At 57.8% G+C, this 57,671-nt stretch carries 43 protein-coding genes (2 of these 43 cut by a window edge); 18 read left to right on the top strand and 25 right to left on the bottom strand.

Translation table 11 applies throughout. The annotated features are described in order from the left end of the window. The 5 genes from Poly24_RS23125 to msrB all read right to left on the bottom strand — a co-directional run. Positions 1 to 452, bottom strand: partial view of a polyribonucleotide nucleotidyltransferase gene (locus Poly24_RS23125; RefSeq protein ID WP_145101310.1) — the beginning only. Its footprint begins 1,792 nt before the window's first position; only the first 452 of its 2,244 coding nucleotides appear in the window; its start codon is at positions 450 to 452; its stop codon lies beyond the left edge, outside the window. 326 nt (positions 453 to 778) lie between these two features. Further along, complete coding sequence (rpsO, locus tag Poly24_RS23120; protein WP_145101308.1) at positions 779 to 1,048, bottom strand: 30S ribosomal protein S15; 270 nt, start codon at positions 1,046 to 1,048, stop codon at positions 779 to 781. A gap of 323 nt (positions 1,049 to 1,371) precedes the next feature. Then, positions 1,372 to 1,935, bottom strand: coding sequence for a DUF6580 family putative transport protein (locus tag Poly24_RS23115; protein ID WP_145101306.1), 564 nt, complete (start codon positions 1,933 to 1,935; stop codon positions 1,372 to 1,374). A 149-nt stretch (positions 1,936 to 2,084) separates the two neighbouring features. After that, positions 2,085 to 2,828, bottom strand: a complete 744-nt coding sequence (locus Poly24_RS23110) for a hypothetical protein (RefSeq protein ID WP_145101304.1) — start codon at positions 2,826 to 2,828, stop codon at positions 2,085 to 2,087. Between the two features lie 170 nt (positions 2,829 to 2,998). After that, positions 2,999 to 3,598: a peptide-methionine (R)-S-oxide reductase MsrB gene (gene msrB / locus Poly24_RS23105; protein WP_145101302.1), complete on the bottom strand. Its 600-nt coding sequence runs from the start codon at positions 3,596 to 3,598 to the stop codon at positions 2,999 to 3,001. A 102-nt stretch (positions 3,599 to 3,700) separates the two neighbouring features. Between msrB and Poly24_RS23100 the strand changes: the two genes are divergently transcribed. Next, positions 3,701 to 4,708: an ABC transporter ATP-binding protein gene (locus Poly24_RS23100; RefSeq protein WP_145101299.1), complete on the top strand. Its 1,008-nt coding sequence runs from the start codon at positions 3,701 to 3,703 to the stop codon at positions 4,706 to 4,708. On the opposite strand, the gene Poly24_RS23095 is transcribed toward Poly24_RS23100, so the two are convergent. The 3 genes from Poly24_RS23095 to Poly24_RS23085 form a co-directional block, all read right to left on the bottom strand. Further along, the gene (locus Poly24_RS23095) at positions 4,689 to 5,591 is read right to left on the bottom strand and encodes a cysteine peptidase family C39 domain-containing protein (protein WP_145101297.1); all 903 of its coding nucleotides are present in this window, start codon (positions 5,589 to 5,591) and stop codon (positions 4,689 to 4,691) included. The two genes, Poly24_RS23100 and Poly24_RS23095, sit on opposite strands and share 20 nt — an antisense overlap. A 276-nt stretch (positions 5,592 to 5,867) precedes the next feature. Beyond that, positions 5,868 to 7,109, bottom strand: coding sequence for a hypothetical protein (locus Poly24_RS23090; RefSeq protein ID WP_145101295.1), 1,242 nt, complete (start codon positions 7,107 to 7,109; stop codon positions 5,868 to 5,870). Between the two features lie 76 nt (positions 7,110 to 7,185). Next, positions 7,186 to 10,734 carry a hypothetical protein gene (locus Poly24_RS23085; protein ID WP_197452116.1) on the bottom strand — a complete coding sequence of 1,183 codons (3,549 nt, stop codon included), beginning with the start codon at positions 10,732 to 10,734 and terminating at the stop codon, positions 7,186 to 7,188. A gap of 254 nt (positions 10,735 to 10,988) precedes the next feature. Between Poly24_RS23085 and Poly24_RS23075 the strand changes: the two genes are divergently transcribed. The 5 genes from Poly24_RS23075 to Poly24_RS23055 all read left to right on the top strand — a co-directional run bounded on the left by Poly24_RS23075 (position 10,989) and on the right by Poly24_RS23055 (position 20,513). Then, positions 10,989 to 12,545: a UxaA family hydrolase gene (locus Poly24_RS23075; RefSeq protein ID WP_145101291.1), complete on the top strand. Its 1,557-nt coding sequence runs from the start codon at positions 10,989 to 10,991 to the stop codon at positions 12,543 to 12,545. 96 nt (positions 12,546 to 12,641) lie between these two features. After that, positions 12,642 to 14,447 (top strand): hypothetical protein, encoded by a 1,806-nt coding sequence (locus Poly24_RS23070; RefSeq protein WP_145101289.1) that lies wholly within the window; start codon positions 12,642 to 12,644, stop codon positions 14,445 to 14,447. A gap of 186 nt (positions 14,448 to 14,633) precedes the next feature. Further along, on the top strand, positions 14,634 to 15,311 hold the full coding sequence (locus Poly24_RS23065) for a CerR family C-terminal domain-containing protein (RefSeq protein ID WP_145101287.1): 678 nt from the start codon (positions 14,634 to 14,636) through the stop codon (positions 15,309 to 15,311). A 31-nt stretch (positions 15,312 to 15,342) separates the two neighbouring features. After that, the gene (locus tag Poly24_RS23060; RefSeq protein ID WP_145101284.1) at positions 15,343 to 16,962 is read left to right on the top strand and encodes an efflux RND transporter periplasmic adaptor subunit; all 1,620 of its coding nucleotides are present in this window, start codon (positions 15,343 to 15,345) and stop codon (positions 16,960 to 16,962) included. A 125-nt stretch (positions 16,963 to 17,087) separates the two neighbouring features. Then, the gene (locus Poly24_RS23055; RefSeq protein WP_145101282.1) at positions 17,088 to 20,513 is read left to right on the top strand and encodes an efflux RND transporter permease subunit; all 3,426 of its coding nucleotides are present in this window, start codon (positions 17,088 to 17,090) and stop codon (positions 20,511 to 20,513) included. 64 nt (positions 20,514 to 20,577) lie between these two features. Here the strand turns inward: Poly24_RS23055 and Poly24_RS23050 are convergent, their stop codons facing one another. Then, positions 20,578 to 21,825 carry a putative sugar nucleotidyl transferase gene (locus tag Poly24_RS23050; protein WP_145101279.1) on the bottom strand — a complete coding sequence of 416 codons (1,248 nt, stop codon included), beginning with the start codon at positions 21,823 to 21,825 and terminating at the stop codon, positions 20,578 to 20,580. A gap of 232 nt (positions 21,826 to 22,057) precedes the next feature. Between Poly24_RS23050 and Poly24_RS23045 the strand changes: the two genes are divergently transcribed. Next, complete coding sequence (locus Poly24_RS23045; RefSeq protein ID WP_145101276.1) at positions 22,058 to 23,233, top strand: hypothetical protein; 1,176 nt, start codon at positions 22,058 to 22,060, stop codon at positions 23,231 to 23,233. Between the two features lie 13 nt (positions 23,234 to 23,246). On the opposite strand, the gene Poly24_RS23040 is transcribed toward Poly24_RS23045, so the two are convergent. From Poly24_RS23040 to Poly24_RS23030, 3 genes are all read right to left on the bottom strand, one after another. Continuing rightward, positions 23,247 to 25,310, bottom strand: a complete 2,064-nt coding sequence (locus tag Poly24_RS23040) for a serine/threonine-protein kinase (protein WP_145101274.1) — start codon at positions 25,308 to 25,310, stop codon at positions 23,247 to 23,249. A gap of 465 nt (positions 25,311 to 25,775) precedes the next feature. Continuing rightward, entirely contained in the window at positions 25,776 to 27,800 is a 2,025-nt protein-coding gene (mdoH, locus tag Poly24_RS23035) for a glucans biosynthesis glucosyltransferase MdoH (protein WP_145101272.1), read from the bottom strand. 137 nt (positions 27,801 to 27,937) lie between these two features. Then, positions 27,938 to 28,357, bottom strand: coding sequence for a hypothetical protein (locus tag Poly24_RS23030; protein ID WP_145101270.1), 420 nt, complete (start codon positions 28,355 to 28,357; stop codon positions 27,938 to 27,940). A 421-nt stretch (positions 28,358 to 28,778) separates the two neighbouring features. Between Poly24_RS23030 and Poly24_RS23025 the strand changes: the two genes are divergently transcribed. The 3 genes from Poly24_RS23025 to Poly24_RS23015 all read left to right on the top strand — a co-directional run bounded on the left by Poly24_RS23025 (position 28,779) and on the right by Poly24_RS23015 (position 32,631). Then, complete coding sequence (locus Poly24_RS23025; RefSeq protein ID WP_231753305.1) at positions 28,779 to 30,035, top strand: glucoamylase family protein; 1,257 nt, start codon at positions 28,779 to 28,781, stop codon at positions 30,033 to 30,035. A gap of 64 nt (positions 30,036 to 30,099) precedes the next feature. Beyond that, positions 30,100 to 31,680, top strand: coding sequence for a glucan biosynthesis protein (locus tag Poly24_RS23020; protein WP_145101266.1), 1,581 nt, complete (start codon positions 30,100 to 30,102; stop codon positions 31,678 to 31,680). Positions 31,681 to 32,007: 327 nt separating this feature from the next. Continuing rightward, positions 32,008 to 32,631 (top strand): BON domain-containing protein, encoded by a 624-nt coding sequence (locus Poly24_RS23015; RefSeq protein ID WP_145101264.1) that lies wholly within the window; start codon positions 32,008 to 32,010, stop codon positions 32,629 to 32,631. Between the two features lie 19 nt (positions 32,632 to 32,650). Here the strand turns inward: Poly24_RS23015 and Poly24_RS23010 are convergent, their stop codons facing one another. Further along, entirely contained in the window at positions 32,651 to 33,325 is a 675-nt protein-coding gene (locus Poly24_RS23010; protein ID WP_145101262.1) for a hypothetical protein, read from the bottom strand. A 144-nt stretch (positions 33,326 to 33,469) separates the two neighbouring features. After that, a complete protein-coding gene (locus Poly24_RS23005; RefSeq protein WP_145101260.1) occupies positions 33,470 to 34,918 on the bottom strand; it encodes a hypothetical protein in 1,449 nt (482 codons plus the stop codon). 428 nt (positions 34,919 to 35,346) lie between these two features. On the opposite strand from Poly24_RS23005, the gene Poly24_RS23000 reads away from it, so the two are divergent. Next, on the top strand, positions 35,347 to 36,072 hold the full coding sequence (locus tag Poly24_RS23000; protein ID WP_197452115.1) for a lipoate--protein ligase family protein: 726 nt from the start codon (positions 35,347 to 35,349) through the stop codon (positions 36,070 to 36,072). A gap of 57 nt (positions 36,073 to 36,129) precedes the next feature. Continuing rightward, positions 36,130 to 37,752 (top strand): UTP--glucose-1-phosphate uridylyltransferase, encoded by a 1,623-nt coding sequence (locus tag Poly24_RS22995; protein WP_145101257.1) that lies wholly within the window; start codon positions 36,130 to 36,132, stop codon positions 37,750 to 37,752. A 114-nt stretch (positions 37,753 to 37,866) separates the two neighbouring features. Here Poly24_RS22995 and fusA read toward each other — a convergent pair whose 3' ends face one another. Beyond that, complete coding sequence (fusA, locus tag Poly24_RS22990; protein ID WP_145101255.1) at positions 37,867 to 39,966, bottom strand: elongation factor G; 2,100 nt, start codon at positions 39,964 to 39,966, stop codon at positions 37,867 to 37,869. 704 nt (positions 39,967 to 40,670) lie between these two features. On the opposite strand from fusA, the gene Poly24_RS22985 reads away from it, so the two are divergent. Then, positions 40,671 to 41,237 (top strand): hypothetical protein, encoded by a 567-nt coding sequence (locus Poly24_RS22985; protein WP_145101253.1) that lies wholly within the window; start codon positions 40,671 to 40,673, stop codon positions 41,235 to 41,237. Between the two features lie 4 nt (positions 41,238 to 41,241). Then, the gene (locus Poly24_RS22980; protein WP_231753304.1) at positions 41,242 to 42,162 is read left to right on the top strand and encodes a WecB/TagA/CpsF family glycosyltransferase; all 921 of its coding nucleotides are present in this window, start codon (positions 41,242 to 41,244) and stop codon (positions 42,160 to 42,162) included. A 56-nt stretch (positions 42,163 to 42,218) separates the two neighbouring features. Here Poly24_RS22980 and Poly24_RS22975 read toward each other — a convergent pair whose 3' ends face one another. From Poly24_RS22975 to Poly24_RS22960, 4 genes are all read right to left on the bottom strand, one after another. Continuing rightward, positions 42,219 to 43,427, bottom strand: coding sequence for an HD-GYP domain-containing protein (locus tag Poly24_RS22975; RefSeq protein ID WP_145101251.1), 1,209 nt, complete (start codon positions 43,425 to 43,427; stop codon positions 42,219 to 42,221). Positions 43,428 to 43,637: 210 nt separating this feature from the next. Continuing rightward, positions 43,638 to 44,639, bottom strand: a complete 1,002-nt coding sequence (gene pdxA / locus Poly24_RS22970) for a 4-hydroxythreonine-4-phosphate dehydrogenase PdxA (protein WP_145101249.1) — start codon at positions 44,637 to 44,639, stop codon at positions 43,638 to 43,640. Further along, complete coding sequence (locus Poly24_RS22965) at positions 44,636 to 45,469, bottom strand: TatD family hydrolase (protein WP_145101247.1); 834 nt, start codon at positions 45,467 to 45,469, stop codon at positions 44,636 to 44,638. The genes pdxA and Poly24_RS22965 overlap by 4 nt, the downstream gene beginning before the upstream one ends. A 3-nt stretch (positions 45,470 to 45,472) precedes the next feature. Further along, the gene (locus Poly24_RS22960) at positions 45,473 to 45,727 is read right to left on the bottom strand and encodes a hypothetical protein (protein ID WP_145101245.1); all 255 of its coding nucleotides are present in this window, start codon (positions 45,725 to 45,727) and stop codon (positions 45,473 to 45,475) included. Positions 45,728 to 46,038: 311 nt separating this feature from the next. Between Poly24_RS22960 and Poly24_RS22955 the strand changes: the two genes are divergently transcribed. Continuing rightward, positions 46,039 to 46,233 (top strand): putative motility protein, encoded by a 195-nt coding sequence (locus Poly24_RS22955; RefSeq protein WP_145101243.1) that lies wholly within the window; start codon positions 46,039 to 46,041, stop codon positions 46,231 to 46,233. A 7-nt stretch (positions 46,234 to 46,240) separates the two neighbouring features. Here Poly24_RS22955 and rpiB read toward each other — a convergent pair whose 3' ends face one another. Beyond that, complete coding sequence (gene rpiB, locus Poly24_RS22950; RefSeq protein ID WP_145101241.1) at positions 46,241 to 46,696, bottom strand: ribose 5-phosphate isomerase B; 456 nt, start codon at positions 46,694 to 46,696, stop codon at positions 46,241 to 46,243. After that, on the bottom strand, positions 46,696 to 47,886 hold the full coding sequence (locus Poly24_RS22945) for a Sua5/YciO/YrdC/YwlC family protein (protein ID WP_145101239.1): 1,191 nt from the start codon (positions 47,884 to 47,886) through the stop codon (positions 46,696 to 46,698). Before Poly24_RS22945 ends, rpiB begins: the two co-directional genes overlap by 1 nt. A 185-nt stretch (positions 47,887 to 48,071) precedes the next feature. Here Poly24_RS22945 and Poly24_RS22940 point away from each other — a divergent pair, with 185 nt between their 5' ends. From Poly24_RS22940 to Poly24_RS27205, 3 genes are all read left to right on the top strand, one after another. Continuing rightward, positions 48,072 to 49,106 carry an NHL repeat-containing protein gene (locus tag Poly24_RS22940; RefSeq protein WP_231753303.1) on the top strand — a complete coding sequence of 345 codons (1,035 nt, stop codon included), beginning with the start codon at positions 48,072 to 48,074 and terminating at the stop codon, positions 49,104 to 49,106. Positions 49,107 to 49,225: 119 nt separating this feature from the next. Then, complete coding sequence (locus Poly24_RS22935; RefSeq protein ID WP_145101237.1) at positions 49,226 to 51,691, top strand: c-type cytochrome; 2,466 nt, start codon at positions 49,226 to 49,228, stop codon at positions 51,689 to 51,691. A gap of 342 nt (positions 51,692 to 52,033) precedes the next feature. Further along, positions 52,034 to 52,888: a hypothetical protein gene (locus tag Poly24_RS27205; protein WP_197452114.1), complete on the top strand. Its 855-nt coding sequence runs from the start codon at positions 52,034 to 52,036 to the stop codon at positions 52,886 to 52,888. A 1,040-nt stretch (positions 52,889 to 53,928) separates the two neighbouring features. On the opposite strand, the gene Poly24_RS22920 is transcribed toward Poly24_RS27205, so the two are convergent. The 4 genes from Poly24_RS22920 to Poly24_RS22905 all read right to left on the bottom strand — a co-directional run. Next, complete coding sequence (locus Poly24_RS22920; protein WP_145101233.1) at positions 53,929 to 54,885, bottom strand: hypothetical protein; 957 nt, start codon at positions 54,883 to 54,885, stop codon at positions 53,929 to 53,931. A gap of 43 nt (positions 54,886 to 54,928) precedes the next feature. Beyond that, positions 54,929 to 55,768 (bottom strand): CheR family methyltransferase, encoded by an 840-nt coding sequence (locus tag Poly24_RS22915; RefSeq protein ID WP_145101231.1) that lies wholly within the window; start codon positions 55,766 to 55,768, stop codon positions 54,929 to 54,931. Beyond that, entirely contained in the window at positions 55,765 to 56,895 is a 1,131-nt protein-coding gene (locus Poly24_RS22910; protein ID WP_197452113.1) for a protein-glutamate methylesterase/protein-glutamine glutaminase, read from the bottom strand. The genes Poly24_RS22915 and Poly24_RS22910 overlap by 4 nt, the downstream gene beginning before the upstream one ends. Positions 56,896 to 57,045: 150 nt before the next feature. After that, positions 57,046 to 57,671: the 3' portion of a methyl-accepting chemotaxis protein gene (locus Poly24_RS22905; RefSeq protein WP_197452112.1), read on the bottom strand. The gene runs 1,768 nt beyond the window's last position; only the last 626 of its 2,394 coding nucleotides appear in the window; its start codon lies beyond the right edge, outside the window; the stop codon is at positions 57,046 to 57,048.

Raw genomic sequence — 57,671 nt, 5'->3', positions numbered from 1 at the left:
CGAACCGAAGCGACGGGGCCTTGGAATGGCAGTGGGCTGATCAGCAGCGCACAGCCGGCACCGTTCATCGCCAACACGTCGCCATCGTTTTGGCCGTCGCTGCTGAGGACAAACGATTGGACCTGAACCTCTTCCTTGTAACCCTTTGGCCACAATGGGCGGATCGGACGATCGGTCAATCGCGCGGTCAGGGTTTCTTTCATTGTGGGGCGTCCCTCGCGCTTGAGGAATCCGCCTGGGAACTTACCGGCCGCAGCCATCCGCTCGCGATAATCGCATGTCAGCGGGAAAAAGTCCAAACCGGGACGTGGGGCGCTGGTTGCCGCGGCGGTCAAGACGACGGTCTCGCCGTATTGGATCGTTACGCATCCGGCAGATTGTTTTGCCAGTTGTCCCGTTTCTAGGATCAGCGTGTTGTTTCCGATCTTCTTTTCAACTCGAAATTTATTCACTTTCTACTCTCTTCTTTCTCGTTAAACCTACAGATAACTTCTATTGTTCTGTTCACTTGTTCTTGCTCGATGGATCGATTCTTTTTGCCGCGTTCCCGTGCGAACAGATGCAATGCTAGACGGACTGAACCATATGGGTGCAGTACGAGGGACGGGAGAGCGACGACCGATCAATTGTCGACACGCCCTGTGCCAAGAATGACAGAGTGGACAAAGAGAATCGATGAGAAGACAGCGCCAGCGGGATTGCTGGCGCATAGTCACCGACAGGACGGCCCGGTTCTTTCTGGGCCGTCGTGCGACCGCAAAAGAAGGCGAGTCGCTTATTATTTTCGGATGCCGAGTCGTGCGATGATTTCGATGTATCGCTGTGGATCGGTGTTCCGTAGATAATCCAGCAGCCGACGACGTCGGCTGACCATACCCAGCAGACCACGGCGACTCGCATAGTCTTTCTTATGCGTTCGCATGTGTTCGGTCAGGCCATTGATCCGTTCGGTGAGAATTGCAATCTGCACTTCCGACGATCCGTTGTCGCCCTCGGAGTGCTTGTGCTCTTCGATCAGTTCTGCTTTTCGTTCTATCGTAATTGTCATTGGGGCCTACATAATTTTAACGGCGGAATTTGCTTGATGGGCACCGGTCGAATCAAGTCGCTACAGCCATCACAGGCTCCGGCCGCGTCAATCAACAGCTAGCGCATTGACTCCGTCGCTAGCGATTCCAGTATTAGCAAAATATTCGATCACGTTTTGATTCTGGCCCCTAAGTGTACCGATCTTGCGCCGATTTGCAACGGCGATTCAGGATCGATTTGCCGTAACTTGCTCAAGTGTGATCCAAGCCGGCTCTCAGAGCCGTTGTCGGATCGCGATGCAACAGCGACTTAGGGGACTATTTCTGTATTGGCATTTGAGGCTCAAGACTTGCGAGCAAATACCGGTTGCAGCGCGGGCTGCTTGCTGACCAGTTCGGTCAGTCGCGATGGCCACTGGGATTGCGAGAACTCGTAGGTTCCAAACAGGACGGCCGAGTAAAGCAGATTCCCAATCAGGGTGTTTGTCAGGAACGGGATCGCCATCGTGTAGCACGCGATCAGCCCTGCCGCGGTCGGCGGGTATTGTCCGGCGAACCAGACCCCCAGGTTGCTGACCAGGAAGAAGACGATCGAGCTGGCAACGGCGGCTCCCCCGATGCGGACTGCCGTGCGGTTGTTCGAAAGTCGACGGCCGATCATCGCCGATCCGGCGATGCCTGCGTAGACCATGCAAAAGACGGCTGGATTGTAGAAGCCCATGCCGGGGAGTCGGAAAACATGTCCGATCACATCGCTCGCCAGCATCGCTCCGACCGGAAGCAACCATGCCGAACGGCCACGCAAATAACATCCTGCAAATAGCCCCAGGGCCCCAATGCAGACAAGATTTGGCGGGTGCGGCATCAGTCGGGTCGCCGTGGCGATCAGAAAGAGGACGTAAAACATGGGTTCAGATCCGATGGGGCTGCAATGAAACGGAGACGGTTACCTAAACTCACAGGCTATCGTCTCGCCGTCGATTGGACAACGCGTGAAACTGGCGATTCGGGAGGAATCCGTCCCGAATTGGCCATATTTCCGCCTGCCTCCCTCCGTTAAGGTATGACCAGGATCGCTCCGGTTGTCCAGGCTGCTTGATTGAGCACCGCGTCGCGTTGATAGGGTGGACGTTGAAGCAGGTTCGGCGCTCGCGAGCCAGGGCGGTAATAGCCCAGCGTGTGGTTGCACTCGCAAGGACGTTGGACCGTCATCAGGTAGGGCAATGCGGGGAGCGTTGTGAAGAAACGGGCCGCAGACAATGCCGGTTGGAGGCCGCATTTCAGTTCGTGGCCGTTGCGTTCCAGCATGGCGTCTTGGAAATACAGCGGATGGGAAAATGTGTTGGCTGCGACCCAATCGTATTTCGCATACGTCCAATGTCCGTCGCGATCGATTCCCTCGGGCAGAGGAATGACGCTGGTCATCACCAGGTTAGCGTTGTCTTTGGGGGTTTGCCCATTTCCAATTTCGCGCTGCTGGGTGGTGGGCGCGACCAACGACGGCAGTTTCAGTTCGTTTCCCACCAGTGTTGGCACGCGGTGTTCGCCGAAGATCGAATCCCCAGCCAATTCCCTCACGTTCCTGTTCCGCTGGGCCTGCTCCCTCGCCTCCGCCGCTTTCTCGGCAGCGGTTTTGTTCTCGTCTACCGTATTGTCGGTGCCGACCTTCGCAGGAGCATTCGTCTTCGGGGCCTCCTGGATCAGCATTCGGAACGGCCCGGCAGCACCGGCGGTCGAAGTGACAACGGCCACCAGCAGGCAGCAGTTTCTGGCAGCGTGTTTGAATGTGTGAACCGGCATCTCAGAGAATCCTTTCCGAACAAGCGTTGCGAGCACCCCTGCTCGCTATCAATTGGTGCGCATGCACCTGTGATCCCGAATGTTCTCATCGGGATACTCACCCGAGCTGAATGAATTACAACGCATCTGCCCGCACATGCCGCAAACTTTGCCTGTCTGGACGCTGGCGGCTACTCGCCGGGCTTTGCGGTCTCGTTCGAATCTTCCAGCGTGCTGCGTTCGCGAAAGTTCAGCGACGCGCCGTTCATGCAATAACGCAATCCGGTCGGTTGCGGGCCGTCGTTGAAAACGTGTCCCAGGTGGGCTTTGCACCGTTTGCAATGAACCTCGGTCCGTGGGTAAAGCATCTTCCAATCGGTCTTGGTGCCGACGTTCCCCTCGCGAATCGGTTTCCAGTAGCTCGGCCAGCCGGTCCCCGATTTGAACTTGGTCGAGGAATCAAAAAGTGGCAGGCCGCAAACGACGCAGGTGTAGATGCCGTCCTGCTTGCTGTCCCAGTAGGGGCCCGTGAAGGCCCGTTCGGTATCGGCCTGCTGCGTGACGCTGTATTGCATTCGGGTGAGCGTCTTGCGAAGTTCTCGCGGTGTCTTGGGAGTATATTCCGGGGCATTGGGGCCCCAGTCGGCGGCGTCCGCTTGGGCCGCGTTTCGCGACTTGCCTGCGCCGTCGTCGGCGCGGGTGTTCAAATTGGCCAGGCTGACCGTCCAGAGTCCGATCGCCGCGGTCGCGGTTCCGATGGCCCATCGCCAACGTTTTTTGGATACGATCATGTCAGTGATCTCCCTCAATAAATAACTTTACATGCAATACAACCTATTTGCCCATTTTACAGCGATGGGCACGTTGGTCCAACCAAAACGAAAGCGAGTCACATGGCGGACCTGAAGATTTGCCAGCTTTCAAAGTCTTTTGGCGATGTTTTGATCCTGGACGCTTTGCAGTTGGTTGTTGCCGACGGGCAGTTCCTGGTCCTTTTAGGAGCAAGTGGCAGTGGCAAGACGACGCTGCTGCGATTGATCGCGGGGCTCGAATCGGTCGACAGCGGACGGATCGAAATCGGCGGTCGCGACGTTACCGGGCTCTCTCCGCGCCACCGCAATGTGTCGATGGTCTTTCAGGATTTTGCTCTCTATCCCCACATGAGCGTTGGCGAGAACATCGCCTTTCCGCTGCGCGGTCGCAAGTTTTCGAGCGGCCAGATCGCCAGCAAGGTTGCCGATGTCGCGGAAAAGCTGGGGCTCGAAGCGTTGCTCGATCGCCGACCCGATCAGCTCTCCGGCGGCCAACAGCAGCGGCTGGCCGTCGCCCGCGCCCTCGTCCGCGATTCCCATTTGTTATTGATGGACGAACCGTTGTCGAACGTCGATGTTCGGCGACGCGACGCGATGCGGAATGAGCTTCGTCGTCTGCAACAAGAGTTTGCATTGACGGTCATCTACGTCACGCACGACCAGGCCGAAGCGATGCTGTTGGGGGACCAGGTCGCGTTGATCGATCGTGGCGTGATCCAACAGGTGGCCCCTCCCGAAGTGATCTATGATCAGCCGGCGAATCGATTTGTCGCCCAGTTTATCGGTTCGCCGCCGATGAATTTTGTTCCCGATGGGCAAGGGGGACTGTGGGGCGTGCGGCCCGAGGATCTTTCGCCGCAATCGACCGATGCCGAAGATTTGGCGATCGAGGGCGTGGTCGAATCGGTGCAGTGTCTCGGTTCGCACAATGTGGTGCACATCCGGTCGCATGCCGGCAGGGTCGCGTTCACTGCCAATCGACGGTTGCAGTTTGTGCCCGGGCAGGACTTAACCGTCTATGCGTCGCCAACGCGACTGCATCGGTTCGCTTCCAGCGATGGCGTTCGGCTCACATCGCCGGTTGACTAGGCACGTTGGCTGCATAACGCTGGGCACCTTGTAGATAGATCGCCTCGCCATCCCACAGATTTTTCAACGTCTCCACGTCCCACGACGAACGGCCGACAGCCGGATCACCGACATCGAGTTGACCTTCCGCATTCGGGCCGAAGACGACGATCACGTGCCCTTCTCCTTTGCGACGGCCGATCGTGCTCAGCAGCTTCGATTTCCAGTCGCGGCGTTGTTCCGGGTAGCGGACCATCACGATCGCGGGAAACTGGCCACTTTGAACGAATTCATCGTAAGTGCCGCAGATCGCCCGCGGTTGGAAGCCTGTTGTGTTGGCCACGTTGTAGATGCCGCGATAAACGCCTAGCGACGAAGTGCCGTCGCGGCCGGTCAGGCACAACGGGTTCATGATCGCTTCGGTCGCCCAGACGTGATGGCATCGCAACAGTGTCGCCGCCGCCGCCGGACCGCAGGTCGAATCCTGCGTTTGCAGGCAGACGCCGTCGGACCACAGTGGTTGTGTCTGCGCGGTCTCGACAGGTCGAGCGTAGGGGCGGACGACGGGAGCCACCATCGCCGCGACAGCCAGGATTGCCGTCAACCCAGCGGTAATGCGGTGGCCGGTTTGCGGCAGGTCGCAGATTCGCATCGCCACGCCAAACGCGGCAGCTAATAAGAGTGGCGTCGCGTTGGACCAGACGATCGTTGCCGAAGAATCGGGCAGCAGTTGCGCCCAAAAGAGCCGATCGGCCAACAATCGCTCAAACAGTAGCGCCGAGAGCAGCAGGCCGCCAAAGAGCCAGTGAGCGGCCGGGCTGTTCCGGGTTGTATGGTAGCTGAGCAAGGAGATTGCAAGGGAAACCAGCGTCATTGTCGCCAATGCTGCGGCTAAGTCCTGCATTTTAAAACCCCCTATTGCGTCTGCTCCGTTACCGTCGGAGTCGCTGTGCGTGTTAAGGTTCAGTTAACATTGCAATCGGCAAGCCGTAAAGGGTGAATCGCGGGGAAGTTCACGAAGTATTAACATTTCGTAAGGGATCGACGGGGGGCATCGATGCAAAGGATGGCATTCGCACCTGTTAAATACGGCTGCCAATGCGCAATGAAGAAGCTCCAGCGCGATCGGGTATCACGCTGTGCAAAGCTGGGCGAGGCTGGCGAAGAGATCCGGTTGCCGTTACAGCTTCACTCGCTTCGGCGATTGCGTAGCGGGCTTCGATTCGGTTGTCGTCTCCGCAGCCGGTGGGACCGGTGGTTTCTCGGTGGCTGGGAGCGAGTCGTGCCACAGTTGTTCGGCGAGGATCTGGCGACAGTAGTGCTCGGAGAACGAATGGTCGGTGCCGCGGTACTCCCGCGACCCACCTCGCATCCCGACGATCTTGGCGATCGGATCATCGCCGACATCCAGGATCGTCGTTTGCAGCGGCAGTGGCGACAGCTCTTTGTCGTTCAGCGGGATCCCTGCGGCGATCCATGCGATCTGTTGCTCCGCTTGCTCGCGTCGCCCCAGCATCGCCATCGTGAACATCGCGTTGCGGGCGATGATGCAGCCCTGCGAATGCGTGATCAAGCTGATCGGTTCGCGCGCTGTCAGCAGAACGTAGGCCAATTTGCGTGTCGTTGGATTGCCTTGTAATGTCTGGCCGTCGTCGAGCATCGCCTGCAATTGCTCGGCGTCCATTCGGTTCAGCTTGTTGAAAACCGTCGCCGGCCACAATCGGTCGTGCAGGCATTCGCTGAGGTCGTCGGTTCCGTAGCCTTCCACATCCAGGCCCGAGTTGTTTGGCGGTTCCATGAACGTCGGGTTGTGCAGCAAGTGGACCCGTCGCCCCAGTTGTTCGGCGATTTCGTCGGCCATCGCGATCGCTTCGGCTTTCTTTGTCGTGATCCCGTTAACGAACCAGATCGGCGGCCCCGGAAGGTCCTCGCGACGGACGATCGTTTCGGGAGGCTGCGTCAACAGTTGGGCTAGCGTTCGATTCTGTTTGCCGTACCACCATTGTTCGGGCAGCAGGTCGGTTCGCGATTGAGCGTTCACGCTCGGAGCGTCGCCGCCGCGCGACAGCGATCGCAGGATCACGTTGTCGGAATTGTCCAGCCAGCGTTCGATGTCGTCCCCGGTCAGGTCCTCGACCCCTGAGGCCATCGCGTCCATCCATGCTTTGCGGCGCTGGTCGATCGCTTTTTGAGAGTCGTCGGGAAGGGTGCGGTAGATTTCCCGAGCCCCTTCGGTGACGATCGAAAACAGGCTCTCCAGCTTCTTCCGCGTCTGCTCTTTTTCCTCTTCGGTTTGGTTATCCGCAGCCGATTGAATCCGCTGGCGGATCGCGTCGAGAAAGCTTCCTTCCTGAGCGACGACCGGTTGGTGGGTGCAGAGGATCGCAAGCAAAATGCACGTTGTTAGGCAGCGCGTGGACATCGGTCGGGCCTTCGGAAGCGGTCAGCGGTTTCGGGAATACTGACTGGATTGTAACACGAAAGCCATTTGGGTGGAGTCAGTTGTCGCCTCGGGAGATCGATCGCCGGAATGCTTCGAAGGCGTCGCGGTAGAGCGCCGGCGGAGCGACTCGCTGCCCCGATTCTCGCACGTTTCGCAGCGAGTCTTCACGTTGGATCGTCTGCCGCGATTTGCCACTTGCCGGTGGGCGGATGCCAAGGCTTTCGATCTGCTCCAGGTATTCTTGCTTCGCCTTTTCGTCGCCGACCCGACCCATTTCCTGAGCTTGCTGCCAGCGGTTGAGGAAGTTTTGCAGGTCCTGTTCGGTCCAGTTCAGCTTGTCCAACAGTTCGGCGTCCGGTTCGGATTGCTTTTTCGTCAAGTAGTCCAGCACCAGATCGGTCGCCTTCTTGGCGTATTCCTGATTGATTTTTTCAGGCGGCAAGCTGGCGTCGGCACCTGCGCCATCGCCCATCTGGTCGCCTTGAGCGGCAGCTTCCGACGGCGGAGCGTCGGCCGATTTTCCTGGCTCTCCCTGTTTCCCATCGGGACGTTTTCCTGGTTGGGCTTGAGGATTGGATTTCGAATCGGACGAACCGGCCTTCGATTCACCGGTCATCGGATCGTCGCCGCTCTCCCCTGCTTCGTCTCCCGACGGAGCATCGGTCTTGTCGGCCGGGTCGCTTGCCTCGCCCTTGCCCTTCCCTTTTTGGTCGCCCTGACCTTGGGAAGGTTTGGAGTCGGAGTTCGGTTCGGCGCCGGCATCGTCTTGTGGACCTGCATCGGTTTCGTCGCCCGCGTCGGAACCAGCCGGATCGCCAGCTTTTCCTTTCGCTTGGTCGTCGCCAGCCGGTTTGCCATCGGAACCAGCCTGATTTTCAGCATCCTGCCCCGCCATGTCGCCAGCGTCGTTCTTGCCATCGGTCGCGGGATCGGTTGCCGAAGGCTTGTCGTCGGGCGATTTGCCCTCGCCGGAGCCTTGGTCCCCCTTATCCGATTTGCCGCTGTTTCCAGTCTCCGGATTGTTGTTGCCGCCGTTTGGTTTTGGCTTCGTTCCATCCTGGGGCATCTGGCCGGAGTCGTTGCCTTGGTTTGGTTTGGCTCCTTCGCCTTGGTCGCCGCGCTCGCCCGGTTCTCCTTTGGATGCGCCATCACCGGCAGGTTTGGCGTCGGCCGGTTGAGGCTGTTTGTCCTCTTTGCCGGCAGCCCCTTCCGCTCCGTCAGCACCTTGTTCCGGTTTGCCGTCACCGGAATCATCGCCCTTTTGGTCGTTTGGTTTCTGAGAGCCCTTCTCTTGTTCGGCTTGCTGTTTCTGCATGTGTTCGCGAATCCGTTCCATGATCTCGCCATCGTGCAGCGGCCCGTCGTCCTGCGGTTTTTCAGCGTCCTCGCCCGCATCGCGCTGCGAACCGGAGCCGCCAGATTTGGAATCGCCCGCGTTTCCCGAAGGTGGTTCGGAACCGTCGGCTTCGGCATCGGTAGCCTCTCCCTCGCCGGGCTCCTCGCCCGATTCCGATCGGCTAGCCGACGTATCGGGACTGCCCGCTTGGTCTCCCGGTTTGCCACCCGATTCGGGACCGCTTTCCTGTGTCATTTCCGACGCCGAAGGATCGGACTTCGATTGAGATGGTTCGTCTCCGGGGGGCGAATCGCCCGGTTTGTTGGAGCCTTTGTTTTCCGAATCCCCCGCAGCATCGCCGCCGCCTTGATTCGGTTCGGTCCCCTCTTCGGAAGGCTTGTCCGAGGGCTTGCCTCCAGCGCCGTCGGATCCCGATTCGGAATCTTCCGATGGTTCTTGGTTCTCCCCTCCAGTTTCGCCTCCACCCGATTCGCCTTTTCCTTTTCCTTCGGCTTGTTCTCCGGTCGAATCTCCTTGGCCGCCGCTTCCGCCCCCTTCTCCATCCTGCTTGCCCGATCCGCTCGGATCGTCGGACTCGCGATCGCTCTTCTTCTGCAGACCGTCGCCATCGGCTTCGTCTTCGGCATCCTCAGGAGGAGCGACGATGTGCAATTCGATCGGTTCGGAAACCGTGCTATTGGGATCGGTCGTTTGGTTGCCCGGCATGTCGCGGTTATCGAAAGCGCGGCATCGGACGGTCACCTTGTCTCCGGCGATCAGGTTCCAGTCCTCGCTGCGGAAGGCGGAGATCGATACCTGTTGGCCGATCAACGCTTCGGTCGATTCAAAGATCTTCCGCGTTCCCAGCACGCGATCTCCCTTGCGGATTTCGAACTCCATCCGCGAGAGCCCAAAGTCGGGGTCCAAGGCATGGACTTCGATCAATTGCTCCATCCCGATCGGCAGGTCTTTGGGAGATTGATGCGGGACGATGATCGAAACCTCGGGGCTCAGGTCGGCCGCAACCTTGACAGGATAAATGACTGGGGCCGCGTTAGTCAGCCCTTGCGCGTCTTCGACGATGATCCGGTAGCTCTCGATCGCCACGACGCCCCGCTCTTCCTCCGCTCGACGCAAGACCCACGATGTGCTCATCGACATCTGGTCGTCGGCGATCTCCATCGCTTTGACGCCGCCGGTCGCTTGCCAGATCGATCCGATCCGTTTTGGATTGAATTCGATCTTCGCTTTGGCGATCGGTAGATTCGACTGAGCCACGACGGTGACCGCGGTCCCTTCTAAGCCATCGATCGCGCCGCGGTTGTTGCTGCGCGACGGCAGACGCGTGTAGGCCGCCGGTTGATATTGAACCGATCCGATCGAGACGATGGGAACCGCTTCGACTTTGATTTCGAAGGGGCCACGTCGCGCGTCGCCGGCGACGATCCAGTACTGGGTGTCGTGCCGGATTCCGTCGCCACTAGCCCCTACGGTCGCTGTGAATTCTGTCTCTGTCGCCTGCATCACTTCGCGATGAGCGATCGAGCCTTGAGTCGTTTCGACCCAGGCCTGTTGGTCCGACTTGAGTCCATCGATTTCAGCGGTGATCGTCAGCGAAGTCCCTTCGGCAACTTGGGTGTCTTCCGGCGTGACCGCTCCGATCCGAACGCTTGTCGGCGCTTCGATGCTCGCCAGTGGCATCATCAACCGTTGGACTGATTGCACCGTGTTCTTGGGAGATGCGATCGCGTAGATCGCCAGCATCGCGATCAGTGCCAGTAGCGAACCGCTGAGCAGAGTGATTTGTTTTTCCGAAGCCAGTGGATCGGAATGTGGATCGGCCAATCGGCGAGCCGCGTGCGATGCGACGCTGCGGACGACGACGCCACGCAGGCCGGGGATCTCGCGATCGGTTCGCAGGGTCAGGTAGCTGAGCAGGCTGTGGTGCAGTTGCGGGACGCGGCGTTCCAGCGACTGAGCTGCGTATTCGGGGTGGATCGAATGCCGAAGCAGCGGCACGATGCGGATCGTAAACCAAGCGATCGACGCGGCGGCGAGAACCAGCCAGACCAGCGTTCGCAGGACCGCTCCGGCTTGGAAGATCCATTGGTCGGCGATCGCCCACGCGATCAGAGCGGCCAACATTCCGACCGCCCAGATCAGCACCGCCGTCAGCAATTCGCGACGCCACAGCACTCGCCGCGCGTTCTCGATATGCTCGGTAATGATCGCGTCGCCGCGATCGGTCGTTGCTGCGGCAGTGGCCATAGGGGCGATGGTCTCGGGAATGCGTTGGGGGAAAAGGGGCGCCGGGCGACGCTACCTTATTATAGATTCCCCTGGCCCGAGGGCGAGCCAGTTCCGGCGACGGGGCAAGAATCGGGCCTGGGGGCTCCGAATTCTGATCGCGAAGGTTTATTCTAACGGCCTGGACAGTCCTCATTCTTCACCATCGATTCTCGGTCGATCGCCGTTGTCCCAGCAAATTGCTTGTGCCACGCGATCCCGGAGCTGCACACTGCATGAACAAAGTATCTTTCGTACAACTCAGCCCCAGCGACAATGTCGTCGTTGCGATTTCGGAACTTGCCCCTGGCCACATCCTCGAAGTGGGGGGCGAATCGGTTGCAACGGTTAACCGGATTCCGGCGGGGCACAAAGTTGCCGTCTGCTCGATCAAGCAGGGCGAAGCTGTCTACAAGTTTGGTTCGCAGATCGGGAGTGCGACGGCCGACGTTGCCGCGGGCGAGCACGTTCATTCGCACAACTTGCAGCACAAGCACGATGTGATCACCGACGTGCCGTCGACCAATCCCCCCGCCGCACCGGCGAAGTTGGAGCGGACGTTCGAGGGTTACGTCCGTCCTTCGGGACGCGTCGGCACGCGGAACTACATCGCGGTGATCTCGACAGTCAACTGTTCCGCTTCGGTCTCACAGTTTGTCGCTCGGCGTTTCGAAGGAGACGCGCTGGAGGATTTTCCAAACGTCGACGGTGTCTTTGCGGTCACGCACGAGACGGGTTGCGGAATGGGCTACGCCACGCTTCGTCACGAGATGCTCAGCCGCGTGTTGGTTGGTGCGGCGCGGCATCCCAACGTCGCCGCCTGTGTCTTGATCGGACTCGGTTGCGAACAGGGATCGATGGGCTATCTGTTCGAAAAGCATGGCATCGTCCCGCTGCACGCTCCCGATGGCGAAAAGCTGACGCGCGACAAAGGCGATGCGATCCCTGTGCTGACGATGCAAGATGAAGGCGGCACGCGAAAGACCATCGAACGCGCGGTCCAGATCGTTAAGGATCTGTTGCCCGTCGTGAACGCCAACCGCCGCGAAACCGTTTCGGCAAGCGAATTGAGTGTCGGTTTAGAGTGTGGTGGGTCGGATGGTTATTCGGGGATCACCGCCAACCCGGCCGTTGGTTGCGCGGCCGACCGAATCGTTGCCAGCGGCGGGACGGCGATGCTGGCTGAGACCAGCGAGATCTATGGTGCAGAGCACTTGTTGGTGCAGCGGTCGCGCAGTCCCGAAGTTGCGTTGGCGTTGATCGAACGGATCGAATGGTGGAAGGAATACGTCGGCATGTTCGGCCTGGAATTGGATAACAATCCTTCGGTCGGCAACAAGGCGGGCGGGCTGACGACGATCGCGGAGAAGTCGTTGGGAGCGGTCGCCAAAGCAGGCTCGACGGCGCTCGAAGCTGTCTATCAATACGCCGAACAGGTTCACCAGAAGGGCTTGGTCGTGATGGACACTCCCGGTTTTGATCCGGCCAGCGTGACCGGGATGGTCGCTGGCGGAGCGAACATGATCCTGTTCACCACCGGCCGTGGCAGCTGTTTCGGTTGCAAGCCGACGCCCTCGATCAAGATCGCTACCAATACCGCGATGTACGACCGGATGATCGAAGATATGGATCTCAATGCCGGCACCGTCGTCGAAGGTTCGACTGTCGATCAGGTCGGGGAAGAGATCTATAACAAGATCCTGGCGGTCGCCAGCGGCGAAAAAACGAAAAGCGAATTAGCTGGGATCGGCGATTATGAGTTCATCCCTTGGACCGTCGGCCCGACGCTGTAGCGGACCGGTATGCTAGAATGACTCGTAGCCTCGCGGTTCTGATCGAGGTTGCGAGTCTCCCGTGCGGACAAATCCCCGAGGTGCGTTATCTGTCGTTTGCAATCGCCCCGCCGGCCGCAAGCTGTCGCGTTCCGCAAGCTGATTCCCTGCGGAACGCTGCTTGTTGCCTGGATGCTGTGCAGTCCTTCGCTGGCGTTTGCTTGGCAGCCATCGTCGCCGCAGTTCGAACAGCGCGATCCCGATGCGATTCACTTCCGCAAGCATCTCGATCGGATCGCCCAGGCGGCGGATCCAGCGGACGCTGAAGCGATCGCCGGTTGGATGTTGCCGCACCGCGACGACCAGCAAGTCGTCTACTTTCTATCCAGCGAGCCGCCGGCGCCATCGTCGTTGACGACGCTGCGGCAGAAGCGAGCGGAGAATCTGTTGCGGCACGCCGCTGCGGCTGCCGAAGCGGATGACCTGCAGCTGGGTTATCAAATGTTCTGGCAAGCCGCTCGCGAAGACCCTCGCAATCCGAACGTCTTGCGAGCGTTGGGGCTTCCCGCCGACGGCGAAGTTCCGATTACGATCCGTCCCGGTCGCAACGCCGATCGCCAACTGAATTGGCCCGCCCGATCGTACCTGCAGGTTTTGACGCCTCACTTTATGATCGATGCCCGCTGCGATCGCGCGCAAGCGATCGAACTAGCGCAGCGGCTGGAGCGGGTTTATTGGATCTGGACTCAGGTCTTTTATCCGCTGTGGGAAAATCGGGGTTCGGTCCAACAGACGCTCCGCGGTCAGGGGCGATTTGAATCGCGGATCAATCGGCATCGCGTGGTCCTGTTCGCCAATCGCCAGGAATACATCGACACGCTGTCGAAAGAGACGCCGGGGATCGAGCGGTCGACTGGTTTTTATTCCAATCATGCCAAGATCACGTTCCTGTATGCGGGAGCCGATGCCGACCTGAAGACACAGTATCACGAACTGACGCATCAATTGATCGGCGAGGCGTCGCGGATGCGAGTTTCTCCCGATGTTGGTCTGCCGAGCGATTTTTGGGTTGTCGAGGGAATCGCCAGCTACATGGAGTCGCTCTACCTGCACGACAGCTACGCCACCGTCGGCGGTTGGGAATCGTCCCGTTTGCAGTTCGCGCGGTATCGCGTTCGGGGGCTCGGTGAATCGATGCCGCTGCAGCGATTGGTCGGGCTCGGCCGCGACGCGGTCCAACAGTCTCCCGACATCGCCAGTTGGTATTCGTATGCCGCCGCCTATTCGCATCTCTTGATGGACGGCTCGCACCGCGAGGAGTTCCTGGAATATGTGCGAAGCGTCTATGAACAGCCCGCCAAATCGCGGAGTCTGCCCGACGTCGACCTCGCCGATTTTCTGAACGTCACCAGCGACGACGTCCGCTTGCTGCGGCCCGGCACCCAGCTGCAAGAGCTCTGCCTGACGAACACGCAGGTCGACGAAGCTGCCACCGCATCGCTGTCCGATCAACAACAGTTGACCTGGCTCGACCTGTCGCGATTGCCGCTGACCGACGCCTCGCTCGCGCCACTGATTCGCAGCAATCCGAATCTCGATCAATTGTCGCTCGAACGGACCGCCGCCAGCGACGCGACGCTGGCCGAGATTCCCGGCTTGTCCGCCTTGGAAGAGTTGGACCTGACACTGGCTCCGGTCACCGACGCTCACATCGCAGCGTTGGCGGGATTGGAAAAGCTGGAGACGCTGTGGCTCACCGCAACACAAATCACCGACGCCTCGGTCGACGTGATCGCTCGGTTGCCATCGCTCCGCCAAGTCGATATGCAACGGACCGCCGTCACCGCCGCGGCGATCGAAACGCTCCGCACCGCACGCCCCGGTCTAACGATCAATCCCCTACAAATCGTTGCCGCGCCTTGATGAATCGTCGGGTTATCGTCTCGCTGGAATAGGCCTCGTGTAAGACACAGGGCAGTGCTTTCGGGGGGCGAATTGGCTTGCGAGTGTTAATTTCGTTGGCTTTGAACGAATCTGTCTTGACATTTCCAAGGATTTAAACAATTGTTTTAAACAGGCGTTTAAACCTCAGAATTGCTAGGCGATCCCATGTCGACGACGACGATCCCCGACGAAGACACGCGGCACCGGTTGCTCAATGCAGCGGGACGGGTGTTTGCTGCGCGGGGATTTCAGAACGCGACCGTTCGCGAGATCTGCGCGGCTGCCGAAGTAAATATCGCCAGTGTGGCGTATTATTTCCGCGACAAGATGGGGCTGTACCGGGCGGTTGTACGGCAGATTCGGGACGACGAAACGAGGCGGTTTCCGATTCCCGATCCGATTTCGCACGCCGACCCGACGGAGCGATTGTTTGCGTTTGTGCGGGCGCTTTTGCATCGGATGCTCAACGATGCCGAAGCAAATGGTTGGCAGGTGCGGCTGTTGATGCGAGAGGTCCAACAACCGACCGAGGCGATGGAAGATATCGTCAAAGATCATTTTTCGCCGATCCTCGACCAATTGTGTCAGAACTTGGCCGAATTGGGCGGGGAATCGATCAATCCGCGCGCCATGACTCATTTGGCGCTCAGCGTGATCGGACAATGTTTTCACTATCGTATCAGTGAGCACGCGATCCACGAATTGCTTTCCGCCCGTGATTTGACATCGTCGGAGATCGACATCGATGAACTGGCGGTCCACATCACTAGCGTTACTTTGGCTGCTACCTGCAACGCGGCGTTTGTCAAACAGCAAGCAAAGCTTCGAGATCTGATTCCGTAGGGTTCTCTTCAAAACTTATCAATAAACGACTATGAAACGTCTCTATTCAAAGTTCCATAAGCTGTTTTCAAGCGTCGTGCTTCCGACAGCCACACTGTTGGGGTGCATCTTCGTCTTTCGCAGCTTGGGCGTGACCACGCCACCGGAGCGCCCCGACCCGAGCAATTCGATACTGGCGCAGATGCAGCGTTTGGCCCCGGCGGAGGTGATGCCGGTGCTGTCGTTGGATGCGGTCGGCGGCGTGGTCGATCTTGCGGTGGATGGCGAGGTGGTTCCGTATCGCGAAATCCAAGTCGCGACCGAAGTGGCGGGAACGATCATTTATAAATCGCCCAAGGTTGAAGCTGGCAATTACGTCCAAAAAGGGGACGTGTTGTTTCGCATCGATCCCACCGATTACGAACTGGAATTGCAGCGATTGCAGCAGGAGAAGAAGTCGGAGTATGAATCGTTGCGGGAGATCGACCAAGAAATCTCCAACGTGGAAAAGCTGATTCAAGTCGCGAAAGACGACGAACGCTTGCGCGACCAGGAGATCGCGCGGTTGGATCGCTTGCCCGCCGGTTTTGCGAGCCAGACCGAATTGGATCAAGCGAAACAATCGCGGCTGCAATCGTTGAACACTCGGATCGGTTTTGAGAATCAATTGGCGTTGCTGAAAAAGCGGCGGGTTCGTCAAGAGACGGCTGAGCAACGCGTCGAAACCCAGATGGAATTGGCTCGCAAGAATTTGGAGCGGACCAGCATTGAAGCGCCGATCGATGGAGTGATCTACCGTGAGGATGTGGAGGTCAATTCGTTCATTCAACGCGGTGCGGTGATCGTGACTTTGGAAGACACGTCCAAGGCAGAGGTCGCCGCAAACTTGCGGATGGATCAGTTGTATTGGGTTCTCGATCAAGCGCATCAACACGACGCGAGTGCATCGATGGACAGTCGCAGCTACAGCCTGCCTCCCACGCCGGCGACGATTGAATATCGGATCAACCAACGCGATTCGGTTTATTCGTGGAAAGGTGCGCTGGAGCGGTACGACGGAATCGGCGTCGACTCGCAAAGCCGGATGGTACCGGTGCGGCTGGTGGTTGAAAGTCCGGCGGACGTTGCCGGAGATGGGGATGGATTGAGCCAGCGGATGCAGGGCCCCAAGGCTTTGGTTCGAGGGATGTTTGTCCGCGTGATCCTGCACGTCACCCCTCAGTCCTCGCTATCGTTGGTTCCCAATCTGGCGTTGCAGCCGGGCAATCGGATCTGGAAATTCCAACCCGATGCGGCGGTCTTATCCGTTGGTCCGGAGGGCGATTCCAAGGCGGCGGCCAGTGCGGCACCCTCTGCCGATCCGGCAATTTCCGAGTCGACGTTCGATCTGAAACAGTGGACGGCGGGGCGATTGATGGTCCTGGACCGGATCACTCCGATCGTTGCGGTGTCGCTTCCGGGGCACGACAAGGAAACCGAAACCGAAAAGTATTGGATCTGTGAATCACGCAACGGCGATCTTGAAGCGGGCAATCTGGTCGTCGTGTCTCCGTTGGGAGGCGTGGCGGGGGACGGCACCGATTTAATCCGCGTTCCGGCGCCGAAGATGTCCGGTGGCGATGTCGCACGCGTGGTCGAGACAAAAGCGGCCGATCGCGCCGTTGCTCAATAGTTCCGTTGCAGCGATCGCTGGCACGATGCGGCAAAACGCCCATCCGTTGCAGGATCGCCGCGCAGGCAGCACAACCTGCTGTGCCTTTTCGAATTGCAAAACATCTCAGAAGTTAGAAGAGATTTATGAAAAGTGTCATCCGATGGGCGATCACCAATTCGCCGGGCATGAACGTGATCATGTTGGCAACGATGCTGATTGGCGCGGCATGTTTTTACGGGATGCGGCGCGAAGTGTTCCCCGAATTCGAACTGGAGATCGTCGTCGTGACGGTTCCCTACCCCGGCGCGACTCCCGAGGATGTCGAAGACGGCATCTGTCAGAAGATCGAGGAGGCGGTTCGTTCGATCGAAGGCATTAAAAAGGTCACGTCGATCGCGCAAGAGGGGTCGGGCAGCGTGATCATGGAACTGCAGGCGGATGTGGCCGACGTGCAGAAGGTGCTCAATGAGATCGACCGTGAAGTCGCGCGGATCCCGAGCTTTCCCGATCTGACCGAGGAACCGACCGTTCAACAGATTACGTTCCGCACGCCAGCGATCCGCGTGGCCGTTGTGGGGCCACAGACCGACGCGCCCGATTCGGAATTGCGGCTGCGCCGTGTGGTGGAAGAGCTTCGCGACGATCTGTTGCAATTGAAAACGGTTTCGGCGACCAGTATCATGGGAGCCAAGCCGTTCCAGATCGATGTGGAAGTTTCTGAGGAGATGCTGCGGAAGTATGGGCTTTCGCTGAAGCAGATCGCTGCGGTCCTGCGGGCTCGGAACATCGAACTGCCAGGCGGACAATTGAAGGCCGACGGCCAAGAGGTCTTGCTGCGGGCGAAGAACAAAGGCCGGTTTGGCGAAGAGATCGGTCGGATTCCAATCATCACTCAGCCCAACGGTTCGGTGTTGACGGTTAATGATATCGGCACGGTTTATGACGCGTTTGAAGACCTGACCAGCATCAGCGAAATCAACGGCGAACCGGCGATGGTGATCAACGTCGAACGCACCAAGAGTGAAGATCTCTTGGCGATGGTTCGCGAGGTCCGTGAATATGTCAACCGCGCCCTGCCGCCAGAACCCCAAGGGGTTAGCAATTTTCAACGGCTGAAAGCTTGGCTGACCCGTGGTTCCGGTGAAGAGGGCGATCCAACGGCCGTCGCTGCGGTGGAGGAACCGAAATCGCGAGGCCTCGCGCCCCGTTTGCCACCGGGATACAAGTTGGTTGTTTGGGGCGATACCAGCCAAGACGTGCAGGATCGTTTGAGCCTCTTGATTCGCAATGGTGCGTCGGGGTTGGTGCTGGTCTTCTTGGTGTTGGCCTTCTTCCTGGAACTGCGGCTTGCCTTTTGGGTCGCCTTGGGGATTCCGATCTCCATTCTGGGAGCGGGCTGCATCTTGTGGTATGGCGACAAGACGCTGAACATGTTGAGTCTGTTCTCGTTCTTGGTCGCGTTGGGGATCGTGGTCGATGATGCGATCATTGTTGGTGAAAATATCTACGCGCATCGCCAGCAGGGGAAGAAACGCTTGCGGGCGGCGATCGATGGTGCGGCGGAGGTGCTGCCCAGTGTGTCGGCATCGGTCACGACGACCGTGATCGCGTTTTCGCCCATGTTTTTTGTCTCCGGTGTGATGGGCAAATTCATGGCCGTGATCCCGTTTGCGGTGATCGCGATGCTGGTGATCTCGTTGCTGGAGAGTCTATTTGTCCTGCCCGCTCACTTGGCTCATGAACACTCGGGCTTCTTCCGTTTCCTGGGCATCCTGTTGTATCCGTTGCGTCCGATCGGAATGTTGCTAACGGCGATCGGCAGTCGAACCAGTCGTGGTTTGGAACTGTTCGCCGAACGCGTTTATCTACCCGTCTTCAAATATGCGCTGCAATTCCCCACCATCCCGATCAGCATTGCGTTTGGAATGTTGATCGTCACGGTCGGCATGGTCCGTGGCGGAATCGTGCAAAAAAATCTCTTTCCCAAGTTGGACAGCAATAACGTGAAGGCCACGGTGGTCTTTCCCGATGGCACGCCGATGGCAATTACCGACGCCGCGACAGCAAAAATGGAAGAAGCGATCCGTCGCGTGAGCGCGGAGATTGCGGCGGAGCGATCGGCCGCGGAAAAGAAGACGCCGCTGGAGTTATATCCCGACAGTCCGCTGACCATGACCGGCCCGGTGAAGTTGACGTTTCGGCAAGTCGGGTCGATGACGACCGGAGGGGGCGCGGCGGAACAAACGACGACAGGCAGTCACGCCGGCCAGGTGTTGGTGGAACTGTACGACACCACGGTCCGGACGACCAAGTCCAGCGAATTGCTGAACCGCTGGCGTGACGCGGTGGGGGAATTGCCAGGTGCCGAGAGTGTCGTCTTTGGAACCGAGGACATGGGGCCTGGCGGAGCGGCGATTGAATTTAAGTTGCTCGCTCCGGCGGACAAGATGGATGCGTTGGAAGCGGCGACCGAAGCGGCCAAAGCACAATTAGCGACTAAGGAAGGCGTGTTCGATATTCGCGACGACAACACGCCCGGAAAATGGGAATTCCAATTCAAGGTGAAAGAGGACGCGTTGGCTACCGGCGTGACACCGACCGATCTAGGCGAGACGGTCCGCAATGCCTATTACGGTGCCGAAGTGATGCGTCTGCAGCGCGGTCGCAACGAAGTCAAATTGATGGTTCGTTATCCCAAAGAGCAACGCAGCACGTTGGGCAATTTTAATGAGATCTTTGTGCGCACCGAGGGGATCAGCCCTGGGATGGCGGCGGAACGACCGATCACGGAGTTGGCCGATCTGGAGATCCGTCGTGGATTTTCGGAAATCAACCGCGTCGATCAACGCCGTTCGATCACCGTGACCGCAGATATCGACGAGACCAAGGCGAACGGATCGGATATCGTGGCGGCGTTGCAGAAGCAGTTTGAACCAACGCTGCAGGAAAAGTTTCCGGGCGTGAGCATTCGTTGGGAAGGGCAACAGGAACAGAGTCGCGAATCGGTCGGCAGTTTGATGGTGGGTTTTGCCGTGGCGATGTTCTGCATGTTCATCTTGCTGGTGCTGCAATTCCGCAGCTACTTCCAACCGTTGATCATCCTGGCGATCATCCCCTTTGGCATGATTGGAGCGGTCTGGGGACACGCCGTGATGGGACTGCCGTTGTCGCTGTTCAGCATGTTTGGCCTGGTCGCGCTTGCGGGCGTGGTGGTGAACGATTCAATCGTCCTTGTCGACTTCATCAACTCAAGAATTCGCGCCGGCGAACCGCCAGCGATGGCCTTGCTGGAATCGGGGCAGCGTCGCTTCCGCCCGGTGATCTTGACCAGCTTCACGACGATTGCGGGATTGTTGCCGCTGCTGTTGGAGAAGTCATTTCAAGCTCAGTTGTTGATCCCGATGGCGACCAGTTTGGCGTTCGGTCTTTTGACGGCGACCGTGCTCGTTTTGTTCATGGTGCCGATCTTGTACATGTTGTACTTGAAGATGCTCGAACGAATGGGAATTCCCTACACCGACCATACCGCCACGAACCTTGAGATCCAAACGCATCCGGCAACGCACTAATTGGCGCCTGCAGTGCGCGGCATCGGATTGTCGGTTCGATAGGTCGCGGTGTTCCGCGACGCGTCTAAAAGATTTCGGCGTGATCGACCTCTTCACGCTGATCGCTCGTTTGATCGTACATCGCCCGGATTAGATCGATATCGCATTGCCGTTGCTGGACCTTTCGGCGAGCGAACATCCGCGCTTGGGTGGCAACCATAACATCCGCCGGGATCTCGGCAACTTGGCCAAAGATCTGAGCGTAGTTCATGAAGCTGGGGACGTTTTGCGTGACGAATCCATACAGCATGCTACAGACACCGATCACCTTGCCGGTGAAGATGCCGGTGTTGATCGCCGACTTCGAGTAGTCGCCGACGATACAGCCCAAGAACTGCATCTCCGTCGCCATTTTGCGATCGCCGTATTCGATGTTGATCCGGCCGTAGGTATTCTTGAGATCGCTGTTACACGTTCCCGCTCCGAGATTGATCCAGCTGCCCAGATAGCTGTGCCCCAAAAATCCGTGATGCTGTTTGTTCGTGTACGGTTCGATCACCGACGCTTCGACCTCGCCACCGATCTTGACGGTATGACCCAGCGAGACGCCATCTTTGAGCGCCGCGTGTTCGATCACGCGTGTGCCAGCCCCGGCGTAAACGGGACCACTGAAGTAACAGAACGGTCCGACTTGAACATTCTCATCCAACAAGATCGGTCCTTGCGATGTATCGATCACCGCGTAATCGCCGATCTTCGCTCCCGGAGCCAGGAAGACGCCATCTTCGCGTTGTTCGTAATTCCCGTTGGCGATTCGGTCTTCCAGCGATGCGTTCATCAACTGCATGTGCCAGCGGATCACTTCGTGAGGCCAGTGGAACATCGGAAGCGATTCATCGATCGGGTCGATCCCTTCGGCGGCTAGCATCGGTGCAGCGAGACCTGCCCCGGGGCCGATTTTACAACGCTCTAGGTCTTGCGGCATCAACAGGATCGCCGCGACATCATGCCCCGACTTGACGGTTCCCGAAGCTTTCCGCGCAACGAGCCGTTGAAGCGTTTGAAAGTTCTCGATGCTGGGAACGCAGCGGGCGTTAATCGCGAGCACCGGCTGATCGGTCGGCTGCCACGAATCAACGTCTTGAAGGTCGGCAAAGTCCGCTTGCTGGATCGGGCGAAGATAGGACCGTACCTCCGCCGCGGTGGGCAGGTTCAGTCGACGGACCCAATCGATCAAGCGATAGCTGGCGCAGGTGATCGCATAGGCAGGCCGGCTGGTGGTGATCGGTGCCAATTGGTCGGTCGAACTGTCTTCGAAGATCAGAATCCGCATCAAATTCTATCCAATAGGGAATGCGACGGATGGAGTTTTCCAAGGCCTGCAAGCACTCGCCGGGAAGGTTCCCCGAGGCATCCGCCTGCAAGACGTGCCGGTTGCAACGATGGTGCCGCCGGACTGCAAGTATCGTGCAGTGAGATTGCTTTGGTCAACCCAGCCCGTGCCGGCATCGCGGACCATAATTTGTTAGTCACGGCGACTCACCGCGCACCTTGTTCTGTATCCGATGCAAAAATTCGCTTCTCCTGGATCGTTCCACCTTGGCGTGTTCGTCGTCGCGTCGCTGGTTGGTAGCCCGTTGGCGGCACAAGTTTCCGACAACCGTTTGCCGAATCATGGCGATCTCTCGGAATTGCAAATCGAAGCGTTGGGGGCGGGCAGCTATCGGATGCGCCAACGGACTTCAAGGGCGTTTGTCGACGCTGGCCCCGCGGCGATCGAAGTGCTTCGGGGCGGGCTCGACCACAACGATGCCGAGATCCGTCTTCAGTGCCAGCGGTTGTTGATCGAAATCCGAGAACGCCAAACCGAACGCGAACTGCAACACTTGTTAACCGAGTACGATCCGGCGCGGACGTATCGTTTGCCGGGTTGGAAACCGTTCGCCGAGGCGTGCGGCGACGACGCGTCGGCGCGAGGATTATTCAAACGCCTGCTGGACCGCGATGCGAGCTTCATGAGGTGGTTGCAACGGGTTCACGATGATCCCAGCTACGACATCGAGAATCAGTTGGAGGATCAGTTTCGCTTTCTGTCCCCCGATACGCAGCGGCTCAATTCGGGCGATTTGCTGAGCTGGAGTCGGTTGTTGTTGGCCGGCACCAACGCCAAGATCTGCCAGGTTCCGGTGCTGGGAAGCCACATCCGTTGCGGTTTGCAATGCGGCCCCACGATTCACAGTTTGACCCACGGCGCCAACAGCACCGCGACGATGCGTTTGGTGCGCAGCTGGCTGCGACGGCAATCGACGACCACGGCGACGCGGGCGACCCTGCGAATCGCGATGCTGTACGAATGCGATACCATTGCCGAACAAATGGCCCGCACCACGCTCGACAGTCACCACGCCTCGCCCGCTTCGGTGCAGACTGCGTTGTTCTATTACGTCGCTCATCAGCCCGAATCGGCGAGTCTTCGATTAGCCAACGCCTTGGACGATCAACGCGTTTGTCAGGTTTGGCAGATCGCGTCGCTTCGCCGTCGCGCGATCCAAACCCAAGTTCGCGATACGGCGTTAGCGCTGTTGCTGCATCTGCGTGGCGTCGATCCACGAACCGTCGGCTTTCGCGATCTCCAAGCCGATCCGATTACGATTTACGGCGAACAGACGTTTGGTTTTGAGACCGATCAGGAACGCGACGCGGCCCATGATCTTGGCCAGCGATTGCTGGCGGGCGAATGAGACCGCGACCGATCTATTCTTCGTCGGAATAGTGATTCGGTAAAGTATCGGGCGGACAGGAATCGGCCAGCAATTCATCCAACAACTCATGCGTTCGGTGAGGCGGATCGCCATCGGATTCGCAAGCCTTCTCGTAGCTTTCGAAGAAGTTCTCTTCCGCCTGATGGCTCGCCAGTTGAGCGAACATTGCCGTTACTTGGGTCGACAAAGCGTTTGCACGTCGGACGACTTCGTTTAAGCGTTCGGTGCAGTTCTCCAGCATGCTTTCGGCTCGCGAACGCTGCTGGCGTTCCGAGACGGCGGAGTCCGTCGCTTGCTTGAACTGAAGTTGAACGTCGTGTCTGTGGCGTTCCAAATCGTGGATCTGCGTTTGCAACCGCCGCAGGAATTTGATGGTTCGTTTCCGCTTACCGCGTTCGCTTCGATAAAGTTCGCGGGTCCCGGCCAATTGCTTGCCGAGACGGTCGACGGTGTGGGCGTGTTCACGATCGCGATCTGCAATCTCCCGATCATACCGCGATTGCAGTTCGCTCAATCGTTGCAAAGTGGTTTGCAGCGTTTGCTCCAACTGATCTATTCGTTGCTTCTGTTGAGCGGTTACTTGTTCATGCTGGGCGTTTTGAATCGCGATCGCTTCGCGTCGCATCAAATCGACGATCTGACGATTTTCCGCGATCACTTGCTGTTTCTCGATCTCCTTCGCACCCAGCAAGGTTCGCAGTTCGCTCTCGGTCGCGCGACTTTCGCGAAGCGATTGTTCCAACGCATCGATCCGTTCGCTGAGCCGGTCGACCTGTTGGCGATGCCGACGATAGATCTCCGCAAAGCGGTCGTTTCCATCCTCCCCGATTTCTCCCACGGCCCGGCGCTGCGTCGACCGATCCGCTTCTCCAGAAAAGGCGTTCAAGACGGCGTCGCGATGCGATTCGATCGTTTGAAGCGGTTCGTTCTCTTCGGTTGTTGCAGTGACTTTTGCGTCGGTGTTCCATGAGGCTTCGGAGCGACGCGATTTTTCGCGAGCCCGCAGCAACGCGGGGTAGTTGATATCGACGGCTAACTGTTTGCTAAACGGAGCCAATGCGTCGGCAACTTCCGCGGCGGTTTCGTACCGCTGTTCCGGCTTGCGGCGCAGCATCCGCTTGATAATCGGCAGCAGGTCGGCCGGCAGATCGTCCCGCCGCGCCAGCAGACGCTTGATCGCCGTTTTGGAACTGGGATAGAGGTCGGGAGAATCGTCGCTCGGCGGAGATCCACAAAGTGCCAGGAAGAGCGTGCAGCCGAGCGAGTAGACGTCGGTCCGCGGATCGATCGGATAATCGCTGACCGATTGTTCGGGAGCCGCGAAACGCTCGGTGCCACGACGTTTTCGCATCGAGAACCCAAACGATTCGTCTTCCCCTTTGTATTGTGCCAAACCGAAATCGACTACTTTGACGATTCCCGATGAGGAAACGATCAGGTTGCCCGGTTTCACGTCGCGGTGCACGAAGCCGTGCTGGTGGGCGTAATGCAATCCCAACGCCGCTTGTTGAGCGATGTCGCACGCTTGTTGCCAAGGCAACTGACGGCGGATCACCGTCAATTCGTAAAGGTTGGGCCCAGGAACAAATTCGGTGACCAGATAATGGGTCTGCTTCCGCATCTGTTGGATCGTGTCGTATTCGATCCCACGCATCAAATTCGGATGTTTGAGCGTCATCACCGCAAACGCTTCCAATCGGAAACGCTCGATCATCCGTGGCGATTCTCGCAATTCGCTGCGAAGGATCTTGATGGCCACGGGGGTATCGGATCCCGCTTGCCGGGCCAGGTAGATTTCCCCCATCCCTCCTGCGCTGACCGGTTCGAAAATCCGGTACTTGCCGATCACCAATCCCCGCCAACGGCCATGCAGCAGATATTTGGCCTGGAATGGAGTGAGTAGTTGGGCGTTCAGGAATTCCCGCGCGATCGACGTGTCGTCGGATTCGGTCAATCCACGCCGCTCCACAAACGGATCGATCTCTTCGTCCGCTAACAATTCGCTGCGTCGCAGCGTATCGAGGAACCTACTTTCGGTGGCTTGGCGCGCGTTCATGGAGCTCCTGAGTTTGCCTTTCTCTAATATACACACCCCGCGAAAAGCAATGACATTCTTCCTAGGGTGAATCCAAGGCGCATCCGGTTATGCAACTTGGCAGATCAGCCGTTGCACGATGAGTCACGGACCGTTGGAGAACCGGAAAGGATCGCGTGTCGGCTGGAACCTTTCATGGAACCCCCGCTTGCGCTGAGGAAGCAGCTCCATTTTACCCCCTGCTGGCTGAGTCGGAACCGATACGAAGCGAAAGCGAGAAATAGATCGAGTTCACTAATTACGCGTCGGTTCGCGGCGAGTCCGCAGCATGAACAGAGATTCTTCGCGACATTCGGTCGGACGAATGCCCTTGTCGGCATCACGTGGGGACCAAAAAACGTGGGCCGCTGTGGCGTGAAGCACCGGTCCTCTCTATGCCCAATGAAACCGAGTCGTCCACGTTTTTGTACGGTTGTGAATCGCGAGTTAGACCAGTTGGGTTTCCAGATGCAGCGACGTCAACGTTTTGTCATCCAGCAACAGTTTGCCTCGTAGCTCGGCGGGGATTGCGTTGACGCCCCCGCGATTGAATGCGGTTGTGATCGCTTCTCGGTCCGATGGGGGCAGGGGCAAATTCGATGTGGTCGACGCTTGGACTCGTGCATGGCGCAAGAACGCCTTTGGGTCGGAAAGGACCGTTTCAAACCAACTGGTTGAAGGACGCGCGGCTGCAGTCCGCGCTGCCTGTTGAAGCGCCAAGTTGTGATAAAGGCAGATTGTCGGAGGTCGCGTTTCGGCGGGGATCAGCAACAAGCCACGCTTCCGCAGCGCCGCCCCAAGGCGTTGGCTACCCAACATCACGGCCAATGGAATCGACAACAGAACGCCTACCAGCAACGGGGAAAACCACAGAAGCAGCGAAGGTACAAACGAAGCGATCAGCAGGGTGACCAAGAGACCGCCAATGGTCAAACTGGCGAACTGACGCGTCGCCTCACTCCACGAAACGCCACGTTCATCCCGCTGCTGAGCCGACCAGCGAACGTTGGTTCCCGTCAGGACCGCGACTACATAGCGAGTGTGAAAGACCGCCATGATTGGCGACAGCAGCACCGAACAAAGGGTTTCCAACAACGCACTGCCCCAGAGACCGATCCACCCTCCATGCCGCGCGACCTGCAGTCGACGCTGAGATATCAGTAGGACTCCCCACAACTTTGGCAGCAGCAACAACAACATTGCGGCGGCAAAGATTAGGACCGCCCCTCGCGTCTCTTCTGGGGCGGTGGCCGCGTTGACCGATTGCACGTCGATAATCGTTCCTGCGACACACAGGATGGTGAAAACCACCCACAACGGCGACGCGAGATACGACATTACTCCACAACTGAAATGCAATTGACTCAGCGTCCGAAACTTTTCGTTGGCGAGAAGTTTCGCATGCTGAAGATTGCCCTGGCACCATCGTTGATCGCGTTGGGCATAATCGCCAAGCGTTGTGGGACACTCTTCATAGCTGCCACCCAGGTCGGTCGCCACCTGGACCTGCCAACCTGCGCGGACCATTAACGCGGCTTCGACAAAATCGTGGCTTAGGATTTCTCCGCCCAGCGGCGGCACACCGGGCAGTACTGGCAAGTCGCAGTGTCGGCGAAACGCCTCGACGCGCAGGATCGCGTTGTGTCCCCAATAATTCCCTTCGTCTCCCGCCCAAATCGAGAAGCCTTTGACAAAACTGGCCCCGTAAACGCTCGCGGCAAATTGTTGCAGGCGAGCGAAAACGGACATCCGACCGATCGGGACCGGCGGGATCTGCAGGATGCCCAGCCGCGGATTCTCATCCATCCGCTGCACCATCGCTTGCATCGTCGCTGCCGACACGAGACTGTCCGCATCCAAGACAATCATGTAGTCGTGGCGGGCCCCCCAGCGTTCGACGAAATCGGCAATATTGCCCGCTTTGCGAGCCGAATTTTTGGGCCGATGGCGATAGAACAACGAATCGCTGACGCCCAGCCGTTCCACAAGTTCGGACCATGCCGCTTCCTCTTCAAGCCAGACCTCCGGGTCGGTCGTGTCGCTGAGGATATAAAAATCGAACCGATCTGCGGTGTCGCGATGTCGCAGTTCGGAGATCATCGCTTCGACTCCCGCAAAGACACGCGACGGCGATTCGTTGTAGACCGGCATCAGAACGGCGGTTCGCTTTTCCGGAGCCGTCGGATCCAATGGTTTTAGATCGCGGTTGCGAAAGTGGTACTTCCATTGTTCGCGCGACGCGAACAGGAAGCCAAGCGTTGCAAGCCAAAACGAAAATGAAATCCAGCCGAACAGGATCGCAAAGAAGGGGACGCTGACCAGTTCCAACGCATTGATCCCGTTGCCCCCCGCGGCGACCGCGAGATAGCTGCTGGTCGCCAACGCCGTCATGGCGAGGGTTGCGATTGTGACCAACACACGAATGAGTTGTGTGGTCCTTCGTAGCGGCACGACGCGTGGATGGAGTGCCATGGGAGAGCCCTGTGGAAAATGGACAATGTGTTGAATCGGAGTGGTCCGACGCGACGGTTTTTACGTCGACATGGGCCAGTTCATGACGTGTGTTCACCGAGGGCAAATCCGCAGGACGGATCGCCCGCGACCGAATGCTAATAAGTTCTTGCCGCGGAATTCGGAGTGTTCTGACGCTGCAGGGCATGCCCGATCGATCCGAACGACCACGATCGTGGAAGTCGTCGCTTATGCCGCGTTCCATCTGCTTTAACCATCCCTCTCCAACATTCGGTTGGCACGGATCGAAGTGGCAATTGTTCGGGCTGGATTTGCACTGCGGCGATCGCAAGCATCATCGCGCTGCGTCGCAGGGTGATGTGGTCCGCATTCGCATCTTGTTCGTAGACGTTCGTGACGATCTGGTTGGCCTTCTGGGCGGCGACATCGCTGGCAAGTCCGGCGTCGTGCAGGTATCGCAGCACGCGTTGACGAACGTCCGCGACCTCGTTGCCCGCGGGTCGAATCAGTGTCGGGGAGAGGCTGGTTACATTTGCGGCAATCAGTTGAATAGACATTGCGATTGCGAACCTTTGACTTAGAGGAGTGGTCGCGCCTCGCAACTTGCGATGCGCTTCAGCGGAGATCCTTAGAACAAACGGCGTGCCAACGGATGTGTGGATTTAAAACACCCAAATTTTGCATGCATCGTGTGAATGGGATGCCATTTGCTAAGGGAGATGAAGGAGCCGTTTCGGTCGCTTCACGGCGCATCGCATCGCCTCAGGATCCATTGAAAGGCGTGCGGCGGAGACCGGGCTCGCTTTGCCGGGAAGAATCGCCGCCAAACAAGACATGCAGTGTTGTCCAGCAAGCTGGTCGCCAGCGAACCAGCATCCGATTGGGGATCGCGCAACCGCGGAATGTCCGTCACGATCATAAGGTACGTGGATGAAGCGAAGACGTTTTTTAGCGACCGGATTAACATTACCCCCGATCATGCAACAGTTTTCTGCGTATGCGATGGTGTACGATGACACAATCTTCCTAACCGACATGCAACAGCGATGCTACCGCTACTTTGTTGAAGCGGCTGATCCGGCGACGGGCTTGATTTCGGATCGCGCTGCCGCCGATGGGAGCGCCGCCAGCGAGCATTCAAGCATCGCCGCGTGCGGCTTTGGACTGGTGGCGCACTGTATCGCGGCAGACCATCAGTGGTTGCCACGCGGTGAAATCATCGATCGCGTTGGCTTGTTGCTGCGTACGCTTGTCGAATGCGGCGAACATGAACGTGGCTTCATGTACCACTTTCTCAACCGTGCCGATGGGCGACGAACGTGGAACAGCGAGGCATCAACGATCGACACTGCCCTGTTAATCGCCGGAGCGATGACGGCGGCCGTGTGGTTCGAGGAAGACGAGCAGATCGTCCAGTGGGCCGACGAACTGTATCGTCGGGTCGATTGGAATTGGATGCTTGGCAGCAACGATTGTATGCACATGGGATGGACGCCCGAACGCGGCCGGATCCCTTATCAATGGGACCATTTCAGTGAATTGGTCCTGCTTGTGCTGTTGGCCATCGGAGCACCCGAAAATCCGATCCCTTCCCGATGTTGGCAGGCCTGGAAACGCACCCCGACACTTACCTTCGGCGATCAGGAATTCCTTAGCTATCCTCCGCTGTTCGTTCACCAATATCCGGCCGTATTTTTTGACTTTCGCGAGGTTCGTTCGCCGAGCGGACGCAACTATTTCAACAACGCGGTGATAGCCCATCGAGCCCAGATCCAATTCCTGACCGATCTCGGCCGCAAGTATCCCGATCAGCTGGGACACTATGGGCCAAAGCTTTGGGGCATCACGAGCAGCGACAGCGATGCCGGCTATCGCGACTGGGGAGGGCCGTATCAAGACGGACGCTGCGAACCCGACCGAGGGATCGATGGGACACTGGTCCCGAGCGCCGCCGCCGGTGCCCTGGCCTTTGTCCCTCAGCAAGCATTGGAAACGCTGCGCTATCAAAAGATGGAATTTGGCGATGCGATTTACGGCCGCTATGGCTTCGTCAACGCCCACAACCCAGCCACCGGTTGGGTCAATTCGGACGTGATCGGGATCGATACGGGGATCTCATTGATGATGGCCGAGAATCTGCTTTCGGAGAGCCTTTGGAAAGGGTTCGCGAGACATCCCGCCGCCATCGATGCGCTGCGAATGGCGGGGTTTTCTGGACACGATGGGATCGGTTGAGCGTCACGGCACATGACTTGCTGTGCGTTGCAACGCTTTCCATCCGTTTCACTGGAGCTCAACAATGCGTTTCCTGGTTCTTCTACCCGTCCTATTGGCTTGGCTTTCGACCGAGGTCGTTCATGGTGAGGTGGCGGCATCGCCAACCGACAGGTCGGCGATGGCTGAGATCACCTCGTTTGATTCACTGTCGGAATGGGTCGAAACGCTATCGAAGACCGAATACGTTCCTCCGGATCCGTTGCCCAAGACGCTCGAACAATTGGACTACGAGCAGTACCGAGAGATCCAGTTTCGACATGAGCGGGCGGTTTGGGGAAAAACCAAAACGCCCTTCTGGATCGAGACCTTTCATCGCGGATTCGTGCAACGGGATCGTGTTTCGTTGTTCGTGATCGAAGCAGGGGAGACGCGCGAGATCCCGTTCTCCACCGATGACTTTCGCTACGGGATTCCGATCGACGACTCCGAGTCACTTGCCGATGCGGGGCATGCGGGCATTCGCGTCGTGGGTTGCTTTCCCGAATCATACGACGTGCAGGAAATTTTGACGTTCGTCGGTTCCAGCTACTTCCGCGGCCGTAGTGCAGAGACGGTCTATGGTGCGTCGGCGCGCGGTTTGGCTGTCGATATTGGGTTGCCTCAGAACGAGGAGTTTCCTCGCTTCACAGCATTTTGGGTTCCACAGCGCAAAGCCAACGAGAAGACGCAAACCATCTTGGCGTTGTTGGAAAGTCCCAGCGTCTGTGGCGCGTACCAATTCGAATTGAAACCGGGCACCGTGGAAACGTCCGTTCATGTGCGCGGCACTCTCTATTTCCGCAAACTGCCGGAAAAAATCGGCATTGCGCCCCTGACCAGCATGTGGATTTGGGGAGACGGACTCGACGGCCCCTCGCTGGACAAGCGTCCCGCCGTGCATGATTCCGATGGGCTACTGGTTCGCGACGGCAATGGCGACTGGATTTGGCGGGCCTTTGCACGTCAATCCTATCCATCGGTTTCGCGGATTGCCGCGAAGGAGGTGACAGGCTTCGGATTGATCCAACGCAACTGCGACTACGATCACTTTGCCGATTCAAACGCGCAATACCATAAGCGGCCAAGCCTTTGGATCGAGCCACGACAATCGATGAAGTCGGGTGCGATCGAACTGCTTGAACTCCCCGGTGCCCACGAAGGCGTCGACAACATTGGCGCATACTGGGTCCCCAATGAAAAGCCGACGCTTGGCACGCCGATGGAGTTGGACTATGACGTTCGCATCTTTCCAGGTGATCTCCCCGAACAACGTGGCGTGGCGCGGGCGTCGAAGTTCACCGTAACGCGGGCGAAAAATCAGATCGATTTGAAATTGCATTTCACGGCGGATGCGTCCGACGGGCCGTTGGCTCGCATTGATGCCGATTCGTTGATCGTCGACACGACGATGGTGCGGGGCGAGTTGATTTCAAAATCGGCGGCCAAGACGGCGTCTGGCGATTGTGTGATCGATGTTGTGTTTCGAGCCGTGGAAGAAGCACCCGTCGAAATTGGGATCACGTTAATGCACGGCGGCAAAGAGATCTCGGAGCGATTCACTTACCTGTGTCCCGATAAAACGCCAACCTTTATGTATCCACAAGTCTATACGCGGAAAGAGTGATCGTCGGCGGGAGCGTCACGTCGACAGACGTTCGAACGCGGCCACGTCATTTTGCCGTCAATGCGGCCGACAAGGTCGCGAGCTCTTTGACTTCGTGTTCCTCGGTACCCCGGCGCACGCATTCCTTGTCCGCGGTCGACATGGAATGTTGCGGCTTGATCGATCATCGACCAATCGAAGCATCCCCAGCGACGAAAAACCAACGAAACGGAGGGAGTTCCGTGATTGGCACACGATCCGCTAATCACTTCGATTGGTAGCGGAGGACTCTTTAAACGTGGTGATAGGTTTACCCAAGAGTCCCACGAATCGAGTAGGAACGAACCGATGACCCTCTTCCAATCAATCGTCGCGATAAGTTGCGTAGCATTCAACCCATCGCTGGTTAGCGCCGATTCAACCAACCCGAAACAGCCTCCCGACCAAATCATCGAGCGTGAGGTTCACGATGAATTGCGAACCCTCTTCCCACGGATTCCAACGACGGTCGAAGCGCATGTGATCGCGGGAGAAGTGACGTTAAACGGGGAAGTCCCTAGCTTTGGAGATCGCATTCGGGTCGACGAGCGCGTCGCAGCCGTCGAAGGTGTCCGGCGTGTAAACAACCGGCTGCGTGTCGAGCGCATCACGATCCTGTCGCCGCGTTTGGATCCCGATTCAAATGAACGGGAGCGCGATGCGGTTGCCGATCCGATCTGGGACGCGCTTGCGAATTCCAAAATGAAAGCGTTTCGCGGAGTGATTGAATTCAAAGCGGATAAGACGCTAATGATCCGCGACTTCCGATCGGGCCGGATGAAGGCAAGCATTGGCGATGCGACGGAAATCACTCTCGATGGCGATCCCGTCGAGCACGAACTGCTTGGCGAAGGGCTGTTTGTCTTCGTCCAGGCTCAGCAAAACCGCGGTGGACTGGTCGCACATACGATCGAAGCCCACTCGCCTAAATAATTAAGCGTCCGACCAAACGTTATCGCGAACGGAATTGAGGCGACGAGAGTACTCCAGTATTGGCCGGGAAACTGTTGCTTGGGGCCAGGGTTGGAGATTGCGAAGTCGAACGATTGGTGCCGGTGCTGGGTGACGTCGGCTGGGGATTGGATTCGGTCAAATACCAACGCTTGCCATTGAGTCCCGCGATCGAACTCCATTGCAAATTCGGGACAAGCAGGATCGATGCGATGCTGGCACCGTTGACCTGAGCCGCTCCCCATTCGGTATCGATTGTCAATCGCTTGACGTCGGTGGCTCCCGTGACCGAATCGCCATTGAGCATCACGATCGTGGTGGAGGTGTCCTCTTGCGAAGCGAATCGGATGCCGGCAGCTTCGGACAGTGGGATCATTAGTTCGCCGAACCCGGTCTTCATCTGAACTTCCGTGGTGTCGGTCAGTGTGCCACGGATCACGCTTTGATTGGACAACGTGATCGTTACGCTCAAAGGGCGTGTCGCCATGCTGGTCGAAGATGTTACGGCGGTGGCTACCGGATCGGCATCGTCTGCGGTCGGTTTGGCGACGGGCAGGTCTTCGGACGAAGTGGGCGATGCGACGGGCAGGTCGTCGACGACGCTGACATCGTCTTGAGCGATTGCCGGTGCTGCCAAGGCCAGCGATAGAATGAAGGTGTAGCAGTGCAAACGCATGGATATCTCCCTGGGTGGACTTATGAGTTCGATCGATTTGAACTCTAGATTAGTCAACCACTGGGAAAAGGAACACAGAACCGCCACAAAAGAGCTACATTTTGGCGGTTCGGCACTACAACCGGGCGACAACTCGCCGAGACACTAAGCTTCGGTCGATGGATCGCTACCCGACGCATTGCCGGGACCGTTCAAGCTGGGTGTTTCGACAGGGTCCTTGTCGCTGGGGCTACCGATCGGCGAATCATTGGTTGGGGCATCGGCAGCGGGATCGGCCGACGGTTCGATGTCGTTACCCGCATCGATCGCTTCCATGTCGGTTTCCACTTTGTGAGACGTCACGCCCGGTTTCTCTTCGCAGAGATCTGCAGGAACGGGAACATTCTCGGTCAACAGCGAAGTTTCGACCACCGATGGGCTGGAGACGATTGCCGCGCTGTAGGGATCGTAGTAGGTCAACGGGACGCGTTGCACAACCTGACGTGGCACCATGCGTGTCGTGGTGTAAGGAACATAGCGGGCGGTCGTTTGAGGAACTCGGATCTTCTTAACCACGGTTTGCATCTTGTAGACACTGACGGGGACTTCTTGGACGCGCGTTTCATAAGTCATCCGTTGGGTCTGGACCGGAACGCGACGAACATGTTCTTCGGGGACCATCTTGTACGATTGGACAGGCACTTGATGCTTGGTGTATTCCGTAACCGGACGGCTCACTTGATAGGGGATCTTGCGAACCTCGGTGGTTGGTTGCATCGTCGTCACCTGGATCGGCACGTTCTGCGTGACCACTTCGCTTTGCATCCGCGTGACTTGGATCGGACGTTGCTGTTGGACAACTTCAGGCACCATCGTGGTCTGTTGGTACTGTTGGGTGACGTAGTTAGGGCGGTAGGCCATCTGCGTCTGCACGGTCGCGGGGGTTGCGTATGGAACCGCTTGGTAGGCGCCGCGTCGCGTCGCGAAAATTCCGAACGGCCCGGGTTGGTAATAGGCGGCTGGATTCCATTGGGCCGCATAGCCGACGGTGCCGGGTTGGACGTACTGTTGGGCGACATAGCCCCCTTGGTCGACGACCTGTTGCTGAACCGTTGTGACGGGGCGGTAGGTCGTGATGTTTTCGGTTTGGTACTGGGTCTCGACAACGGGACGCTGCACGATCTGTTGCTGTTGTTGGTACTGCGTTGTCACGACCGGGCGATAGGTGGTCACCTGTTCTTCGCGTTCGGCGGTTTCGGTGACGTAACGAGTCTGTGATCGCACTTCTTCGCGATAGCTGGTTTCCAGAACCGGTTTCATGACCGTGTAACGATCTTCACGGTAGGTCGTTTCGACGATCGGTTTTGCGACCCGGTAGGTCCGCTGTTCCATCTTCGTTTCAACGACGGGCTTCTCTTCGGTGATCTCCCGCTCGACATAATTGGTCTCATAGACCAAGCGGTAGTTCGTGACCTTCTGCTCTTCGTAGACCGTTTCACATTGCATTCGGTAAGCGGGTCGAAAGCAGCACTCATCTTGAGCTTCAACCGCTGCCGGCACAGCGACGGCTGTGCAGAGCGAAACAAGGGCGATGATGTTTTTTTTGTGCGACATAACAAATCCGACCGATGCGATTCGGGGCTGAAAAGGTTGATTGCGATTCAAGCGGGCCAAGTCCTCTACGCACATCGCGTGCGATAGACTTCTTTAGTGTGTCCACCTGCTATCCAATATGCAAATCATTACTTGCTGGACTGCAGAGGCAAATCCGCAATGCGTAAGTAGTTACGATTTTCAAAAAAAATTAAAGTCTTAACCGCACCCTGTCGACAGCCTTTTCGGCAATGTTTCGCTATCTCCACCAGCTTGTTTAGCCGACGATACAACCGTTGCATTTTTGCATCATCCAAGCGGAGATTCGGTGCTGTTGTCTATAGTTGTCAAATCTGTTGGGGGATTGGCAAACGGCACCGTTGACGGTTTGAATGACAGCAACGGTTTCCATCCTCCTGTTCCTCATTCCCCCCGAGCGATTCTCATCAATGCGGCTACTTGATCTTTCTTTTCCCGAGGGGCCACGTAATTTGGCACTCGACGAAGCGTTGTTGGAATCGGCCGACGCGACGGGCCGTGCGGGCGATGGGGAGGTGTTGCGGCTTTGGAAATTCGATTCCCCGACGGTCGTTGTGGGACGTGGGTCGAAGGTGGCTGACGAGGTGAACCGCGAGTTTTGCGAGCGGGTTTCGATTCCGATCTTGCGGCGTTGCAGCGGGGGGACCTCGGTTACGGTGGGGCCCGGTTGTCTGCTGTATTCCCTGGTGCTGAGCACCGACCTGCGGCCGCAGTTAAAAGACCTCGACCAGGTTCATCAGTTCGTGATGCAGACCATCCGCGAAGCGATCGGTGGCTTGCTGGGCCGGGTGCAGTTTCAAGGGACGTGTGACCTGACTTGGCAGAATCGTAAGTTCTCCGGCAATAGCTTGCGTGTTGCTCGCCGGCACGTGCTGTATCACGGCACCTTGTTGTACGATTTCCCTATCGATTTGGTGCAAAACACCCTTCGCGTTCCGCCGCGCCAACCCGATTACCGCGGAGGTCGCACACACGACCAATTCGTGATCAATCTACCGTTGGGGGAGCGTCAGTTGCGCAACGCGCTGGGAAGTGCTTTCGGTGTCCAAGCGACGCTGCAACAATGGCCTGAAGATCGTGTGGAGCAGTTGGTCGCGTCACGGTATGGAAATCCGGGATGGAATTTTCGGCATTAGATTTGCTCCGCTGTCTTGTGTTTGTTCTTTCGACCTCCCCATCGGCCCCTGGAATCCATGAATACGTCACTTCAATCAAAACTCGCCAGCTACGGCCAACAACATTTACTTCAGTTCTGGGATCAATTGAACGCTGATCAGCAGCAGCAGTTGGTTGACCAGATCGACAAGATCGATTTTTCGCGACTGCAGCGTCTCGTCGATTCCGACGATGCAGAGGTCGATTTCGAGTCGATCGCCAGCCGGGCTGAGCCGCCACGAGCGGTTCGGGCTGACGGTTCGGGAGCCGCATGGAGTCTCGATCAGGCGATCGAAGCGGGAAGCCAGGCCTTGGCCGACGGAAAAGTGGGGATGATCCTGGTCGCTGGAGGGCAGGGTTCGCGGTTGGGGTTTGAGAAGCCCAAAGGTCTCTTTCCGATCGGTCCGGTTTCGCAACGAACACTATTCCAGATGCACGCCGACCTGTTGAAAGCGATCTGCGAGCGGTATCAGGTGATGATCCCGTTGTATGTGATGACCAGTCCGGCGACACACGACGAGACGATCGAATATTTTGCCGCGACCGATAACCTGGGGCTCCGCGACGACCAGTTGCAAGTCTTCTGCCAAGGAACGATGCCGGCCGTTGATCGATCGACTGGACGTGTATTGTTGGAGTCAAAGCATGAATTGGCCCTCAGCCCCGACGGGCATGGCGGGACGGTTTCGGCGCTCGCCTCCAGCGGTTGCTTGCAGGATGCGATCTCACGCGGCATCGAACACCTCGCCTACGCACAGGTCGATAACCCGCTAGCCAATCCGTGCGATGCCGCGCTGATCGGGCATCACATCTTGGCCGACAGCGACATGACGACTCAGGTCGTTCGCAAACGTGACCCGCTGGAACGCGTGGGGAACGTCGTGTTGGTCGATGGGAAAGTCCAGATCATTGAATACATCCATCTGCCCGACGCGGCGGCCCGTCAAACCGAAGCCGATGGTTCGCTGCGATTGTGGGCGGGCAATATTGCGATCCACGTCTTTAAGACCTCCTTCTTAAAGCAGGCAACCGATCACGACGACCGCTTGCCATTCAATCGCGCCTACAAGAAGGTCCCCTTCGTCGATGGCAGTGGCAACGCGATCGCTCCGGCGGATCCCAATGCGATCAAATTCGAACGGTTCATCTTCGACCTGCTTCCGATGGCGAAGAACGCGTTTGTTGTCGAAGGCATTGCCGAAGAGATCTTCGCGCCGGTCAAAAATGCCGATGGCGCCCCCAGCGACACACCTGCGGCGTCTCGCCAAGCGATCAGTGACCTGCACCGAAAGTGGTTGCAACAGGCAGGTGCCAACGTCGAAGCGAACGCGATCGTGGAGATTCATCCGCTGTGGGCGCAGGATGCGATGGAGGTTGGCGACCGCGTGGAGCCAGGTCTTTCCGTCTCGGAGGACCGCTACTTTGAGCCGGAGCCGGGTGATTTGGATCTCGTGATTGTCACTCGATGCGACACGGCGATGGAGGCAAGTATCATCGAGGCCCAGTTGGCTGGCGAGGGGATCCAAAGTTTCTCCCAAGGAACCCACGCTAGTTTAGCCCTGTCGGGAATCGGCAATCCGAGTAAGGGGATTCCCGTTCGAGTTGCCAACCGCGATGCCGAACGGGCTCGCGCGATTCTGCAAGCCTCGGAGAACGCTTGACAATCATAGGCTGGCGATCGGATGGCCGGATGCGTACACCATAAATAGCAAAGGCCACGTCGAGTGATCGACGTGGCCTTTGCGTTGGTTAGACAACTGGTGTTACGAAGCGTTTTACTTCGCCGCGACCAGATCCGCCTTTTTCTTTTCGTTAACGATATCTTCTTGGATATTGCCTGGAACGCGTTGGTACTTGCACAGTTCCATTGTGAACGTTCCCTGACCCTGCGTCATGCTGCGCAAATCGGTCGCGTAGCCGAAGGTTTCCGCCAACGGGACTTCCGCGCTGATGTAGCTGACGGTGTCACGGATATCAGTGTTGGTGATCATTCCACGGCGGCTGGTCACGTCACCCACAACCGCTCCCTGGAACGATTCGGGGCATTCCAGTTCGACCTGCATGATCGGTTCCAGCAACACGGGCGAAGCTTTCTTGAAATACTCTCGGAAGCATTCGCGAGCACATGTGTGGAACGATTTTTCCGACGAGTCAACATCGTGATAAGCACCATCGGTCAAGGTCACGCGGGTTCCCACTACGGGGAAGTCCGCCACGGGGCCCTTGATCAACGATTCGCGGAAACCCTTTTCGACCGCAGGGATGTATTGCTTTGGAATACGTCCTTGAACAACCTTATCTTCGAATTCGAAGCTGCCTTCGCTATCGCTTTCGATCGGTTCGATCGATCCCTTGATATGCGCGAATTGACCCGAACCACCCGTCTGCTTCTTGAACTTGTGGTCGAAATCGACGTGCTTCGTTGGAGCTTCGCGGTAGCTAACCTTCGGAGCACCCACGGTCACGCTGACGCCGTATTCACGACGCATGCGTTCGACGTAAACGTCCAGGTGCAATTCACCCATGCCGCTGATCAGGACCTCACCGCTCTCCTCGTCGGTTTCGACGCGGAAGGTTGGGTCTTCTTTACGGAAGCGTTGCAGCGCTTTGCCCATCTTGTCCGCTTCGGCACGACTGGTTGGCGTGACCGAAACCTTGATCACAGGCTCCGCGATGAACATCGATTCGAGCGTGCAGAAGTTGCGTTCGGGGCCGTATGCGTCACCGCTGGCGCAGTCGATGCCCATCACCGCGATGATGTCGCCGGCGCTGGCGGTCTCGATTTCTTCACGCTTGTTACTGTGCATTCGAACCAGACGGCTGAAGCGTTCCTTCTTGCCGGTACGTTGGTTGACGTACGAGCCACCCTTTTCGCAGGTTCCTTGATAGATCCGCATGTAGGTCAGCTGGCCATATTCGTCGTCGACGATCTTGAACGCCATGCCGACAAACGGTTCGTTTGGATCGGGGCTCAACGGAATCTTCTTTGTCTCGTCCTTCGGATCGATGCCGTAGATTTCGCGATCCAGCGGGCTGGTTAGGTAGCGTGCAACGGCATCCAACAGAGGTTGAACACCCTTGTTCTTGTAGGCACTGCCCATGTAGACCGGAGTGGCGCCAGCGTGGACTGCCTTGCGAGCGACTTTGTAGATCAGATCGGTGCTGATCTCTTCTTCGCTGAGCATCTTTTCCATCATCTCATCGCTGTACATTGACAGCGCTTCGAGCATCGACAGGCGAGTCTCTTCGACTTCGTCGGCCATCTCCGCGGGTGGCTCTTCAATCCGCAGCGTTTCACCGTTGTCGCCATCGAAGTAATAAGCCTTGCGCTCGATCAGATCGATAACACCCTTGAAGTTGTCTTCGCGTCCGATCGGCAACTGCATCAGGAACGCGTCGGCCTGTAGCTTGTCTTTCAGTTCGCGCAAACCCCGGTAGGGATCGGCACCGGTGCGGTCCATCTTATTGATGAACGCCAGGCGAGGGATTTTGTAACGCTTCATTTGGCGATCGACAGTGATCGACTGGCTTTGCACACCACCGACGCTACAGAGAACCAAAATCGCACCGTCGAGAACGCGCAGCGAACGCTCCACTTCGACGGTAAAGTCGACGTGGCCGGGAGTGTCGATCAAGTTGACGTTGTATTCTTCGCCCAAGTGGGTCCACTTCAGCGAGGTCGCAGCACTGGTGATCGTGATTCCACGCTCTTTTTCCAGTTCCATGTGATCCATCGTCGCGCCGTCGCCGCCGCCACGAACGTCTTCGATCTTGTGGATTCGACCAGCGTAGAACAGGATGCGTTCGCTGAGGGTTGTTTTGCCCGAGTCGATGTGGGCACTGATACCGATATTACGTACTTTTTCCAAATTCATTGATGTCACCTGAACATCTTGTGCTGGTCGCGGCAGTCGCTTGATACAAGTGGGCGACGCTCTAACACGAGCGATAGAAAACACAAATCTTTACAAGTCTCTACTTCGGCTGGGCTAGCCCTTGATCTGGCAGGGAACCGACGCAATCTGTAACGATTTTTTCGATTCTTCAACCTCGGTCCGCAATCGCGGCAAGGGAAGCGATTCGACGATCAAACCGTTCAGAGCGGATCTTAACGCCTAATCAATCGCCATTAGCCATTGAGAACGGACTTTCAGCCCGTGCCAATTTATCTATTCGGTCAATATGACAAAGCGTTTGCGAATGCAAAAGGGCAAATCCAGGCGATTCGACCCCATTCTCTAAAACTCCTTTTACCCAGCGACCTCGACTAAGTCCCGCCGGATCCTTGGGTTGCAAGTGACAAGCGATCGGTCCTCTTAAAAAAGGACACGCTCCGCCGATGAAGGTTCCCATCGAGCGAACGCCAAGAAAAACGTTGCATGGCCGTCTCTAGCGGATCGTTATAACCGGCATGAACGGCAAATCTGCCTGCAGCCGACCAGTTCTTGGCATCTCCCCTCGGCTCTCCCTCAAGGCATCGGTTCCATCCGCAGCGGTGCGCACTAGTGTTTGGTTACGCAGCCTGCCAAGTCGGCACGCGCTGCGAGCTCCCAAATCCGATGCATACGAGATGCTGATCATGAACACAAAACTTATCATCCGGGCAACGCTAGTGGTTGCTATCGCCGCGATCGCGGTTCCCGCGCCTGCTGGCTGGCTGGACGTCCTGGTCACTCCCGCAGCCTACGAAGAGATCGCCGCTCCCGAAGCGATCAATCCTCCCGTCCAGGACGATCATTCGGTCATTATCGACATGGCCCCACCCGCGATTCCGCAAGCGGTTGAGCCCTATTACGAATCCTATTCGCCGATCTATCCGCCGATCGCCGCAGCCCACGGCAGTTACGGCCACTGCTGCGAGAAGCCGCGCGTCGTTTACCGGAACCATCCGATCCTGGCGATGCTGATGCACAAGTGCAAAACCGGACAAGCCGGCCAAGTGGTCGTTCAAGTCCCCACCGGCTGCTGCCCGACCGAAGTCATCCTGTGCGTACCGTTGTGCTGCACCACCTGCCCGCCGGAAGTCGACAAGTCACGCGACCTGCTGGGGCGCTGCGTCTTCACCTACTGCTGGCCCTGTGGAACGAAAATCAATATCGTCCAACGGCACACCGGCGACCTCGTCGTTCACTCGTACGAGATCTAAACCTATGTCTAACGCCATCGAATCGGGCGCTTCGGCCAACGTTTTCTTGAACCGAAAACCGGTTTGCGCCGACCGTGCGCTTTCCAAATTGGAAACGCAGATCGTCGAACTGGAAGAACGCGTCGAAGCCGCGTTGGCGGAAATGGAGACGATTCCCGCTGGACCGCCAGCGAAACCCGAAGCGGTCAAGATCTGGGGCGTCCCCTTTTCGCGGCTCACCCTGGGACAGACGCTTCAGCATGTCGACCGGTTGATCGCCGCGAGGCAGCCGGGATACTTCATCACGGCGAATCTAAACTACAACATGCTGACGGCCCAGCACCCACCGTTGCGGCAGGTCAACGACGACGCTGCGTTTATCGTTTGCGATGGGATGCCGATGGTTTGGCGTTCACGTTGGACCAATCGTCCGTTACCCGAACGGGTCGCGGGTTCGGAGTTGATCTATGCACTCACGCAATGGTCGGCCCACAAGAATCGGCGAATCTATTTTCTCGGCGGTGCCCCGGGAGTGGCTCAAGCGGCGGCCGATAAGCTTTCGGCACGCTATCCAGGCTTGATTGTGGCGGGAGTGCATTCGCCCCCGTTTCGCCCGCTCAGCGAACAAGAACATGCCGATCTAATCGAACAGATTCGCAGCGCCGAGCCCGATATCGTGTACGTCGCGATGGGGCAGCCGAAAGGTGAGCTTTGGATCGCCGAGAACTATCGAGCGATTGGGGCGCCGGTCTGCGTGCAGATCGGCGCGTCGTTCGACTTCGTTGCCGGTGGCGTCGCGCGGGCCCCGCGTTGGCTGCAGCGGGCGGGGTTGGAGTGGTGTTATCGAATGCTTCAGGAACCGCGTCGTTTGGCACGCCGCTATTGGCACAACGGCATGTTTTTGCTGAAGGCTCTGTCCCAGGAATCGTGCGGCACGAATCGCTAGCGGCCTTGGGGTTCTAACGATTCTTTGACGCGACACTTGCGTTCGGCCAAGCCGGTTTAGACGCTGCCGGCCAGTTGAGGTTTGTGGACGCTTGGGATCCAGTAGGGCATCTTCAGTTCATCGGGTTGCAGGCGTATTTCCTGGGACGATGGATTCGCTTCGATCGCAACAATCCGATGGTTCGCTTCGCGAAGGTTGATCAATTCCTCCGTGTCCAGCGTCACCACGGTCGGCTTGGTGTAGGAGGGGGAATTGCTGCGAATGACCTTCGCCACCCGCGAATCGTCCAGTCGCACGAAGCTTCCTAACGGGAACAGCGAGACCAGATTCAACAGTCCGCGGACCGCTTCGGCATCGCAGCGCCCCGCGCGGACCTGATACAGCAAACAGACCAGGGCATCGTAGGGCTTGATTGCAGGTCGGCCGTCGAGCGGGTTTTGCAACGTCAGATAGGCATCGGCAACGTTCAGGATCCTGGCGATACGGTTGATTTGTTGGCCACCCACGCCATGCGGAAATCCCGATCCGTCGAGCTGTTCGTGGACGTGCAGCATGCCTTGCCGGGCACGGCTGCTTAATCCGGTGATCGAGCTGCAGAGTTCGTGGGCAACGATCGGGTGTCGGGAATACGTGGCGAAGTCCGATGCAGACAATTCGCTGCGGCGGCTTCTCGCTTCGGGCCCCAGTTCCAATTCGCCGACTCCCATTTCGTGAAGCGAACCGGCAATCCCGACGTCCAGGATTTCCTCTTCGTTGCAACCAGGGATCTCTTGGGCGATCATCATCCCGAGCGTGCTGAGTGTCAGGCAATGCGAGCTGAGTTCGCCGTAGGCAGATTGATGCAACGTCGATGAAAGCGTTTGGTCGATGTCCTTCGCGCTCTGCTTGCCAAACAGTTCGGGGATCTCGGTCAGCGATTGCCAATCGACGCGGCCGCGACCATGGAGCGACTGGGCCAGTTCGGTGAGCTTCTGCGTCGATTCATCGATCAGTCGTTTCAGGACTTCGGCGCGCTCTTGGGAGTAGGGAACGTTTGCCAGTTTGAGCCGCTGTTGTCGATGGATTCCCGATGTCAACGATGGTGCGACGGCCTCCCCGGAATCCTGCAGCACGCGGCGCAATCCGTGGCGTTCGATACGCTCGACAATCTCGGCCGTCACGACCTCCCCCGCCCGGTACAGCACATCGCCGTTGCTGGAGAGGATATCTTCTTGAAGCGGTTGCCCGACGCTTAAATGCGGGCTGCTGCCCGGCAGTGTCCCCATGGTTTGCCCTTGCGATGAAGAAGACGCACTTTGTTGCCCTCTGCGGCTGATCGAACCGATCGCGTTGTTTGCTTTGGGGAAAAAGCCCCGATCGCGGGAATCCTACGGCTATCCGCTAGTTATTTGCGGGGTTGTAGCGGATGCTCACTCGGCGACACGGGCACTCGATAATGCATGCCTCAGAAGGCTTTGCATTGCTGAGGCAGCCGATTACTTGGTCCCTTTGGCAGCCAGCCGGATAGCCATTTCGATGGCTTGTTTCATGCTGGTGTCACTGGCGATCCCTTGCCAAGCGATGTCCAACGCCGTGCCATGGTCGACGCTGGTTCGGACGATTGGCAGTCCTAGGGTGACGTTGACCGCTTCATCAAAAGCGAGCGTCTTCAGCGGAATCAAACCCTGGTCGTGGTACATGCAAATGTAGACATCGGTCTGCCGTCGCATCGCCGGAACGAAGGCGGTGTCCGCCGGCAGCGGGCCGCTGACCGAAAGGCCCTGAGCCCGGGCGGCTTCGATTGCTGGGACGATCCATCGTTCCTCTTCGCGCTGACCAAACATTCCCCCCTCGCCAGCGTGCGGGTTGAGTCCGCAAACCGCCACGCGGGCTGGTCGCCCTCGTTGTTGGGAGACCGCGGCATGCGCTAAGAGAATGGTTTCTAAGATGCGTTCGGTCGACAACAGGTTGGGGACCTCGTGGAGTCCGACGTGTACGGTGACCAAGGCGCAGGAGATGTCATTGCTGGTCAACATCATGCAGCACCGCTCGGCCCGCGATCGCTGGGCCAGCAGTTCGGTGTGTCCTGGGAATTCGATCCCCGCGGCGTGCCATGCCTCTTTCTGGATCGGGCCGGTGACAATTGCGTCGACATGCCCCGCCATCGCGGCATCGATCGCATCGACCACATACGCAAACGAAGCCGCTCCGGTCGCGCGATCGGCCACGCCGGGACAAAGGTTTTCTAGCGGCGATGCAAAATCAAAGATCGCTGGCTGATCCAAGGCTCCGATCGCGGACAGGCCTTCTTTCCGTGGAACCACTTGTTGTGGAAGCTGCAGCGAAAGCCGGGCGGCCACCGCTTGCAACGGCTTCCAGTCGCCCAGCAGGATCGGCACGCAGCGATCGGTGATGGTGCGATCGCTCAGGACCTTCAGGGCCAGTTCGGGGCCGACCCCGGCCGGGTCACCGATCGTGATCGCCAGCCGCGGCTTCATACCGCCGGCGCCTGTTGGCCGTCGCGCCGTTGGAATTGGAAGTTCTTGCTTTGCGAAAAGAACGCGATGGGGTTTTCGTACACGACCTTGCGGATCGTCGCTTCGGGGATGCCACGCTGGCGGCACTCGAAGATCAGGTCGGGAACTGCCGTCGGTTTGCTGGGGCCCCAGTCGCCAGCGGAATTGACTAACAACCGCTCAGCACCGTACATCTCGATCATGTCGACGGCACGATCGGGCGTGCATTTGGAAATCGGGTAGAGCGTCATGCCGGCCCAGAATCCGCGATCGAGAACCTCGGCGACGGTATGCTCTTCAACATGGTCGACCAGCACGCGGTCGCGGTTGATGCGCGAGTCGCCGCACAGCATATCGAGGATCATCCGCGTCCCTTGGTACTTGTCTTCCAAGTGGGGCGTGTGGATCAGGATCGATTGCGCATGCGCGATCGCTAAATCCATGTGCTCAAGGAAGATCGTCGCCTCGTTGGGCGTGTTTTTATTGAGCCCGATCTCGCCGATTCCCAATACGCCCGGGCGGTCCAAGAATTCGGGGATCATCGCGATCACTTCGCGCGACAGTTCGACGTTCTCCGCTTCCTTGGCGTTGATGCACAACCAAGTGAAGTGCTGGATGCCATATTGAGCTGCCCGCCGCGGTTCGACTTCGGTCAATTGGCAGAAGTAGTCGCGGAAACCGTCGACCGATCCGCGATCAAAGCCGGCCCAGAACGCTGGTTCGCTGACCGCCACGCATCCCATCCGGGCAAGCGTTGCATAGTCGTCGGTGATACGCGAAACCATGTGAATGTGTGGATCGATGTAATCCATAGCTTAGACCCCCATCTCGTCTCGCCAGTCGGCTTGGTAAGCGCGCGAGAACAACTTCTGAACCTGTTCGGCGCGGTTCGCCGCACCGTCGGACAATATCTGAATTCCTTGGCGCAGCAGGGCGTCGCGCGGATCTTCCCCGGTGCTCCCTTCGGCGCGATCGATGCGATCGAAGATCGCCGCGATTTCGAGGATACGCGCGCGGGCTTCCAAGTAATGACGGTCGAGCACTTGCGAGGCGGATTGTGGTGAGTTCATGATCGCGGCACTAACGCTGGCGAGGATTTGAAAGGCAAGTCATTGACGCTCTCTTCGGATTATAACTGCAAATTTCCGAAGCGTCCTGGGGGCTGTTCCGCTTCGCGGCACGCGTTCGGATCGAACGCGAGATTCGCCAGAGCATCTCGATGGAGGGCAAGCCAGGCTGCTCAATCGGTAGAACCGTTACGTTCCGGCGCGGCGACCCAAAACAGGTATGGGGTTTACTGATTTTCGCCCCGTCAGGGCACTCTTTTCGCTCGATACTTGCCCAGTCTTGGTTTTGTTTTTGAACACCGGAGCTTCGAACGATGTCCAGCGTTAACGGAATTGCCCAAGCGGCCACCGCGATCTCCAACGCGCAACTGGCCAACAAAGTGGACTTCGCCGTTTTGAAGAAACAGCAGGAAGCATCGCAACAGGCTGGCGACGCGGCAGTGCAATTGATCGAAGCCGCTGCTGCTGCGGGCCGACAGGCCGATAGCCTGGAACTTTCCGAAGGTTAGTCGCCAGTTAGCCTTCGACGACGTTGTCGTTTTCGATCGAGAGGATCTTGTCAACACGGCGGGCATGTCGGCCACCTTCGAATTCGGTGCGCATCCAAAGCAGGATGAGATCGTCGATGTTGCGGTCTCCGATCAGATCGCCCCCCAGGCATAGGACGTTCAGGTCGTTGTGTCGCCGAGATAGTTCGACCATCACTTCGTCGTAACATGGAGCTGCACGGACACCAGAATACTTGTTGGCGGTGATCGCCATGCCAATCCCGGTGCCGCAGATCAAGATCCCACGATCGCATTGTCCTTGGCTCACTTTCTGAGCGACGATGCTGGCGAAATCCGGGTAGTCGCTGGCGTCTTCGCAGTCGGCACCTTCATCGAACACGGTGTGCCCGTTGGATTCCAACGCTTGCGCAATCCTGGCTTTGATATGAACGCCGCGGTGATCGCTTGCTATGCTGACTTTCATTAATTTTCTCCCTCTTCGCCCGATTCCGGGATCGCAAGCCATTCAGGCCCCAAGCTTTCGACCCACTGAGCTAGTTCGCGGTCGATTTGGTCGGCGCAGGCTTGATAGATTTGCACCGGTGAACCCACCGGATCCGAGATGTCGCCGCCATCACGGCGGACCGTAAACACACGGTCCTGGGCATGCGGCCAGCGCTGGAGGATGGCGTTGCGGTGTGAGCGAGTCATCGTCAGGATGAGGTCGGCCGAACGGATTGTCTGTTCGCCAAACGGCTGGCTCTCATGTCCAGAAATGTCCAGGCCGCGCTCTCGCATGACATCCACGGCTTGCGTGGCGGCTTGATCCCCCGGCATGGCGGACAAACCGACCGAACTGACGCTGGGGATGATCGCGCCGCCAGGGCTGTTGCCAAACCGTTCATCGATCCGTTTTTTCAGCAAAGCTTCGGCCATCGGGCTGCGACAGGTGTTGCCGGTGCAGACAAGCACGATCGATGGTCGTGCGTATTGACGAATCGCTGCGGTTTCCACGACGCCCTCTCGAATGATTTTAAATTGGTTTCCATTAGTTCGAACGACGGTCGACGGACCACCATACCGGGTGGGGCCGTCGTCCACGATCAACGGTACATCGTCGCCGAATTGTTCCACCACGGCAACGCCAGTGCTTGCCGATGGGGATCCGCAGCGATTGGCGCTGCAAATCACGATCGGCCCGGCGCAATATTTTTGCAGTTGTTCAAACAACCGATGTGCTACGACACGGATACCTATATGTCCGGATTGGTTGACGACAAGTTCGCGGACCTGAGGCGGAAAACAAGAAACTGCCGACCGCGTCATGTCGCACGGTACGACCAGAGTAACCGGTCCGGGCCAGCAACGGCGGGCAAAGCGAATCGCTAAGGGGGAGTCGTGGCACATGTAATCCACCGCTTCATCAACGCTTTTGACTGCAATTGCCAACGAATACTTGGCTTTTGATGGTTCGCTGGAGGATGTAGGGTCATCCAGGGTGTGTTTGAGTTCGGCCATTCGCTGGACCGCATCGGCACACAAAACACTTGCCGCCAGCCCATAAACGGTTTCGGTGGGCAACGCAATCACCTTGCCCTCGGCAAGCGCCTGGACCGCCAAATAAACGATGTCTCGCGGGTCGTCAGCACGCTGCAAATCAATAACCGTTGGCATGAATTCGCGGCGTTCCTGTGATTGGCAATGGAGAAATGGAATCGCCTATTATATGTTGAAGCCTAAACTTGCTTCAACCGCAGCAATGGGGTGTTCGTACCGTTATCCCCGGTTCGGACCCGCTTCCGTCTGGGCTGTTCTTTGGGAGTTTGGGACGTTCGGGTCCTTAGGCAGTTCGCCAAATTATGCAAATTCCACAAATGTCCAGCGTTCACGATTGCCTGCCGTTTTTCCAGCCTGCGCCAGGGAACCGTGTCGGACGCTCCTGCCGCCGAACGTTTTTGGGACGCATCGCGGGATTGGCGTCGATTGCGATGCACCTCCCGCTGGCGGGCTGCATCGTTCCCGCGGGGACCAGTGGCGAAGTCGACCTCGTTTGGGGGCGTCGCGGGCTGTCCGATGGTCGATTTCAGAAGCCCCGAGCGATCGCAATCGATCCCGATGATCAGTTGTACATCGTCGACACGACGGGACGAATTCAGGTCTTCAACGCTGACGGTCAGTTTCTGCGAGGCTGGAAAACTCCCGACGCAACGAATGGGCGGCCGACGGGGTTGGAGGTCGACGCCGCGTCGGGGCGATTGTTGGTCGCTGACACGCACTACTTTCAATTGCTTTCCTATTCGCTCGATGGCACGTTGATCGAATCGGAGACCCTCGGGGGAACGCAGGGGACGGGGGCTGGCGAATTTTCCTTTATCACCGATGCGGTCCGCGATACCTCTGGCAATTATTACACCGGAGAATACAGCGACGTCGATCGGATTCAGAAGTTTTCTGCCGAGGGAAAGTTCTTGATGCAGTGGGGTTCAACGGGTGCCCATCCGGGCCAATTTGTCCGTCCCCAAAGTCTGGCGATCGATCGTCAAGACAGGCTGTGGGTTGCCGATTCGTGCAACCACCGGATTCAAGTGTTTGATGCGCGCGGAACCGAAGCGCGGCTGGTGCGGGTGTGGGGCGAATTTGGACACCAGCCCGGACAACTGTACTACCCCTACGGAATTACGTTGGGCGAAAACGAGGACTGCCTGTACGTCTGCGAATACGGCAACGATCGAATTCAAAAGTTTGATCTGCATGGGCGGTCGTTACAGGTCTGGGGCCGGCCGGGGCACGCCGCGGGAGAACTGTTCCAGCCCTGGGGAGTCGTCCGCGATTCACGTGGTCGTCTGCATGTGCTCGATTCCAACAACCATCGCGTCCAACGCGTCTGGCTGTAGCCTCGGTTCGCGCTGACAGGGTGGGGGAACCGCGGCGTCGAGAAGTCGTTATACTTGCGACCTCGATAGCCCCCGTGTCAGTTGCGGTTCTCCCCCCAATCTTCGACCCCCGAATTCGAATGCGTCACTTGTTCCTCCTTTCGGTCTTGGTATTTCTCTGCGCTGCGGAGACCTCCGTTGTTCAAATTTCGGCTGCCGAATCGGCGCCGCGACCGTTTGTGTCGGGCTTTGAACGCTTCGCGGTCCACGAAGAGATCGACGACGAATTGGCGGGTGGATTGTTGATCAGCGAATTGAGTTGTGCGGCTTGCCATGCAACAAGCAATCCGCTGTGGTCTCCGAAAGGTGGTCCGCGCTTGGACGCTGTCGGTTCGCGGTTACAACACGACTTTCTAACCCGCTACCTGAATGATCCGGCCGCCACAAAGCCAGGGACGACGATGCCGAACGTTTTGTCAGCGCTCGACGCAACCCAGCGTCCCGCGGCGATCGACGCCTTGGTTGCCTATTTAGGGTCGCTGAAGCAGACGTTTCCGGAAATCAAAGGTACGGGGGCGAATCCGGTTCCGTATCGCTTTTGGGAGCACGGCGACGCGGAGAATGGTCGACGTCTGTATCACAGAATAGGTTGTGTCGCCTGTCACGAACCCGACGCCGATTATGAAACCGCCGAGGTGAAAGCGTCGCCGTTGGATGCGATGCTGGAACAATTGGACCCGGAAGAATTGGAGGATCTCGGGTTGTCGGGAGCCGCGCGGCGGGTCGCCTCGGTTCCTCACGGCGATGTGGCATCAAAGTACACGCCGCTCTCGTTGACCCACTTTCTGTTGGACCCCGAAAAAGTTCGCCCTTCAGGGCGGATGCCAAATCTGAAGTTGTTGGTTGTGGAAGCCGCCGATATCGCGGCCTATCTGTTGTCCGATTCGTCGTCCGATTCGTCGTCCGAAGCCATCGCGGCAGCGCCGCGCGAGTCCGACGTTACGTCAACGCGGATCGATGAAGGACGCAAGCTGTTCGTTTCGCTGGGCTGTGCGAATTGTCATCGCGCGGGCGACATCAAGCCAAGCCTAGCGGCGCGGCCGCTGGCAGCGCTCGCCAGTTCAGCGGGACAGGGTTGCTTGGCGGCAGAGGATCCCCAAACGCCCCGATTCGGAATCGACGAACTTCAAACACACGCCATCACGTCAGCGCTTTCGGCTGCCGGCAATGGAGCCTCCACATCCGACGCGGTCAGCTTGCAAGCCCATTTCCTGCAAATGAATTGTTACGGCTGTCATCAGCGCGATGAATTGGGAGGTGTGGGCCGCTATCGCAAGAATTATTTCGAGACCGTCGGGCATGTCGATCTTGGCGACGAAGGGCGGTTACCGCCGCCGCTGTCCAACGTCGGCCGCAAATTAAATGGGACCTGGCTAACCAAGGTGTTACAGGGAAGCAATGCCGACCTGCGTCCGCACATGCAAATCCGGATGCCTAAGTTTCCTGGCGGTGTGGCGAAATCGATGGTTCCGTTGTTGACAAAAGTCGACGGCGCGTCGTCAAAACTCACCGACCGTTCGGCGGATCAAGTTTTCGGCGAGACAAAAGGAAAAGAACTTATCGAGGCGGGACGTCAGTTAATGGATGCCGGTTGCGTGCAGTGCCACCAGTTTGATGGCGACAGCCTGCCGGGGATTGTCGGCATCGACCTGAACCAGGTGTCGCAGCGTCTCCAGCCGCAGTGGTTTCACGATTTCCTTTTAAACCCCGGAAGTCTTAAGAAACAGACGCGAATGCCGACGTTTTTCCCCGATGGGGTCAGCAGCAATCCGGCGATTTTGGACGGCGATGCCGAGCGGCAAATCGCGGCGATTTGGGCGTATTTGGCCAATGTTCCCAAGCATGGGCTGCCTGAAAAGATCCGAGAAGCCCGCGCTCAAGATTACGAACTGGTACCTGTTGAACGGCCGGTCGTGCTGCGAACGTTCATGCAGCAAGCGGGGCAACACGCGATTGCCGTCGGCTTTCCCGAAGGCCTGCATTACGCATTTGACGCTGAAAAAGTCAGGCTCGCAGTCGCTTGGCGGGGCCGATTCCTGGATGCCCAGGGAACGTGGTTTATCCGCTCCGCTCCCCCCGCGGATCCGTTGGGGGATGCGCTCGTGACGATGCCCGAAGGGCCCTTGTTCGCGAATTTGAAGGATCTGAAGCTGCCGTGGCCCGATTTCGACGAGTCCGCTTCGGCGGTGCGTTTCGACGGCTATCGGTTAGATTCGCAAGGAGTCCCTGTGATGCTGTACCGTTGGAACGGGATCGGCATCGAGGATCGGATCGTGGCAGAGGGGCCGCGACAATTGAAACGGACGGTTCGGATGACGCGAGACGCTGAATCCCAATCGATGGACACGCTGTGGTTGAGGGCAAATACAGGGAAAACGTTGACAAAAACCGAGGATGGCGGTTTCGTGAACGACCAAGCGGTGACCGTTTTGGTCAGCGAAACACTGCGAGACGGGACTCGGTTGCGATCCTGGAAAGAGCATCAGGAATATCTGGTTCCCGTCGCGGCCTCGACGCAGGAGTTGGAACTCTGGTACCGTTGGTAACGCTTTTCTCGCCGGCCGGATCATCTGTACGATTCAAATCCAGCTGTTCAATTCTGCAACATGGAGCCGCCGCGTGTTGGAGTCCCCGCGGTGGAAGATTGGGAAGCATGGGTAGGCCGTGGAGGGCTGTAGGCCAAGAAACATGGTGAAGCCAGCTTTGATTGAAGTATTGGCACAGATTCTGCTTTAACGTGGCACAGGATGCGACTATTCTGGGATACAAGGCCATGGCGTGCCGGCTCCTAGCGAACGTAGTCGAGCCAAATCGCGTGTGGTTGAGTAAGGGTTCCTGTCCCACCGCGATTCCGCCAGGTGAGGAACATGAGACATAGAGGAAATTCAATGAGCGTACGAACAGTGTTTCAATCAGCGATCCATTCGACAGCAATTTTTGGTCTGCTGGTCTGCGGTCTGCAGCCTGCGATGGGCGTGGAACGACAGGACGCGGGGGAGCAAGGGCTTCGCCACGTCGAGTTGTTTGAAGCGATGAAAAACGGCGACATTGAAGTGAAGTTTGTGCCTCGCGATGCAGCGCGTGCCAATCTGATGGTCGAAAACAAAACCAAGCAACCGCTGCACATTCAATTGCCCGACGCGTTTGCTGCCGTGCCGATCCAAGCTCAATTTGGTGGCGGCATGGGTGGCATGGGCGGTGGCGGCATGGGTGGCATGGGCGGCGGCGGCATGGGTGGCATGGGCGGCGGCGGCATGTCTCAAGGGATGGGCGGCGGCATGGGGGGCATGGGCGGCGGCATGGGCGGTGGCATGGGTGGCGGCATGGGCGGCGGTGGCATGGGCGGCGGATTCATGCGAGTCGCAGCAGAAAAACGCCATAAAGTAGCTCTCACCACGGTCTGTCTGGAACACGGCAAGCCCGATCCCAACCCTAAGATCGCTTACACGATCATTCCGATTGAGCAATTCACTCAAGATCCTCACGTGATCGAATTGTGCACCCACCTGGGATACGGCCGTTTGCCACAGAACACCGCTCAAGCGGCGGCATGGCACCTGACGGACAAGTTGTCGTGGCAAGAACTGGCTCAGATCAATCGCACCGAATCGAAGTACACGGGCAACACACCGTTCTTCAATCTCCATGAATTGCGAGCGGCCATGTCGGTTGTCAATTATGTCTCCAAGGACGCGCCGGCGGTTCAGATCTCGCGAGCCGACGATTACACGTTGGCCGACTGAGAGGGACGATGACCAGCGCGAAATCGCTGGCGAAGAAAATTCAAACAGCCGGGCAGGATTGCCTGGCTGTTTTTGTAGGTACAGGAAGCGTCTGCCAAAAAATCCCGTTCGGTCGAACCGGGTTGGCAATGGGATCGAGGTGCCCAGTTAACGAATGACTTCCCTTACGTCATGTTTATGGTGGGGAATGTGCGATTTTATCAAGGAATCGCGCGCATCGGTTCCATTCCCAACGTAGATTTCTAGTGTCAGCAACACGTTTGGGACGACGCTTCGATGGCGTTGTTCTTCGCGCGTGCTGACGACTCGTCACACTCGATTCGACATCTGCTGGGGCACTTCAAAATCGTTGGCAATCCGTTCATGAAAATGGACGCGTACGATTCCATTGCCGACGTACCCCTGCGATCCCTCGGGTTCAAACAGGCGATGAATTGATCGTTAGTTTTTGTAAGTGGGGCACCACGCTGATGTGTGGAACTTGCAAAGACTTCCAATGCGATCGTTCTTCCCACCAGAGCGGCTCAGGTTTCATAAAAGGTTGATGCGCGATCCTTTGGGGTAGCGTACCCGACCGGGGCAGGAAACCTGGGCCGCTATTTTTTTGCGTTGTCTCTGCTGTCGCGAAGCTTTCCCGACGCCCCTTTGAATCGATGGATCGGCAATCGGCGTTCAGATGTCGAGGGCTCTGCCGTTTGGCTGTCCACGAGGTTCGTGTCCTTTGCCTCGCGAATCTTGTTGGGGCAAGTGTTGCTAGGACCTGCCAGCCTCACGATTTTGTAGACCGTTGGTCGTGTGGCCCCGTGCAGGAACCGGAAGACGGTTTGCAACAGCGTCGCCATGCGCGGAAGAGACGCTGCGGTTCGATCGTTGGTCACGATCAAAGCGCTGCGACGGCTAACCATCGGCGCGTGTCGATGGTGGTGCGTTCGACGCTAAGGTTCCAACGTATTGGAACTTCGACACCGGTCAGCCGCGTGCCGGTACTCGATCGGATGTTGTCGGTCGGCTAAGTCGGAAACATTGGCCGATGTCGACCGTCACTCCGCTGCGGAAGCCGTCGCCAGGGAACTGTCGTTCGCTGAGTAATACCCGAACGTGACTTGGAAGTCGACGTATTGAGGGTCCGGATCGGAATCATCCGCGGTCCCGGCCGATGCTTCTACGACCCGCGTTTGGCCGGACCGTAGTTCCCCGATTTCGTAAGTGGTTGTCTTAACCGTCTTGTACCATGCCCTCAGGGCCTCGTAATCGTAGTCCTGGCCTGGATCGTGGGGAACGCTGGATGTGCGGACGATCAGTTGTCCGCGATGCAAGGTCAACGCGTTGGGGTTGGTGATTTCAAAATGTAATTGCGTCCGTTCGTTCAACGAGGTGGGGCGGGAGCGAATCACATTGACGCTTCCCACTTGTGTGGGGACTTGGGCGAGAAACGCTTGGTCGAGATTCAACACATGCGATCGGACATCCCAGAACGGTTTATCGGGATCTCCTGGATTGCCCATCAATTGTTGGCACAACGCCTGCTGGAAATCACAGCGGTCGCGGAGGCTCACATTTTGAACGTCCAGCTGTTCGATCCGGGCTTCCAAAACGCTGCGGTTGATGAATCCCAATGTGGTCGCCGCGATCGACAGCACCAACGCAACTCCCGCGGTCCCTTTGATCCACATCGGAATCGAAGCGGGGCCGGTCGCGATCGCTGCAACCTGAGGGGCAGCGATGGGGCTTGCGGCAGGTTCGCTGGGCATTTCCTGTGGTGCGGGCTGAACCTGAACGGTCGATGTGGCCGATTCGTCGACAACCGAGACCTTTAATTCCTCTTCCGGTTCGTCGCCACCAAATGCGAATTCGGGGGGCCCTGGTTGTTCGTCTTCGGCAGCCGCTTCGGCCGCGGGCTCGACTTCATCCACCTCATTCAGGACGGCAACGCTGGTGGCGGGCACGACGGATTGGGGAGCTGCGTCGAGCAAAGCTTGTATTTCATCAGCATTCATGGCGTGTCAAAATCCTTGCGGCGGGGTACCGTGGATCAGATGGTTATAGGAAATGTTTTTTAGGACGGTACACGGTCGCGCGGCAGTGTTGTTCCATCGTGTAACGTTGACTCATGTCGGCATGGTATTCCTGGGCACCGATAAACAGCAGGCCGTCGTCAACCATTTGGTTGGCGATCCGATGAAACAGGTCTTTGCGATTGGTGTCTGAAAAATAGATTGCTAAATTACGACAAAATACGACATCGAACATGCCAACGGAGGTAAACGGTTGCAAAAAATTGCGTTCTTCAAATCGAATCATCGATCTTAAATTATCGTTGACTCGCCAAAGACTGCCCTCTTTGCGAAAGTAGCGGTTCAATTGCGCCGGCGAGAGTCCACGTGAGATTTCATGTTCGGAATATGCGCCTTGCTTGGCTTGTGCGATCGCAGTCGAGGAAATATCGCTGGCCAGAATCTGGATATCCCAGCGATCCACGTCGGGCAGTAGCTCTCGGAGCGTAATCGCTAAACTGTACGGTTCTTGTCCACTGCTGCAGGCAGCCGACCACAAACGCAAACGTTTAGGATTCCGGGTCGTCGATCGTGCGTCGATTATTTCGGGTAGTAGTTTGTGTTGTAGGGCTTGGAACGGACTGCCATCACGAAAAAACAGTGTTTCCCGCGTCGTAATCCGTTCAACAATCTGTTGTTGTAACTCGCGGTCCTCGCGTGCGCGACGGGCGAGTTCTGCATAATTGGAGAACGAGGCCTCACGCATCAATTCTCCAAATCGATGTTCCAGCAAATATAGCTTACGATCGTCGACCTGAATGCCGCATAATTGTTCGATCACATCGACGATGCCGATGATGTCACTGCTTGCTTCGAGCGTCTTCATGATCTGCCTACCAATGCCGGACGTCTGGTGAGTGCAGTCAGTTTGGATGCGACATCATTTAATCCAACGACTTCGTCTACGAGTCCCGCTTCCGCGACGGCGCACGGCATGCCGTAAACGACACACGACTGGGCGTCTTGGGCCAAGATTCGAGCCCCTTGCGTTCGCAGTTCCCGGGCGCCTTCGGTGCCATCGTCTCCCATGCCCGTCATCACCACCCCGATCGCCCGGTTGCCGAATTGTGCGGCGGCGGATCGAAATAGGATGTTGACCGATGGGCGACAGCTGCGCTCGGGCGGATTATCGTTCACCCGCAGAGTGATACCCGCAGCCATGCGTTGCAGCGTTAAATGAAATCCGCCTGGCGCGATGGCAATCTGTCCTGCCTGCAAACTATCGCCCGAGGCTGCTTCGAAAACCTGCAACGGGGAGATCCGGTCCAGTTCTTCGGCCAACGATCGTGTAAACAATGGCGGCATATGTTGCACGATCGCGATCGGAACCGAGAAGTCGCGAGGCAATTGGGAGACGACCGACCGCAGGGCCTGAGGACCGCCTGTCGAAATTCCAATCACGATCACTTGCGGCGTCCCAAATTCTCGCCGTGGGGCGTCGCGGTGCCCGTTGGCTCGGCCGCCAAGTGACGCTGGCGACGACGAGGGTCCCGGCCGCGAAGCCAGCGGTTGGGACGGGGCGGGAAACGCGTGGCGTTTTACGTTTTGCGAGATCGCTTGAAACCGTTGGAACAACGCATCGCGAAGCTTTCTGCGATTGGATTCCAAATCCATCCCTTGCGGTTTCAAAACAAAATCGAAGGCCCCCGATTCGATCGCCTGGATCGTTAGGCTCGCCGACTGTAGCGTCAGCGAGCTGAGCATGATCACTTCGGTATGGGGAGCCAATTTCTTGATCTGCTTGAGCACCTCCAGGCCGTTCAAGCCGGGCATCTCGACATCCAGCGTCACCACATCGGGGCGCAGGGTCGCAATCGCCTGTAGCGCCGTAACGCCGTCGGCTGCTTGACCAACCACCGTATGTCCTTGCAGACCTTCCAGGGTCTGTACGACAAATCGGCGGTACACCGGCGAATCGTCGACAATCAAAATTTTTCGTAGCGTTGTGGACACCAGAAACCTATCGGGGAATGAGGGATACGGGCTGAGACGTGTGTTATTTGAATTGGATATTGGAAAGCCGGTGCAGGGACGAGACAGCGCGTCGCCAGAAGCTGGGAGCGCTGAGCTCGTCCGCTACCCTGATCCAATCGAGAGGTCCCGCTAACACGCTAGCGAGGAAGGGTTCTCCGCATCGGCGGCGTCGCCAGTCTTAAATTGGCCGACCAGTTTGGATAGCTGGTTTGCCAAGTCGCTGAATTCATCACCGGCGCGGCGCGTGTTGTTGGCGCTGTCGGAGGTTTGTCGCAGCACACCGTCGACACTCGAGATGTTTTGAGTGATCTCTCGACTTGCCGTTGCCGATTCCTGAACGCTTCGCGCCACGGCGGCCGCCGACTGCGCCGTTTGCGAGACGTTGTCGGAGATCTGCTTGGTCGCCATGCTCTGTTGCTCCACTGCCGATGCGATCGTCAGCGAGGCCTGGTTGACATTGTTGATCACTTCACTGATCTCACGAATCGCTTTGACCGCGTCTCCGGTCGAACCTTGGATGCCTTCGATGCGACGACGAATGTCGTCGGTGGCCGCAGCGGTTTGTTTGGCAAGCTCCTTGACTTCGGTGGCAACGACGGCAAAGCCTTTCCCCGCCTCGCCTGCCCGTGCCGCTTCAATCGTGGCATTCAACGCCAGCAGGTTGGTTTGTTCGGCAATGTCTTGAATCACTTGGATCACTTTGCCAATTTCATCCGCGGCAAGGCCCAGTTCCGAAATCTTGTCATTGGAAAGTT

Origin of the sequence: Rosistilla carotiformis, from assembly GCF_007753095.1 — a bacterium.
Classification (GTDB): Bacteria; Planctomycetota; Planctomycetia; order Pirellulales; family Pirellulaceae; genus Rosistilla; species Rosistilla carotiformis.
The sequence above is the reverse complement of the archived record's forward strand: the minus strand, read 5'-3'. Positions and strand labels throughout refer to the sequence as shown.

What these genes read in the sequence shown, in the direction of transcription:
- rpsO (WP_145101308.1), bottom strand. Translation starts at nt 1,048, where the DNA reads ATGACAATTACGATAGAACGAAAAGCAGAACTGATCGAAGAGCACAAG.
- Poly24_RS23115 (WP_145101306.1), bottom strand. Translation starts at nt 1,935, where the DNA reads ATGTTTTACGTCCTCTTTCTGATCGCCACGGCGACCCGACTGATGCCG.
- Poly24_RS23110 (WP_145101304.1), bottom strand. Translation starts at nt 2,828, where the DNA reads ATGCCGGTTCACACATTCAAACACGCTGCCAGAAACTGCTGCCTGCTG.
- msrB (WP_145101302.1), bottom strand. Translation starts at nt 3,598, where the DNA reads ATGATCGTATCCAAAAAACGTTGGCGATGGGCCATCGGAACCGCGACC.
- Poly24_RS23100 (WP_145101299.1), top strand. Translation starts at nt 3,701, where the DNA reads ATGGCGGACCTGAAGATTTGCCAGCTTTCAAAGTCTTTTGGCGATGTT.
- Poly24_RS23095 (WP_145101297.1), bottom strand. Translation starts at nt 5,591, where the DNA reads ATGCAGGACTTAGCCGCAGCATTGGCGACAATGACGCTGGTTTCCCTT.
- Poly24_RS23090 (WP_145101295.1), bottom strand. Translation starts at nt 7,109, where the DNA reads ATGTCCACGCGCTGCCTAACAACGTGCATTTTGCTTGCGATCCTCTGC.
- Poly24_RS23085 (WP_197452116.1), bottom strand. Translation starts at nt 10,734, where the DNA reads ATGGCCACTGCCGCAGCAACGACCGATCGCGGCGACGCGATCATTACC.
- Poly24_RS23075 (WP_145101291.1), top strand. Translation starts at nt 10,989, where the DNA reads ATGAACAAAGTATCTTTCGTACAACTCAGCCCCAGCGACAATGTCGTC.
- Poly24_RS23065 (WP_145101287.1), top strand. Translation starts at nt 14,634, where the DNA reads ATGTCGACGACGACGATCCCCGACGAAGACACGCGGCACCGGTTGCTC.
- Poly24_RS23060 (WP_145101284.1), top strand. Translation starts at nt 15,343, where the DNA reads ATGAAACGTCTCTATTCAAAGTTCCATAAGCTGTTTTCAAGCGTCGTG.
- Poly24_RS23055 (WP_145101282.1), top strand. Translation starts at nt 17,088, where the DNA reads ATGAAAAGTGTCATCCGATGGGCGATCACCAATTCGCCGGGCATGAAC.
- Poly24_RS23050 (WP_145101279.1), bottom strand. Translation starts at nt 21,825, where the DNA reads ATGCGGATTCTGATCTTCGAAGACAGTTCGACCGACCAATTGGCACCG.
- Poly24_RS23045 (WP_145101276.1), top strand. Translation starts at nt 22,058, where the DNA reads ATGCAAAAATTCGCTTCTCCTGGATCGTTCCACCTTGGCGTGTTCGTC.
- Poly24_RS23040 (WP_145101274.1), bottom strand. Translation starts at nt 25,310, where the DNA reads ATGAACGCGCGCCAAGCCACCGAAAGTAGGTTCCTCGATACGCTGCGA.
- mdoH (WP_145101272.1), bottom strand. Translation starts at nt 27,800, where the DNA reads ATGGCACTCCATCCACGCGTCGTGCCGCTACGAAGGACCACACAACTC.
- Poly24_RS23030 (WP_145101270.1), bottom strand. Translation starts at nt 28,357, where the DNA reads ATGTCTATTCAACTGATTGCCGCAAATGTAACCAGCCTCTCCCCGACA.
- Poly24_RS23025 (WP_231753305.1), top strand. Translation starts at nt 28,779, where the DNA reads ATGCAACAGTTTTCTGCGTATGCGATGGTGTACGATGACACAATCTTC.
- Poly24_RS23020 (WP_145101266.1), top strand. Translation starts at nt 30,100, where the DNA reads ATGCGTTTCCTGGTTCTTCTACCCGTCCTATTGGCTTGGCTTTCGACC.
- Poly24_RS23015 (WP_145101264.1), top strand. Translation starts at nt 32,008, where the DNA reads ATGACCCTCTTCCAATCAATCGTCGCGATAAGTTGCGTAGCATTCAAC.
- Poly24_RS23010 (WP_145101262.1), bottom strand. Translation starts at nt 33,325, where the DNA reads ATGCGTTTGCACTGCTACACCTTCATTCTATCGCTGGCCTTGGCAGCA.
- Poly24_RS23005 (WP_145101260.1), bottom strand. Translation starts at nt 34,918, where the DNA reads ATGTCGCACAAAAAAAACATCATCGCCCTTGTTTCGCTCTGCACAGCC.
- Poly24_RS23000 (WP_197452115.1), top strand. Translation starts at nt 35,347, where the DNA reads ATGCGGCTACTTGATCTTTCTTTTCCCGAGGGGCCACGTAATTTGGCA.
- Poly24_RS22995 (WP_145101257.1), top strand. Translation starts at nt 36,130, where the DNA reads ATGAATACGTCACTTCAATCAAAACTCGCCAGCTACGGCCAACAACAT.
- fusA (WP_145101255.1), bottom strand. Translation starts at nt 39,966, where the DNA reads ATGAATTTGGAAAAAGTACGTAATATCGGTATCAGTGCCCACATCGAC.
- Poly24_RS22985 (WP_145101253.1), top strand. Translation starts at nt 40,671, where the DNA reads ATGAACACAAAACTTATCATCCGGGCAACGCTAGTGGTTGCTATCGCC.
- Poly24_RS22980 (WP_231753304.1), top strand. Translation starts at nt 41,242, where the DNA reads ATGTCTAACGCCATCGAATCGGGCGCTTCGGCCAACGTTTTCTTGAAC.
- Poly24_RS22975 (WP_145101251.1), bottom strand. Translation starts at nt 43,427, where the DNA reads ATGGGGACACTGCCGGGCAGCAGCCCGCATTTAAGCGTCGGGCAACCG.
- pdxA (WP_145101249.1), bottom strand. Translation starts at nt 44,639, where the DNA reads ATGAAGCCGCGGCTGGCGATCACGATCGGTGACCCGGCCGGGGTCGGC.
- Poly24_RS22965 (WP_145101247.1), bottom strand. Translation starts at nt 45,469, where the DNA reads ATGGATTACATCGATCCACACATTCACATGGTTTCGCGTATCACCGAC.
- Poly24_RS22960 (WP_145101245.1), bottom strand. Translation starts at nt 45,727, where the DNA reads ATGAACTCACCACAATCCGCCTCGCAAGTGCTCGACCGTCATTACTTG.
- Poly24_RS22955 (WP_145101243.1), top strand. Translation starts at nt 46,039, where the DNA reads ATGTCCAGCGTTAACGGAATTGCCCAAGCGGCCACCGCGATCTCCAAC.
- rpiB (WP_145101241.1), bottom strand. Translation starts at nt 46,696, where the DNA reads ATGAAAGTCAGCATAGCAAGCGATCACCGCGGCGTTCATATCAAAGCC.
- Poly24_RS22945 (WP_145101239.1), bottom strand. Translation starts at nt 47,886, where the DNA reads ATGCCAACGGTTATTGATTTGCAGCGTGCTGACGACCCGCGAGACATC.
- Poly24_RS22940 (WP_231753303.1), top strand. Translation starts at nt 48,072, where the DNA reads ATGCAAATTCCACAAATGTCCAGCGTTCACGATTGCCTGCCGTTTTTC.
- Poly24_RS22935 (WP_145101237.1), top strand. Translation starts at nt 49,226, where the DNA reads ATGCGTCACTTGTTCCTCCTTTCGGTCTTGGTATTTCTCTGCGCTGCG.
- Poly24_RS27205 (WP_197452114.1), top strand. Translation starts at nt 52,034, where the DNA reads ATGAGCGTACGAACAGTGTTTCAATCAGCGATCCATTCGACAGCAATT.
- Poly24_RS22920 (WP_145101233.1), bottom strand. Translation starts at nt 54,885, where the DNA reads ATGAATGCTGATGAAATACAAGCTTTGCTCGACGCAGCTCCCCAATCC.
- Poly24_RS22915 (WP_145101231.1), bottom strand. Translation starts at nt 55,768, where the DNA reads ATGAAGACGCTCGAAGCAAGCAGTGACATCATCGGCATCGTCGATGTG.